Origin of the sequence: Staphylococcus ureilyticus, assembly GCF_025558845.1 — a bacterium.
GTDB classification, from domain to species: Bacteria; Bacillota; Bacilli; order Staphylococcales; family Staphylococcaceae; genus Staphylococcus; species Staphylococcus ureilyticus.
Genome location: NZ_CP094825.1, coordinates 922,743 through 980,413 on the forward strand (window position 1 = coordinate 922,743; position 57,671 = coordinate 980,413).

50 protein-coding genes and 1 riboswitch (2 of these 51 cut by a window edge) are annotated in these 57,671 nt (G+C 33.1%); of the genes, 44 read left to right on the forward strand and 6 right to left on the reverse strand.

The genetic code is table 11. From position 1 onward, the window contains the following. From MUA21_RS04505 to MUA21_RS04525, 5 genes are all read left to right on the forward strand, one after another. A protein-coding gene (locus MUA21_RS04505) for a Stp1/IreP family PP2C-type Ser/Thr phosphatase (RefSeq protein WP_046208674.1) crosses the window boundary here: on the forward strand, nt 1-715 show its 3' portion. The gene continues 29 nt to the left of window position 1, outside the view; only the last 715 of its 744 coding nucleotides appear in the window; its start codon lies off the left edge, out of view; the stop codon is at nt 713-715. After that, the gene (gene pknB / locus MUA21_RS04510; RefSeq protein WP_262561958.1) at nt 712-2,757 is read left to right on the forward strand and encodes a Stk1 family PASTA domain-containing Ser/Thr kinase; all 2,046 of its coding nucleotides are present in this window, start codon (nt 712-714) and stop codon (nt 2,755-2,757) included. The genes MUA21_RS04505 and pknB overlap by 4 nt, the downstream gene beginning before the upstream one ends. A gap of 229 nt (nt 2,758-2,986) precedes the next feature. Beyond that, nucleotides 2,987-3,862 carry a ribosome small subunit-dependent GTPase A gene (gene rsgA / locus MUA21_RS04515; protein ID WP_262561959.1) on the forward strand — a complete coding sequence of 292 codons (876 nt, stop codon included), beginning with the start codon at nt 2,987-2,989 and terminating at the stop codon, nt 3,860-3,862. Then, a complete protein-coding gene (gene rpe, locus MUA21_RS04520; RefSeq protein WP_107526276.1) occupies nt 3,863-4,507 on the forward strand; it encodes a ribulose-phosphate 3-epimerase in 645 nt (214 codons plus the stop codon). A 5-nt stretch (nt 4,508-4,512) separates the two neighbouring features. Continuing rightward, complete coding sequence (locus MUA21_RS04525; protein WP_262561960.1) at nt 4,513-5,148, forward strand: thiamine diphosphokinase; 636 nt, start codon at nt 4,513-4,515, stop codon at nt 5,146-5,148. 77 nt (nt 5,149-5,225) lie between these two features. Here MUA21_RS04525 and rpmB read toward each other — a convergent pair whose 3' ends face one another. Beyond that, complete coding sequence (rpmB, locus tag MUA21_RS04530) at nt 5,226-5,414, reverse strand: 50S ribosomal protein L28 (RefSeq protein ID WP_002483503.1); 189 nt, start codon at nt 5,412-5,414, stop codon at nt 5,226-5,228. Between the two features lie 241 nt (nt 5,415-5,655). Between rpmB and MUA21_RS04535 the strand changes: the two genes are divergently transcribed. The 5 genes from MUA21_RS04535 (at nt 5,656) to recG (ending at nt 11,656) form a co-directional block, all read left to right on the forward strand. Further along, complete coding sequence (locus MUA21_RS04535) at nt 5,656-6,027, forward strand: Asp23/Gls24 family envelope stress response protein (protein WP_107526275.1); 372 nt, start codon at nt 5,656-5,658, stop codon at nt 6,025-6,027. Between the two features lie 14 nt (nt 6,028-6,041). After that, nucleotides 6,042-7,703, forward strand: a complete 1,662-nt coding sequence (gene fakA / locus MUA21_RS04540; protein WP_107526274.1) for a fatty acid kinase catalytic subunit FakA — start codon at nt 6,042-6,044, stop codon at nt 7,701-7,703. 357 nt (nt 7,704-8,060) lie between these two features. After that, nucleotides 8,061-8,726: an L-serine ammonia-lyase, iron-sulfur-dependent subunit beta gene (gene sdaAB, locus MUA21_RS04545; protein WP_046208668.1), complete on the forward strand. Its 666-nt coding sequence runs from the start codon at nt 8,061-8,063 to the stop codon at nt 8,724-8,726. 13 nt (nt 8,727-8,739) lie between these two features. Further along, nucleotides 8,740-9,609, forward strand: a complete 870-nt coding sequence (gene sdaAA / locus MUA21_RS04550) for an L-serine ammonia-lyase, iron-sulfur-dependent, subunit alpha (RefSeq protein WP_046208667.1) — start codon at nt 8,740-8,742, stop codon at nt 9,607-9,609. 1 nt (nt 9,610) lies between these two features. Beyond that, nucleotides 9,611-11,656 carry an ATP-dependent DNA helicase RecG gene (gene recG / locus MUA21_RS04555; RefSeq protein ID WP_103161469.1) on the forward strand — a complete coding sequence of 682 codons (2,046 nt, stop codon included), beginning with the start codon at nt 9,611-9,613 and terminating at the stop codon, nt 11,654-11,656. 50 nt (nt 11,657-11,706) lie between these two features. Here the strand turns inward: recG and MUA21_RS04560 are convergent, their stop codons facing one another. Beyond that, nucleotides 11,707-13,266, reverse strand: coding sequence for a M4 family metallopeptidase (locus MUA21_RS04560; protein WP_262561965.1), 1,560 nt, complete (start codon nt 13,264-13,266; stop codon nt 11,707-11,709). Nucleotides 13,267-13,557: 291 nt separating this feature from the next. On the opposite strand from MUA21_RS04560, the gene fapR reads away from it, so the two are divergent. From fapR to ffh, 10 genes are all read left to right on the forward strand, one after another. Then, nucleotides 13,558-14,127 (forward strand): transcription factor FapR, encoded by a 570-nt coding sequence (gene fapR, locus MUA21_RS04565; protein ID WP_046208664.1) that lies wholly within the window; start codon nt 13,558-13,560, stop codon nt 14,125-14,127. Continuing rightward, nucleotides 14,120-15,106, forward strand: a complete 987-nt coding sequence (plsX, locus tag MUA21_RS04570; protein WP_262561966.1) for a phosphate acyltransferase PlsX — start codon at nt 14,120-14,122, stop codon at nt 15,104-15,106. The genes fapR and plsX overlap by 8 nt, the downstream gene beginning before the upstream one ends. Continuing rightward, nucleotides 15,099-16,025 (forward strand): ACP S-malonyltransferase, encoded by a 927-nt coding sequence (gene fabD / locus MUA21_RS04575; protein WP_046208662.1) that lies wholly within the window; start codon nt 15,099-15,101, stop codon nt 16,023-16,025. Before plsX ends, fabD begins: the two co-directional genes overlap by 8 nt. After that, complete coding sequence (gene fabG, locus MUA21_RS04580) at nt 16,018-16,755, forward strand: 3-oxoacyl-[acyl-carrier-protein] reductase (protein WP_046208661.1); 738 nt, start codon at nt 16,018-16,020, stop codon at nt 16,753-16,755. The genes fabD and fabG overlap by 8 nt, the downstream gene beginning before the upstream one ends. A 162-nt stretch (nt 16,756-16,917) precedes the next feature. After that, nucleotides 16,918-17,151 (forward strand): acyl carrier protein, encoded by a 234-nt coding sequence (locus MUA21_RS04585; RefSeq protein WP_019467939.1) that lies wholly within the window; start codon nt 16,918-16,920, stop codon nt 17,149-17,151. A 249-nt stretch (nt 17,152-17,400) separates the two neighbouring features. Next, nucleotides 17,401-18,111, forward strand: a complete 711-nt coding sequence (gene rnc, locus MUA21_RS04590) for a ribonuclease III (RefSeq protein WP_107525985.1) — start codon at nt 17,401-17,403, stop codon at nt 18,109-18,111. 261 nt (nt 18,112-18,372) lie between these two features. Next, nucleotides 18,373-21,942: a chromosome segregation protein SMC gene (smc, locus tag MUA21_RS04595; protein ID WP_262561967.1), complete on the forward strand. Its 3,570-nt coding sequence runs from the start codon at nt 18,373-18,375 to the stop codon at nt 21,940-21,942. Further along, nucleotides 21,939-23,174, forward strand: a complete 1,236-nt coding sequence (ftsY, locus tag MUA21_RS04600) for a signal recognition particle-docking protein FtsY (RefSeq protein ID WP_070037893.1) — start codon at nt 21,939-21,941, stop codon at nt 23,172-23,174. Before smc ends, ftsY begins: the two co-directional genes overlap by 4 nt. Next, the gene (locus tag MUA21_RS04605) at nt 23,161-23,493 is read left to right on the forward strand and encodes a putative DNA-binding protein (RefSeq protein ID WP_046208657.1); all 333 of its coding nucleotides are present in this window, start codon (nt 23,161-23,163) and stop codon (nt 23,491-23,493) included. Before ftsY ends, MUA21_RS04605 begins: the two co-directional genes overlap by 14 nt. Before the next feature lie 26 nt (nt 23,494-23,519). Next, nucleotides 23,520-24,887: a signal recognition particle protein gene (ffh, locus tag MUA21_RS04610; RefSeq protein WP_046208656.1), complete on the forward strand. Its 1,368-nt coding sequence runs from the start codon at nt 23,520-23,522 to the stop codon at nt 24,885-24,887. Nucleotides 24,888-25,134: 247 nt separating this feature from the next. Here the strand turns inward: ffh and MUA21_RS04615 are convergent, their stop codons facing one another. Next, entirely contained in the window at nt 25,135-26,445 is a 1,311-nt protein-coding gene (locus tag MUA21_RS04615; RefSeq protein ID WP_262561968.1) for an LLM class flavin-dependent oxidoreductase, read from the reverse strand. A gap of 19 nt (nt 26,446-26,464) precedes the next feature. Next, complete coding sequence (locus MUA21_RS04620; protein WP_073342302.1) at nt 26,465-27,217, reverse strand: 3-oxoacyl-ACP reductase; 753 nt, start codon at nt 27,215-27,217, stop codon at nt 26,465-26,467. 107 nt (nt 27,218-27,324) lie between these two features. After that, nucleotides 27,325-27,424, reverse strand: a riboswitch (TPP riboswitch). Nucleotides 27,425-27,621: 197 nt separating this feature from the next. On the opposite strand from MUA21_RS04620, the gene rpsP reads away from it, so the two are divergent. From rpsP to rplS, 4 genes are all read left to right on the forward strand, one after another. Beyond that, nucleotides 27,622-27,888 (forward strand): 30S ribosomal protein S16, encoded by a 267-nt coding sequence (gene rpsP, locus MUA21_RS04625; protein ID WP_019468468.1) that lies wholly within the window; start codon nt 27,622-27,624, stop codon nt 27,886-27,888. A gap of 404 nt (nt 27,889-28,292) precedes the next feature. Further along, entirely contained in the window at nt 28,293-28,799 is a 507-nt protein-coding gene (gene rimM / locus MUA21_RS04630; RefSeq protein WP_262561969.1) for a ribosome maturation factor RimM, read from the forward strand. Beyond that, nucleotides 28,799-29,536, forward strand: a complete 738-nt coding sequence (gene trmD / locus MUA21_RS04635) for a tRNA (guanosine(37)-N1)-methyltransferase TrmD (protein ID WP_262561970.1) — start codon at nt 28,799-28,801, stop codon at nt 29,534-29,536. Before rimM ends, trmD begins: the two co-directional genes overlap by 1 nt. 103 nt (nt 29,537-29,639) lie before the next feature. Beyond that, on the forward strand, nt 29,640-29,990 hold the full coding sequence (rplS, locus tag MUA21_RS04640; protein WP_019468465.1) for a 50S ribosomal protein L19: 351 nt from the start codon (nt 29,640-29,642) through the stop codon (nt 29,988-29,990). A gap of 83 nt (nt 29,991-30,073) precedes the next feature. On the opposite strand, the gene MUA21_RS04645 is transcribed toward rplS, so the two are convergent. Together MUA21_RS04645 and MUA21_RS04650 are read right to left on the reverse strand one after the other, a co-directional pair. Continuing rightward, nucleotides 30,074-32,692 (reverse strand): YfhO family protein, encoded by a 2,619-nt coding sequence (locus MUA21_RS04645; protein ID WP_272884851.1) that lies wholly within the window; start codon nt 32,690-32,692, stop codon nt 30,074-30,076. Between the two features lie 28 nt (nt 32,693-32,720). Next, nucleotides 32,721-35,297 (reverse strand): YfhO family protein, encoded by a 2,577-nt coding sequence (locus MUA21_RS04650; RefSeq protein WP_262561972.1) that lies wholly within the window; start codon nt 35,295-35,297, stop codon nt 32,721-32,723. A gap of 338 nt (nt 35,298-35,635) precedes the next feature. On the opposite strand from MUA21_RS04650, the gene ylqF reads away from it, so the two are divergent. The 20 genes from ylqF to MUA21_RS04750 all read left to right on the forward strand — a co-directional run. Further along, a complete protein-coding gene (gene ylqF, locus MUA21_RS04655; protein WP_046208649.1) occupies nt 35,636-36,496 on the forward strand; it encodes a ribosome biogenesis GTPase YlqF in 861 nt (286 codons plus the stop codon). A gap of 9 nt (nt 36,497-36,505) precedes the next feature. Then, a complete protein-coding gene (rnhB, locus tag MUA21_RS04660; protein WP_262561973.1) occupies nt 36,506-37,276 on the forward strand; it encodes a ribonuclease HII in 771 nt (256 codons plus the stop codon). Between the two features lie 107 nt (nt 37,277-37,383). Next, nucleotides 37,384-38,550: an ADP-forming succinate--CoA ligase subunit beta gene (gene sucC, locus MUA21_RS04665; RefSeq protein WP_107525978.1), complete on the forward strand. Its 1,167-nt coding sequence runs from the start codon at nt 37,384-37,386 to the stop codon at nt 38,548-38,550. Between the two features lie 21 nt (nt 38,551-38,571). Continuing rightward, nucleotides 38,572-39,477, forward strand: a complete 906-nt coding sequence (sucD, locus tag MUA21_RS04670) for a succinate--CoA ligase subunit alpha (RefSeq protein ID WP_046208646.1) — start codon at nt 38,572-38,574, stop codon at nt 39,475-39,477. A gap of 226 nt (nt 39,478-39,703) precedes the next feature. Next, nucleotides 39,704-40,576 carry a DNA-processing protein DprA gene (gene dprA, locus MUA21_RS04675; protein ID WP_192947687.1) on the forward strand — a complete coding sequence of 291 codons (873 nt, stop codon included), beginning with the start codon at nt 39,704-39,706 and terminating at the stop codon, nt 40,574-40,576. A gap of 192 nt (nt 40,577-40,768) precedes the next feature. Beyond that, the gene (topA, locus tag MUA21_RS04680) at nt 40,769-42,835 is read left to right on the forward strand and encodes a type I DNA topoisomerase (protein WP_107525976.1); all 2,067 of its coding nucleotides are present in this window, start codon (nt 40,769-40,771) and stop codon (nt 42,833-42,835) included. Nucleotides 42,836-42,981: 146 nt separating this feature from the next. After that, nucleotides 42,982-44,289 (forward strand): FADH(2)-oxidizing methylenetetrahydrofolate--tRNA-(uracil(54)-C(5))-methyltransferase TrmFO, encoded by a 1,308-nt coding sequence (gene trmFO / locus MUA21_RS04685; RefSeq protein ID WP_262561974.1) that lies wholly within the window; start codon nt 42,982-42,984, stop codon nt 44,287-44,289. A gap of 119 nt (nt 44,290-44,408) precedes the next feature. Next, nucleotides 44,409-45,299 carry a tyrosine recombinase XerC gene (xerC, locus tag MUA21_RS04690; RefSeq protein ID WP_046208642.1) on the forward strand — a complete coding sequence of 297 codons (891 nt, stop codon included), beginning with the start codon at nt 44,409-44,411 and terminating at the stop codon, nt 45,297-45,299. Nucleotides 45,300-45,302: 3 nt separating this feature from the next. Continuing rightward, nucleotides 45,303-45,845 (forward strand): ATP-dependent protease subunit HslV, encoded by a 543-nt coding sequence (hslV, locus tag MUA21_RS04695; protein WP_046208641.1) that lies wholly within the window; start codon nt 45,303-45,305, stop codon nt 45,843-45,845. Between the two features lie 113 nt (nt 45,846-45,958). Next, nucleotides 45,959-47,371: an ATP-dependent protease ATPase subunit HslU gene (gene hslU, locus MUA21_RS04700; protein WP_073342285.1), complete on the forward strand. Its 1,413-nt coding sequence runs from the start codon at nt 45,959-45,961 to the stop codon at nt 47,369-47,371. A 23-nt stretch (nt 47,372-47,394) separates the two neighbouring features. Then, nucleotides 47,395-48,168: a GTP-sensing pleiotropic transcriptional regulator CodY gene (gene codY, locus MUA21_RS04705; protein WP_046208639.1), complete on the forward strand. Its 774-nt coding sequence runs from the start codon at nt 47,395-47,397 to the stop codon at nt 48,166-48,168. 369 nt (nt 48,169-48,537) lie between these two features. Next, complete coding sequence (gene rpsB, locus MUA21_RS04710; protein ID WP_040030607.1) at nt 48,538-49,329, forward strand: 30S ribosomal protein S2; 792 nt, start codon at nt 48,538-48,540, stop codon at nt 49,327-49,329. A 93-nt stretch (nt 49,330-49,422) separates the two neighbouring features. Next, a complete protein-coding gene (gene tsf, locus MUA21_RS04715; RefSeq protein WP_046208638.1) occupies nt 49,423-50,301 on the forward strand; it encodes a translation elongation factor Ts in 879 nt (292 codons plus the stop codon). Nucleotides 50,302-50,435: 134 nt separating this feature from the next. Further along, complete coding sequence (pyrH, locus tag MUA21_RS04720) at nt 50,436-51,158, forward strand: UMP kinase (RefSeq protein WP_019468449.1); 723 nt, start codon at nt 50,436-50,438, stop codon at nt 51,156-51,158. Between the two features lie 16 nt (nt 51,159-51,174). Beyond that, nucleotides 51,175-51,729: a ribosome recycling factor gene (gene frr / locus MUA21_RS04725; RefSeq protein ID WP_046208636.1), complete on the forward strand. Its 555-nt coding sequence runs from the start codon at nt 51,175-51,177 to the stop codon at nt 51,727-51,729. Nucleotides 51,730-51,955: 226 nt separating this feature from the next. Next, on the forward strand, nt 51,956-52,717 hold the full coding sequence (uppS, locus tag MUA21_RS04730) for an undecaprenyl pyrophosphate synthase (protein ID WP_070658430.1): 762 nt from the start codon (nt 51,956-51,958) through the stop codon (nt 52,715-52,717). Between the two features lie 17 nt (nt 52,718-52,734). Continuing rightward, complete coding sequence (locus tag MUA21_RS04735) at nt 52,735-53,511, forward strand: phosphatidate cytidylyltransferase (protein ID WP_064209034.1); 777 nt, start codon at nt 52,735-52,737, stop codon at nt 53,509-53,511. A 306-nt stretch (nt 53,512-53,817) separates the two neighbouring features. Beyond that, entirely contained in the window at nt 53,818-55,104 is a 1,287-nt protein-coding gene (gene rseP / locus MUA21_RS04740) for an RIP metalloprotease RseP (protein ID WP_107525974.1), read from the forward strand. Between the two features lie 15 nt (nt 55,105-55,119). Next, on the forward strand, nt 55,120-56,820 hold the full coding sequence (locus tag MUA21_RS04745) for a proline--tRNA ligase (RefSeq protein ID WP_107525973.1): 1,701 nt from the start codon (nt 55,120-55,122) through the stop codon (nt 56,818-56,820). A 384-nt stretch (nt 56,821-57,204) separates the two neighbouring features. Beyond that, nucleotides 57,205-57,671, forward strand: partial view of a PolC-type DNA polymerase III gene (locus tag MUA21_RS04750; RefSeq protein ID WP_262561978.1) — the 5' portion only. The gene runs 3,850 nt beyond the window's last position; 467 of the gene's 4,317 nt are visible here — the first part of the coding sequence; its start codon is at nt 57,205-57,207; its stop codon lies beyond the right edge, outside the window.

Genomic DNA, 57,671 nt, shown 5'->3' on the forward strand with positions numbered 1-57,671 from the left:
AGGTCAATATCGTGATAAGAACGAAGATGCAGGTGGTGTGTTCTATAATAAAACAGAACAACAATTACTTGTACTCTGTGATGGTATGGGTGGACATTTAGCAGGAGAAGTAGCAAGTCAATTTGTAACAGATGAATTGCAACGTCGTTTTGAAGAAGAAAATTTAATTGAACCTAACCAAGCCGAGGATTGGCTGAGAACTACACTTAAAGCGATTAATCGTGAATTATATCAACTCTCTGTTGATAATACAGACTATTATGGCATGGGAACAACTTGTGTTTGTGCGTTAGTATTTGATGATTATGTAGTGGTCGCAAATATTGGTGATTCAAGAGGATATTTGGTTAATAGTAGAGAGATTGAACAAATTACAAACGATCATTCTTTCGTTAATCATTTAGTGATGATTGGTCAAATTAGTGCTGAAGAAGCGTTCAATCATCCGCAAAAAAATATTATTACAAAAGTTATGGGTACGGATAAGGTAGTAACACCAGATATTTTTGTAAAAAGAACTAATTTTTATGATTTTCTATTACTTAACTCGGATGGATTAACAGATTTTGCGAGAAATCATATGATTCAAGAAGAATTAATGCAAGAAAATGATTTAGAAACACACGGCCGGAATCTTATTGAATTAGCAATATCTCAAGAAACGAATGATAATGTGAGTATTGTTTTAGCAGAAATTGAAGGAGATAAGGTATGATTGGAAAATTAATAAGCGAACGTTATAAAGTGATAAAAAAGCTTGGCGGCGGTGGCATGAGCACAGTATATTTGGCTGATGACACAATTTTAAATCGCAATGTAGCAATTAAAGCTATTAGGATACCTTCTGGTGAAAAAGAAGAAACAATTAAGCGTTTTGAACGTGAAGTTCACAATTTAACACAACTTTCACATAAAAATATCGTTAATGTTTTTGATGTTACTGAAAATGATGAAAATTTCTTTTTAGTGATGGAATACATAGAAGGTCCCACTTTATCAGAATATATTCAACAACATCGACCTTTAGACATCAAAACCGTAATCAAATTTACTGAACAAATTATTGAAGGAATAAAGCATGCACATGATACAAAGATTGTTCATCGTGATGTAAAACCTCAAAATATTTTGGTGAATCGTGATCAAACACTAAAAATATTAGATTTTGGTATTGCAAAAGCATTAAGCGAAACGACGATGACCCAAACAAATCATGTTTTAGGGACGGTTCAATACCTTTCTCCAGAACAAGCGCGTGGTGATGTAACAGATAACGGCACTGATATATATTCTATTGGTGTTGTACTGTATGAAATGTTAGTAGGACAACCTCCTTTTTCCGGTGAAACAGCAGTAAGCATCGCTATAAAACATATCCAAGATCCAATGCCTAATGTTTCAAGCAAACGTTCTGAAGTACCACAATCATTGAGCAACGTCGTGCTTAAAGCGACTGAAAAAGATAAGAAAGATCGCTATCAATCGGTTCAAGAAATGCAAGATGACTTGTCTACTGTCCTGACAAAAGAGCGTGAAAATGAATCACCATATCATTCTGTTGACGCTGACACTAAAACAGTGCCTATTGATAAAGCAGAGATTGCTAATCAGACTCGTGATGAAGATAAAGCAAAAAGCATGAATCAAACCATGCAAATTCCAATTGTTAATCAACAATATTTTCAATCAAATGAGGAACAATTATATACAATGCTTCCGAAAAAAAGATCGAAAAAGAAAAAGTTTTTCTATGGTTTAATCATTGTGTTACTATTGTTTGGATTATTTGGTTTTATGGCCATGGGAATGTTTGGTAATAAATATTTGGAAACACCTAATTTAATAGGTAAGACTGAAAAAGAAGCTGAAGGTATTTTAAAGGATAACAAACTAGAATTAGGCAAAACTACAAGAGCTTATAGTGATAAATATCCTGAGAATAAAATTATTAAAACATCACCTGGTAAAGGTGAACGTTTAGAACAACAAAGTAAAGTAGACATTGTATTATCAAAAGGACCTAAAACTGCAGAAATGCCAAAATTATATGGATTACCAAAAGCAGAGGCATTAAATAAATTAAAAAAATTAGGAATTGATGATGCAAAAGTAGATCAATCTTATACGAAACAAAATGTAGCTAAAGGCTTAATTGAAGCACAAAGTATATCGCCAGGTGATAGAGTGAAAATAAATGATAGTGACATTAAATTGACTGAATCATTAGGTGTTAAACAAGTTAATGTGGATGATTATGAGAAAAAATCATTCAAGACAGCTAAATCTGAACTAGAATCTAAAGGATTTAAAGTAGTTACTGTAGAAAAACGCTCTGATAAAACAGTTAAAAAGGACAATGTCATTAGTCAATCACCTAAAGACGAAGAAGTAGATGAAGGTTCTACCGTAGAATTCGTAGTATCTACAGGTAAACCGAAAGCATCAGAGAAAAAAGAAGATAAAGATTCTGAGGAGCAAGAAGATAAGTCATCTAAAGAAGATGATAAACCTCAAACTAAAACATATACAGAAACCTATCAAGTTCCCTATACGGGTGATGATGATGAAAGCCAAGAAGTGAAAGTATATGTGAGAGACAAGGATGACAAAGGATCATCAGCTGCACAAAGCTTCAAAATTAAAGATGATAAAACCGTTACTATTCCAATGACGATTGAAAAAGGAGAGACGGCGGGTTATACGATTCGAGTTGATGGCAAGATTGTAGCTGATAAAGATATTCCTTATGATTTTTAGCGCAACTTAACGAACAAAGTGAAGGGAGTTTAGTTGCGCTTATGCAGAAGCCAAAGGCTTCTGCGAACTACTTTTAAAAAACGTTTATAACAGAGTATTATTGCTATCATTACATGTAGTAATAATGCTCTGTTATTTATTTTTAACTGAAATAGTCTCAAATCGTATTTAAATTAAAAAGCCTTTGCTATAATATAGTATGTAAAGCTTTTAAAAGAGGGGTGCCTAAGTGAAAACAGGACGCATCATAAAATCATTAAGTGGTGTATATCGCGTAGATGTAAATGGCGAAATGTACGACACAAAACCACGTGGATTATTTAGAAAAAATAAATTTTCACCTATTGTTGGTGATGTTGTAGATTTTGAAGTTGAAAATATTACAGATGGTTATATTCACCGTGTTCACGAACGAAAAAATGAATTAAAAAGACCACCAGTTAGCAATGTTGATCATCTAGTATTAGTGATGAGTGCGGTAGAACCTGAATTTTCAACTCAGTTATTGGATAGATTTTTAGTCATAGCACACTCGTATCATATGAGACCTCGCATATTAGTAACTAAACGTGATATTACTTCACCTAGCACGGAAAACAAAATATTACAGACACTAAAAGTTTATGAAAATATGGGATATCATACACAATTTATAAGTGTTGAAGATCATATCGATGAAGTTTTCATGCAATGGGGAGAAGGACTAGTGGTATTAAGCGGTCAATCAGGTGTTGGGAAATCTACGTTATTAAATCGATATTTTCCTGAATTGAACATTGAAACACAACATATATCTAGAGCGTTAAACAGGGGAAGACATACTACAAGGCATGTAGAATTATTTGAACGGAAAAATGGCTTTATAGCTGACACACCTGGATTTAGCGCATTAGATTTTAATCATATTCAAAAAGATGAAGTGAAACATTATTTCATGGAAATCAATGAATATGGTGAACATTGTAAATTTAGAGATTGCAACCATATAAACGAACCCAAGTGTAACGTTAAGTATGAAATAGAAAAAGGGAATATAGCTCACTTTAGATATGAACATTATTTACAATTATTTAATGAAATTGCAAACAGAAAGGAAAGATATTAAGTGGCAAAATTATATCCATCATTATTATCAGCTGATTTTTTACAATTACAAAAGGAATTAAAAGCATTAGAAGATGCAGGTGTTGATGGTGTGCACTTTGATGTGATGGACGGTCAATTTGTTCCAAATATTTCAATTGGATTGCCTATATTAGAAGCCGTTAGAAAGGGTACTGATTTACCAATAGATGTGCATTTAATGATAGAAGAACCAGAAAAATATGTGGAGCTTTTTGCAGCACAGGGTGCAGACATGATTTCAGTACATGTGGAAGCAACACCGCATATTCATAGAGTAATACAACAAATTAAAAATACTAATGTAAAAGCTGGTGTAGTCATTAACCCGGGTACATCGGTGAATACGATTATGCCAGTGCTGAAAATGGTGGATTATGTACTTGTCATGACAGTTAACCCTGGATTTGGCGGTCAAACATTCATTCAAGATAGCATTAGCAAATTGGACGAACTAGTTAAGATAAAAAAAGCATTAAACTTATCATTTGAAATCGAAGTTGATGGTGGCATTAACGATGAAACAGTTGCAACTGTTATCAAACACGGTGCCACTATGTTGGTAGCTGGTTCATACTTCTTTAAACAAAAAGATTATAAACAAGTGACGCAAACATTGAAAGGTTGAAATCAATGAAAGTCAATTTATTATGTGGGGCAAGAAATTTACCAGAAAATATTATACAAAATAAGGCAAATGAGTCATGGATAGGGATTGACCGAGGTGCATTAATATTGATTGAATCAGGTATTATGCCTCAATTTGCAGTCGGTGATTTTGATTCAATAACTAAAGAAGAAAAGGATTATTTGGCTGAAAAACTAGCAATTAATCCATATCATTCTGAAAAAGATGACACTGATTTAGCATTGGGTATCGATCAAGCAATCCATTCAGGCTATAGTGAAATATGTGTTTATGGAGCAACCGGTGGGCGTTTAGACCATTTTATGGGTGCATTGCAAATTTTAGAGAAGCCAGAATATACAAAAAAGAAAATTAATATTAAAATCATTGATCAACAAAATGAAATTTCATATTTATCTGCTAAAGATCATTGTGTTGAAAGAGATTTTAATTATCCATATATATCATTCATCCCAATTACATATCCTACAGTTATTTCATTAGCCAATTTTAAATATGAATTGAAGCAAGCATCTTTACAACTCGGTTCTACGCTGACAATATCTAATGAACTAATAAAACCACGAGGTACTGTTTCTATTTATTCAGGTAGCGTATTAATGATTAAAAGTAAAGATTGATAAATCGTAGCAAAATTAATTATAAAAAAAGACCAATCCTCCACATAAGGATTGGTCTTTTTCGTGCATTATATTTATTAAACTCTAGTTACTTTACCAGATTTTAAAGCACGTGCAGAAACCCAAACTTTTTTAGGTTTTCCGTCTACAAGAATTCTAACTTTTTGAAGGTTAGCATTCCATCTTCTTTTAGAAGAATTTAAAGCGTGTGAACGATTGTTTCCAGTTGAAGCTTTGCGACCTGTTACGAAACATTGTTTGCCCATGAAAGTACCTCCTTTAATAAATATAAATACACATATCTACTACATACTTGAATAATGTACCACATAAAAAAAATAATGGCAATAAAATGAAAAAAAATTTCTTTACATAGCTTCTACTTTTGTTACACTCATTTTATGATATAATTGTAAACTATGGATAATATTGTATTTTTTAATCTTAATATAAAGTTTTAAAGTATCAAAAATAAAGTGAGGACCATAAACTAGGAGGCCCAATAAAATGACATTAGAAATTACAAATGATTATGGTAGCATAGACATTTCAAACGAAGTAATAGCTTCAGTTGTGGGTAGTAAAGCGGTAGAATGTTATGGCATTGTAGGAATGGCTTCTAGACAACAAGTAAGAGACGGAATTGCTGAAATTTTAGGTTATGAAAATTATGCAAAAGGCATTGTTGTGAGAGAAGAAAATAGTGTGTTGGATGTTGATATGTATATCATTGTTAGTTACGGTACAAAGATATCAGAAGTTGCAAGCAATGTTCAATCAAATGTCAAATATACATTAGAACAAACATTAAAAGTTAAAGTAAATTCAATTAATATATTTGTACAAGGCGTACGAGTGGATAATGGCAAGAAGAACTAGGAGGACATAACGAGATGGTTAGTAAAATAAATGGTAAATTATTTGCCGAAATGATTATTCAAGGGGCACAAAATTTATCTAATCATTCAGATTTAGTAGATTCATTAAATGTATACCCGGTGCCAGATGGGGATACAGGGACAAATATGAACTTAACAATGACATCTGGCAGAGAAGCAGTAGAAGAGAATTTATCACAGCATATTGGCGAGTTAGGTAAAACATTTTCAAAAGGCTTATTAATGGGTGCACGTGGAAATTCTGGCGTTATCTTATCACAGCTTTTTAGAGGGTTTAGCAAAAATTTAGAAAGTTTTAGCGAAATTAATGCACAGCAATTAGCTGATAGTTTTAAAGCTGGTGTTAACACTGCATATAAAGCAATTATGAAACCCGTAGAAGGCACAATTTTAACTGTTGCTAGAGATGCTGCGGATGCAGGTATACAAAAGGCACAAGAAACAGAAGATTGCATTGAACTTGTGACATATATTATAGAACAAGCCCAGATTTCTTTAGAGAATACGCCCAATTTGTTACCTGTATTAAAAGAAGTTGGTGTAGTTGATAGTGGTGGAAAAGGATTAGTTATCGTTTATGAAGGTTTTCTAAAAGCTTTAAAAGGTGAAACTGTAACTGCAGAAACTCCAAAATTAGATACAGAAACTTTAGTAAATGAAGAACATGACTTCCACGGTGTGATTAATACTGAAGATATTGTATATGGATATTGTACCGAAATGATGGTTCGTTTTGGGGTGAATAAAAAAGTATTCGATGAAGATACTTTTAGAGAAGAAATGAGTCAATTTGGAGATTCATTATTAGTTATTAATGATGATGAAATTGTAAAAGTTCATGTACATACAGAAAAACCTGGCGATGTTTTTAATTACGGACAACAATATGGTGAATTAATTAAATTAAAAGTTGAGAATATGCGAGAACAACATCGTGAAGTTGTAAAAAAAGAACAAAAAGGTACAAATACACAACAATCTAACCAAGAAACTTCAACAGTAGACACTGCTGTCATCGCTATTTCTATGGGAAAAGGCATATCAGAATTGTTTAAATCCATGGGTGCGACACATTTAATAAGTGGTGGCCAGACAATGAACCCGTCTACTGAAGATATTGTGAAAGTGATTGAACAATCCCAATGTAAACGTGCAATCATCTTGCCAAATAATAAAAATATTATGATGGCGAGTGAACAAGCAGCATCAATTGTAGATGCTGAAGCTATTGTGATTCCTTCGAAATCTATACCACAAGGAATAGCTGCATTATTTAATTATGATGAATCAGACGAATTAATTGATAATAAAGCACGCATGATTGAATCATTAGAAGTGATAACTTCTGGCTCTGTTACTTACGCTGTTAGAGATACTAAAGTCGATGGTGTAGAAATAAAAAAAGATGCATTTATGGGATTAGTCGAGGATAAAATTGTCACAAGTAATGAAGATGAATTTGAGACTGTTAAACAGTTATTGTCTCAAATGATTACGGACGAAAGTGAAATAATCACTATGATTATCGGTGAAGATGCCAATAGTGATATAACATCTAATGTTGAATCCTGGATTGAAACAACGTATCCAGATATTGAAATAGATCAACATCAAGGTGATCAGCCTGTATATCAATATCTGTTTTCTGTGGAATAATGTTAGTTTGTTGATAACGACAAAATTTCTATCAATATACGTAATTAGGTATGTGTCATATCTGGTTACGTATATTTATTTTGACGCAAAAAATGGGCAAAGTTTATGTTTAAAGAAGTATATACTAAATAGAGGTAAAAATCGTAATAATATTCACGGTAAAAAATAATTATTTTCATTATGTTTATATGTGTATTCAATTCACAATAGTGTGCAATTTGTAATAATTTTGAATTAAAAGCAGTACAACTAAAATTAGTTTATAATGTTAACTTAAATTGTTATAATAATAAAGGTGCAAATAAAATGTAAGCGCAACACTTTAGAATGATTAAAAATAAGGGTGGGGTATCCATTATGAAATATAAAACAGTTTTCGATATAATTGGTCCAACAATGGTTGGTCCATCATCTTCACATACAGCAGGTGCAGTCAGAATTGGCTTAGTAGCTAAAGATTTATTTAATCAAATACCAAAACAAGTTGATATATATTTGTATGGGTCATTTATGGAAACATATAAGGGCCATGGTACAGATGTAGCACTTGTGGGTGGCTTATTAGGATATGATACAGACGATGATCGAATCCAAAAAAGTTTAGAGACTGCTGAAGAAATTGGCATGAAAGTGAATTTTATTGAAATGGCAGAAGAACGCTCTCACCCAAACACTGCAATTATTAATATGAGAGACGGAGAAAAAGAAATTTCTGTTGAAGGTGTGTCTATTGGTGGCGGTAAGATAGAAGTTGTTGCAATCAATGGTTTTAGTATTGCAATTAGTGGTAACTATCCAGCACTTTTAGTGTTCCATAAAGATACATTTGGTACGATTGGCCGTGTAGCTAATATATTAGGTGATTCCAGTATTAATGTTGGCAGCATGCAAGTTTCAAGAAAAGAAAAAGGTGACCAAGCATTAATGACTTGTGAATTAGATGATGCTATCAATGATGAAATAATAGAAAAAATAAAAAACGTCGATGGTGTAGTGACAGTCTCACTCATGGGCGACGCCTAATGGAGGGATATCAATGTTTAAAAGTGTAAAAGAACTCATTGAAAAATGTGAGACAGAAGATAAAAAAATATATGAAGTGATGCTTGAGCAAGAAATGGAAGTTACTGGTTTATCAGAAGAAGAAGTATATGCACATATGGATAAAAATTTACAAACTATGGAAAATGCATTAGATGAGGGCTTAGAAGGCGTAACTTCAACGACTGGTCTAACAGGTGGAGACGCTGTTTTAATAAAAGAATATTTAAAAACAGGTAAATCTTTATCTGGTGCAACATTATTAGACGCTGTGAGCAAAGCAGTGGCAACAAATGAAGTAAATGCAGCAATGGGTAAAATTTGTGCTACACCAACGGCTGGTTCAGCTGGAGTCGTTCCTGGGGTTCTGTTTGGTTTGAAACCACGATTAGAACCTACACGTAAAGATATGTTGAATTTCTTATTAACTTCAGGCGCATTTGGATTTGTTGTAGCAAATAATGCATCGATATCTGGTGCAGCAGGTGGTTGTCAGGCAGAAGTTGGATCGGCCGCAGCTATGGCTGCAGGTGCGACAGTTGAGCTTGCAGGTGGTACACCACAACAATCTTCGGAAGCTTTTGCAATTTGTTTGAAAAATATGCTAGGTTTAGTATGTGACCCTGTAGCTGGATTAGTAGAAGTACCTTGTGTAAAAAGAAATGCAGCTGGGGCATCTAATGCAATCGTCTCAGCCGATATGGCATTAGCAGGTGTAACTTCCAGAATCCCGACAGACGAAGTAATAGAAGCAATGTATAAAATAGGGCAAACGATGCCTTCAGCGTTGCGTGAAACTGGTCGTGGAGGTTTAGCAGGCACACCGACAGGACAGCGTTTAAAACAAGAAATATTTGGTGATTAAAATGTCAAAAGTCAATTTAATAGAAAGCCCATTTCCATTATCACAAATCAAGGGTTTAGGTCCTAAGCGGTTAGCGGTATTAAATGAATTGAACATTTATACAGTAGAAGATTTAATCTTATATTTACCAACGCGTTATGAAGACAATACTGTAGTTGACTTGAATGAAGCAGAAGATCAAGCGATGGTGACTGTTGTTGGGGAAGTATACTCAACACCCACTGTCGCTTTTTTTGGTAGGAATAAATCTAAGTTGACAGTTCATTTAATGGTTAACAATATTGCTGTAAAATGTGTATTTTTTAATCAACCTTACTTGAAAAAGAAACTAGAACTACACCAAACGGTTACGATTAAAGGAAAATGGAATAGAAATAAGCAAGAAATTAACGGAAATCGAATGTTTTTTAATCAACCAGCAATGGAAGATGTACAATTTGAACCCATTTATCGAATTAAAGAAGGGATAAAGCAAAAACCATTACGTGATATGATTAGGCAAGTTTTAGAACATGTTACGATTCACGAATGGATATCAGATTCATTGAGAGAAAAATATAAATTAGAAACACTAGAAGATACAATCAAAACATTACACCTTGCACCGGACAAAACTTCATTGCTCAAAGCGAGAAGAACTTACGCATTTATTGAATTATTTATGTTTGAACTTAGAATGCAATGGCTAAATAGGTTGGAAAAAATATCAGATGACGCAATCGAAATTGATTATGATATTCAATTAGTAAGAAATTTTATATCACGTTTACCATTTGAATTAACTGATGCACAAAAGCAAAGTGTAAACGAGATATTTAGAGATTTAAAAGCGCCTATTCGCATGCATAGATTGTTACAAGGTGATGTTGGATCAGGAAAAACAGTCGTAGCTGCAATTTGTATGTATGCATTAAAAACAGCAGGTTATCAATCTGCTTTAATGGTACCTACGGAAATACTTGCAGAACAGCATGCTGAAAGTCTTACAGAGATATTTGGTGACAGAATGAACATTGCTTTACTTACAGGTTCAGTAAAAGGGAAAAAACGCAAAATTTTGTTGGAACAACTCGAGCAAAATGAGATAGATTGTATTATTGGTACACATGCGCTTATTCAAGATGATGTTGTCTTTAATAATGTGGGCCTTGTAATTACAGATGAACAGCATCGTTTTGGTGTCAATCAACGACAATTGCTGAGAGAAAAAGGCGCGATGACAAACGTTTTGTTTATGACAGCGACACCTATTCCACGCACATTAGCAATTTCAGTTTTTGGAGAAATGGATGTATCCTCAATCAAACAGTTACCAAAGGGTAGGAAGCCTATTATAACCTCTTGGTCTAAACATGAAGCATACGAAAGTGTATTACAACAAATGTCTGCTGAATTAAAAAAAGGTAGACAAGCATATGTGATTTGTCCATTGATAGAAAGTTCAGAGCATTTAGAAGATGTACAAAATGTAGTTGAATTGTTCGAATCTTTACAAGCCTTTTATGGTAAAGGAAAAGTTGGACTACTTCATGGTAAATTAACCTCAGAAGAAAAAGATCAAGTGATGCAACAATTTAGTAATCATGAAATTGATATATTAGTGTCAACGACAGTGGTAGAAGTAGGAGTAAACGTCCCTAATGCAACATTTATGATGATATATGATGCGGATCGATTTGGATTATCGACTTTACATCAATTAAGAGGACGTGTTGGTAGAAGTGAACACCAAAGCTATTGTGTATTAATTGCTTCACCGAAAACTGAAACAGGGATAGAACGTATGAATGTAATGACACAAACAACAGATGGTTTTGAATTAAGTGAACGTGATTTAGAAATGAGAGGACCTGGTGATTTCTTTGGTGTGAAACAAAGTGGGTTACCTGACTTTTTAGTAGCGAATGTTGTTGAAGATTATAAAATGTTAGAAGTAGCGAGAGATGAGGCAGCAGAATTAATTCAATCCGGTGCATTTTTTGAAGATGAGTATCAAAGATTAAGAACATTTGTAGAAGATAATTTATTATATACTAGTTTTGATTAACAAAAACAGCAATTTAGCGTGTCATTTGCTAAACTGCTGTTTTTTTATATTTACGAGCCTACACCTACTTTAGTCCATGCTTGTGCTACAGATTGTGATTCGTTACTATTACGGCCATATAATTCATCTACTGCTTGTTTTAAGGCAATTTTGGCATCAGAAAATTCAGCATTGGACGTCAAATATTGAGTTAATGCGAGATAGTATATTTGCTCAGCTTTTTCTTTACCAATTGATTGTATCGTTAGGTATGCCGCTTTGTTTGGAATACCACTATTAATATGGACACCACCATTATCTTCAGCACCAGTATAAAATTGATCCATATGTGCTGGTTGATCATATTTTTCTGGATCTTTTAAACTTCTTAAGGCGTCACCATCTTGATTGGGAGTATATACAACTTCACCCATCAGCCAGTTATCAGGGTCAATAAAATACCCAAATACATCTGAGAAAGATTCGTTGAGTGCACCAGATTGATTTACATATTCTAAATTAGCAGTTCTTTCAGTTACCGCATGTGTTAATTCATGAGCAACAATATCTTTAGCGCCTGATAAGGGATTAAATGTTTGACCATCACCGTCACCGTAAACCATATATTGTCCGGTCCATGCTGCATTATTATAGTTCTTATCAAAATGGACAACTGAATTAATATCAGCAGCATTATCGTCGTAACTATTTCTATCGTGTGTATTTAAATAATAATCATAAACTGCTTTTGCGTAATAGTGTGCATCGACGCCAGGACGTTGTTGTTTTTTATCAAAATATTTTGAATCATTTATGATAGGAGAAAATTGATCAGTGGTTCCATTAGCACTTTCAGTATTAATATGTGCATCTGTCGTTGTATCATTTAAAGTATATTGTCCATTGTTGCTAGATACATTAAGTGGTGATTTTTTATCACCATTCACTCCGATACCAGAGCCTTTTTCTAAAGCGTGTTCAATCACATTTTGTTTTTTTAATATCTCCCCAGTGCTAGCATCAACTTGTATTTGCCAATGTGCAGGCTTAGGAGATATGTAATTTAATTCTATATTATATATATATCTTTCTTTTTCACTATTAACATCTAGTTTGTTTTTAGACACTACTTTAAAGCCATCGATGTTTGTAACGTCATTGCTTTTTTTACCAATTGCTTTAAAGGCTAATTTTTCTGCTTGGGAAGAAGATAGTTTCACCTTATTATTAACGTCGATATGTTGTCTGTGTATATGACCATTGATAAGTGATACCTTTCCATCTGAGTTTACATGGACTTTAATTGTGCTATCATTAGCTAGAATATGATTGATTTTTGGTTTTAATTCATAATGTGTAACGCCAGTTGAATCAACACTGCTATTGATTACTTTGTATTGTTTAAATGCATTTTTATTAATAGATTCTGTTTTAGTTTTATTCGTATTGAGCACAGATGTAGCGTTGTTTTGTAGGAAATGTTCTACATCTATTTTATTGGAAATTTTTGTTTCAGTTGAACTTTCTAAGTTTTCAGGAACGATACTATTGATTTCTTTTGCGTTACTCTGAGTGGAAAAAGCTGCAAAAAATGTTGCAGATAACAATGCATTGGTCACTACTTTTTTCAATGTTTACAACCCCTTTGAATTGGAATGAATAATCTATGTATTTCTGAAATATTTTTAATAGTTAAGCGTTTTAAAAACTATACATTTTATTTTTATATAATTTAACATATTATTATTAAAAGTTATATATTAACTTTAAAAACTTTTTTTGCTTTGGTTATAAAAGTGTTCAGCTTTAACTCAATATAATGGAGAAAGTCTTATGTTTTTAGTTGAGCAATTGAAATAGAAAGTGTTATGATATGTTAGGAATGTTTAAGACTTGGTACTAAAATTAGGGAGTAGTAAACTATGAAGTTAAAAAAACAAGAACGTCGTGAAGCAATAAAAAAAGAAATAGAAAAAAATCCCTTTATTACTGATCTTGATTTAAGCAGTCTTTTTTCAGTCAGTATCCAAACAATAAGGTTGGATCGTACACACTTAAATATTCCTGAATTGAGAAAAAGAATAAAATCCGTTGCGAGAAAAAATCACGAAAGTATTCGATCTATTGATGGAAGTGAAATCATAGGTGATGTGATTAACGTTGAACCAGATCATCAAGCAACATCTCTGATTAATATTGATGAAGATTCAGTATTTACAAGAAATAAGATTGCCAGAGGTCATGTGTTGTTTGCACAGGCCAATTCATTATGTGTGGCACTTATACATAAACCAGTCGTTTTAACTAAAGAAAGTAATGTTTCATTTTTAAAACAAGTTAAATTAAACGATACAGTACGTGCTGAAGCACAAGCTGTTGAAATAACGAATAAATATTTTAAGATAAAGGTAAATTCGTATGTCAAAGATACTTTAGTATTTAGAGGTACATTCAAAATGTATTATACAAGTGAGGATGAACAAAATGGTTAAAATAGCTATCGACATGATGGGTGGCGATGACGCACCTGGCATCGTTTTAGAAGCTGTTGAAAAAGCGGTCAATGATTTTAAAGATTTAGAAATTATATTATTTGGAGACCAAAATAAATGTAATATTAATCACGAAAGAGTGGAAGTACGTCACTGTACAGAAGCGATAACGATGGAAGATGAACCTGTAAGAGCAATTAAACGGAAAAAAAATAGTTCGATGGTGCGCATGGCTGAAGCAGTAAAATCTGGTGAAGCGGATGGATGTGTATCAGCCGGTAATACAGGTGCATTAATGTCTGCAGGACTATTTATTGTTGGTAGGATTAAAGGTGTAGAAAGACCAGCATTAGTGCTTACTTTACCTACTGTATCAGGTAAAGGTTTTGTATTTATGGATGTCGGTGCAAATGCGGATGCTAAAGCAGAACACTTATTGCAATATGCACAATTAGGCAATATTTACGCACAAAAAATACGTAATATTGAACAACCTTCTGTAGCATTGCTTAATATAGGAACTGAAGCAGCTAAAGGAAATACATTAACTAAAAAAGCGTTTAATTTAATGGATGAACAACAAGAATTTCATTTTGCTGGTAATGTAGAAGCGAAAGTATTAATGGATGATGCTGCAGATGTCGTTGTCACAGATGGCTATACTGGTAACATGATCCTAAAAAATCTAGAAGGTGTAGCAAAATCTATAGGAAAAATGTTGAAATCTACACTTTTAAGTAGTTTAAAAAATAAATTAGCAGCGTTAGTCTTACGCAAAGATTTAAATGAGTTAACTACAAAAATGGACTATGCAGAATATGGTGGTTCAGTTTTTCTAGGATTGAATGGTATCGTTGTAAAAGCACATGGTAGTTCTAATGCCAAGGCATTTTATTCAGCAATTCGTCAAGCTAAGGTTGCTGGAGAATTAAATATAGTAGATACAATGAGAGAAACGGTGGGGTCAAAAAATGGGTAAAACAGCGATTATTTTTCCTGGACAAGGGTCACAAAAAGTAGGCATGGCTAGTGATTTGTTTAATGAAAGTGATGCCGCAACATCAATTTTAAATGAAGCACAAGCACAATTGGATTTTGATATCTTAGAAACAATGTTTGAAGATGCCGAAGGTAAATTAGGCCAAACTGAAAATACACAACCAGCATTACTTACACATAGTACCGCTTTATTAATGGCATTAAAACAAATTGATGCAGATTATACAATGGGGCATAGTTTAGGTGAGTACGCGAGTCTAGTAGCGAGTGGCGTATTAAAGTTTGAGGACGCGGTAAAAATAGTTCGTAAACGTGGACAATTGATGGCAGCAGCTTTTCCTGATGGTGTTGGTAGCATGGCAGCTGTCCTAGGTTTAAATTACAGTGAAGTTGATGACATTTGTAAACAACTTTCAACAGAAGACGAAGTCATAGAACCTGCTAATATCAATGCACCTGGACAAATTGTGGTTTCAGGGCATAAAACATTAATAGATCAACTTGTTGCTGAAGGAAAATCTTTGGGTGCTAAACGCGTCATGCCTTTAGCCGTTTCTGGTCCTTTCCATTCATCCATGATGCAAGTTATTGAATCGGACTTTGCAAATTATATCGAACAATTTGAATGGAACGACGCCAATTATCCAGTGGTACAAAATGTAAATGCTAAAGGTGAAACAGATGCTAAAGAAATTAAAGAGAATATGATTAAACAATTATATTCTCCGGTTCAATTTATAGATTCTGTGACATGGCTACTTGATCAAGGTGTCGACCATTTTATTGAAATTGGGCCAGGTAAAGTACTTTCAGGATTAATAAAAAAAATAAATAGAGATGTTAAGCTTACTTCAATTCAAACATTAGAAGACGTAAAAGGGTGGAATGAAAATGACTAAAAATGCATTAGTAACTGGAGCATCTAGAGGTATTGGTCGTAGTATCGCAATTCAGTTAGCTGAAGAAGGTTATAACGTAGCAGTAAACTATGCAGGTAATAGAGAAAAAGCAGAGGCTGTAGTAGAAGAAGTGAAAGCTAAAGGTGTAGAAAGCTTAGCAATTCAAGCTAATGTTGCCAATGGCGATGAAGTAAAAGCAATGATTAAAGAAGTAGTAAACCAATTTGGTACAGTCGATGTATTAGTCAATAATGCAGGTATTACTAGAGATAATTTATTGATGCGTATGAAAGAAAGTGAATGGGATGACGTTATCGACACTAATTTAAAAGGTGTGTTTAACTGTATTCAAAAGGTTACACCACAAATGTTAAGACAAAAAAGTGGGTCAATCATCAATTTATCTAGTGTAGTTGGTGCAGTAGGAAATCCTGGCCAAGCTAATTATGTTGCAACAAAAGCAGGCGTTATTGGATTGACTAAATCTGCTGCGAAAGAATTAGCTTCAAGAAATATCACAGTTAATGCCGTTGCACCAGGGTTTATTGTATCTGACATGACAGATGCATTATCAGATGATTTAAAAGATCAAATGTTGCAACAAATTCCATTAGCAAGATTTGGAGAAGACACTGACATTGCAAATACAGTAGCATTTTTAGCTTCAGACAAAGCAAAATATATTACTGGTCAAACAATACATGTCAATGGTGGTATGTTTATGGAATAGTGTAACTGTACGGACATACCATTTTGAACATGACTTGATATGACTTATGGATGTATGTCATGCTCTAAGTATGTAATTCATTGAAATACTACTTGTATTTCAATCGATAAAATGGGAAAATATAAAAGTCTATCATAGGCTTTTAAAAGGAGGTGAATCGACGTGGAAAACTTCGACAAAGTAAAAGATATCATCGTTGACCGTTTAGGTGTTGACGCTGAAAAAGTAACTCAAGATGCATCTTTCAAAGATGATTTAGGCGCTGACTCACTTGATATTGCTGAATTAGTTATGGAATTAGAAGACGAATTTGGTACTGAAATTCCAGATGAAGAAGCTGAAAAAATCAACACTGTTGGTGATGCAGTTAACTTTATCAATAGTATGGAAAAATAATAAACAAATATCTGAGTCGTGGATTTTACGGCTCAGATTTTTTCTATTAAAAAGCAGTTAACTTTAGTAATCATATCAATAGTAATCGTTAAAGAGGATTAATGTTTTATAAATGATAAAATGAATGTATGATTAGCAGTTTTCCCTTTAGTTTTATAATAAATTCACGTAAAATATAAAGGCATAAGTATATACAAAATTACTTTAAATTGAGGTGGAAAAGTATTGACGAACCATAAAAAAAAGGAAATGGTTAATGCATTCCAAGAAAAGTTTTCAAAAAAAATGCAAGAATTAAATTTGAATTTTAATAAAGTGAATTTATATCAACAAGCATTTTCACATTCGAGCTTCATCAACGATTTCAATATGGATAGATTAGATCATAATGAACGTTTAGAGTTTTTAGGAGATGCGGTATTAGAATTGACGGTTTCACGCTATTTGTTTGACAAATATCCAGAGTTACCAGAAGGTAATTTAACGAAAATGCGTGCGACAATTGTTTGTGAGCCTTCACTTGTAATATTCGCGAATAAAATTGCATTACACGACCTTATCTTGTTAGGTAAAGGAGAAGAAAAAACAGGTGGTAGAACAAGACCCTCACTTGTATCAGATGCATTTGAAGCTTTTGTAGGTGCATTGTATTTGGACCAAGGTCTAACCGCTGTTTGGAAATTTGCTGAAAATGTGATTTTTCCATTTGTGGAAGGCGATAAACTTGACGGCGTCGTCGACTTTAAAACACAGTTTCAAGAATATGTGCATCAGCAAAACAAAGGTGACGTTACTTATCGTTTAATCAATGAAGAAGGTCCTGCGCATCATCGTTTATTTACGTCGGAAGTGATTTTAGAAAACAAGCCGGTTGCGATAGGCAAAGGCAAAACGAAAAAAGAATCAGAGCAACAAGCAGCAGAAAGTGCTTATAAACTCTTGAAAAATAAAGAGGTTTAATGTCAGTTCCATTGTATATTGTGGTGTAGCTTACAGACGATTTAGCGCATGTTGGACGAAATTGTAAAAAATTTAAGATGCGTTAATGAATGATGTGAAAGCATTTCTAATAGATGAGTTAATAAAGCATGTAATCATTGCAAGTCGCTGTGACAAATTTATTGATGCACTAATCATATAGAAGCAGAAGCGAGAGCATGAACGTATTTGCATTACGTTGTTTTTATCTCGCATCTGAGAAACACTTTAAAGGAGAATAGCATGGTATATTTGAAATCTATTGATGCCTTTGGATTTAAATCATTTGCTGAACATACAAATGTACAGTTTGATGAAGGTGTCACGGCAATAGTAGGACCTAATGGTAGTGGTAAGAGTAATATTACAGATGCAATTAAGTGGGTTTTAGGTGAACAATCTGCTAAATCATTACGTGGCGCAAAAATGGAAGATATTATTTTTTCTGGTGCAGAACATAGAAAAGCTCAAAATTTTGCTGAAGTAAAATTAAAATTAGATAATAGTTCAGGTAAATTAAATGTTGATACAGAAGAACTCATAGTCACACGTCGTTTATATAGAAGCGGGGAGAGTGAATATTATTTAAATAATGACCGATCACGACTTAAAGATATCATAGAACTATTTTTAGATTCAGGATTAGGAAAAGAAGCATTCAGTATAATATCTCAAGGTCGCGTAGATGAGATTCTTAATGCAAAGCCAATTGATAGAAGGCAAATATTGGAAGAATCTGCAGGTGTACTAAAATATAAAAAAAGAAAGGCAACTTCTGTGCAAAAATTAGATCAAACAGAAGATAACCTGACGCGTGTAGAAGATATCTTATTTGATTTAGAAGGTCGAGTCGAACCATTACGTGAAGAAGCTGCAATAGCAAAAGAATATAAACATCTGTCTAGTGAAATGGAAAAAAGTGATGTGTTGGTCACTGTTTATGATATTGGACAATATAATCAAAATATTTATGAACTAGACGAAAATCTCAATCGCTTAAAAGGTCAACAAGCTTCAAAAGATGCGGAAAAGGCGCAGCATACACAATCATTAAATCAATATAAATCTGAACGTCAACAATTAGATGAAAAGATAGAATCTTTAAATTTTAAACTTGTTAAAGCGACTGAAGAAGTTGAAAAATTTGCTGGACAATTGAATGTGTTAGAAGAACGTAAGAAGAATCAATCGCAAACCAATGCACGATTTGAAGAAGAACAAGAAAGCTTAGAGACACAAGTGACAAATTTAAAGCAAGAGCAATCAGAAGTAAAAGAACAAATCAAACAGTTAAAAACGAAACAAAATGATCTAAATGAAGAGATACAACAATATGAATCACAACTTTATGTGTCCGATGAACAACATGATGAAAAGTTAGAATCAATAAAAGATGAATACTATCAACTCATGTCAGAACAATCAGATGTCAATAATGATATACGCTTTTTAGAGCATACAATTCAAGAAAATGAAACGAAGCAATCACGTTTAGATTCACGCTTGCTTGATGCCTATAAGGAATTAAAAAATATTCAAACTCAAATCACTGAAACAGAGAAACAAAGTTCAATCGCGAAAAAAGAGTTGAAAAAAGCAGAAAGTGATTTAGCATCTTATGAAAAAAAACTAACGCAACTTAAACATCAACAAAATGAATACGAAGAGAAATTACATCAAGCATACAGATTTAATGAAAAATTAAAATCACGTATTGATAGTTTAGCAACACAACAAGAAGAATATAGTTATTTTTTCAATGGTGTAAAACACATATTGAAAATGAAAGATAATAAACTTTCTGGCATCCGTGGTGCAGTAGCAGAAGTTATCCAAGTACCTTCGAATTTAACGAAAGCGATTGAAACTGCATTAGGTGCTTCGCTACAGCATATCATCGTTGATTCTGAAAAAGATGGTCGTCAAGCAATACAATATTTAAAACAAAATGGTCTTGGAAGAGCTACATTTTTACCATTAAACGTCATTCAACCTCGTAATATTGCCAGCGATATTTTGAAGATAGCTAATAGTTCAATTGGTTTTGTGAACGTTGCTTCAAGTGCGATACAAGTTGAAAATGATTATAAACATGTGATTCAAAATTTATTAGGCAATACAATAATTGTAGACAACTTGAAAAATGCTAACGAATTAGCTAGAAAAATTCGGTATCGAACACGTATCGTAACGTTAGAGGGAGATATTGTAAATCCAGGAGGTTCCATGACTGGTGGTGGTGATCGTAAAACTAAGAGCATTTTATCTCAAAAAGATGAGCTCTCAACAATGCGTACGCAATTAGAAGATTATCAGCAACAAACTGTTTCATTTGAAAAACAATTTCAAGCAATTAAAGAAGAAGCCGATGCGTTAAGTAATACTTATTTCGATACGAGTCAAAGTTATAATACGATAAAACAAAACGTACATAAATTTGACTTAGAATTAGATAGATTACGTAAACAAGAAACACATTTAAAAAATGAGCATGAAGAATTTGAATTTGAGAAAAATGATGGTTACCAAAGTGAAACAAGTAAGCAAACCTTAAATGACAAAAAAGCGCAATTAGCAACAATCCAAGCGCAATTGCAAAAATTAGAAGAAGATATTAATATCTATACAAAATTATCAAAAGAAGGTAAAGAGAGTACAACGTTAATACAACAAAAATTACATCAAAAACAATCTGATTTAGCAGTAGTTAAAGAAAGATTAAGTACTCAAAAGCAAACGGAAACAAGGTTAACGCATCAACTTAAACAATTAAAAGAGCAAAAACAAAAATTGAGTGAGCAAATTGAATTATTTAATTCGGATGAGATAACTGGTGAAAAAGCTTTCGAAACGATTCAAAATAATATTGAACAAAGTAAAAGTAATAAAGCGCAATTAACAGAAGACTTGGCTACTATTAAATCACAACGCCAAACTTTGAATGATACAATTGAGACAACAGAGCGTAAGTTGGAAGAAGCAAATCAAGATATTTTATCGATTGAAAATCGTTACCAAGATATTAAAGCAGAACAATCTCGTTTAGATGTGCTAATCAATCATGCGATAGACCATTTGAGCGAGCAGTATCATCTTACTTATGAACGGGCAAGTGAATTATATACACTAGAAGAGGATATTGACAGTTTACGAAAAAAAGTAAAATTAACCAAAATGTCTATAGAAGAATTAGGCCCCGTAAATCTAAATGCAATTGAACAATTTGAAGAAATCAACGAACGCTATACATTCTTGAATGAACAACGTGCTGATTTAAGAGCAGCCAAAGCGACGTTAGAACAATTAATAGAAGAAATGGATAATGAAGTGAAAGAACGATTTAAAGAGACTTTTCACGCTGTACAAGGTCATTTTTCTGAAGTATTTAAATCACTATTCGGTGGAGGACAAGCAGAGTTGCGCTTGACAGATGATGATTATTTATCAGCAGGGGTAGATATTATTGTTCAACCACCAGGTAAGAAACTGCAAAACCTATCACTATTAAGTGGTGGGGAACGTGCTTTGAGTGCAATTGCTTTGTTGTTCGCTATTTTAAAAGTGAGATCGGCACCATTTGTCATTTTAGATGAAGTAGAAGCAGCCTTAGATGAAGCCAATGTTATACGTTATGCACAATATTTAAAAGCATTATCAAACCAAACTCAGTTTATAGTCATTACACATCGTAAGGGTACAATGGAATTTTCTGATCGCTTATACGGTGTAACGATGCAAGAGTCAGGTGTATCAAAATTAGTAAGTGTCAATTTAAATACGATTGATGAAGTCATTAAGGAGGAACAAGTATGAGCTTTTTCAAACGACTAAAAGATAAATTCACAACGTCTGCAGAAAATCAAAAACCAGACGAATTAGAACAAGAACAACAATCTGAATTAGATGTAGATCAACCTCAATCATCCGAAGCGCCTAAGGAAAAAACAAAGCAGCCAAAAAAATTAAAAGAAGCTGATTTTGATGACGACGGATTAATTTCAATTGAGGACTTTGAAGAAATTGAAGCGCAACAACTTGGTGCAAAATTTAGAGCTGGATTAGAAAAGTCGCGTGAAAATTTCCAAGAACAGTTAAACAATTTAATTGCACGTTATCGTAAAGTTGATGAAGATTTCTTTGAAGCACTGGAAGAAATGTTAATAACTGCAGATGTTGGTTTTAACACAGTGATGGAACTCGTAGAAGAATTACGTACCGAAGCACAACGTCGTAATATTTCAGAAACTGAAGATTTGCGAGAAGTTATCGTAGAAAAAATTGTAGAAATCTATCATCAAGACGATGAACACTCAGAAATTATGAACATTGAAAATGAAGGGTTAAATGTCATTTTAATGGTAGGTGTCAATGGTGTGGGCAAAACGACAACAATTGGTAAATTAGCACATCGCTACCAAGCTGAAGGTAAGAAAGTGATGCTAGCAGCTGGTGATACTTTTAGAGCTGGTGCTATTGAACAACTCAAAATTTGGGGAGAGCGTGTTGGCGTAGAAGTAATGAGTCAAAAAGAAGGTTCGGATCCTGCAGCAGTTATGTATGATGCCATTAATGCAGCTAAAAGTAAGGGTGTAGATATTTTAATATGTGATACTGCTGGCCGTTTACAAAACAAATCTAATTTGATGAATGAACTAGAAAAAGTAAAACGTGTGATAGGTAGAGCAGTACCTGAAGCGCCTCATGAAGTCCTACTTTGTTTAGATGCTACTACTGGACAAAATGCCTTGTCCCAAGCTAAATCATTCAAAGAGGTTACGAATGTGACTGGTATTGTATTAACTAAACTGGATGGTACTGCAAAAGGCGGTATCGTTTTAGCGATACGTAATGAATTAAAAATACCAGTTAAATATGTTGGTTTAGGTGAAAAATTAGATGATTTACAACCATTTAATCCAGAAAGCTATGTATATGGACTGTTTGCTGATATGATTGAACAAAATGTTGATGATTCAAATGCAGCGGATGATCATACAGATAGCACGGATGTACAGAATGAAGGCCATACAGATGACACAAAATGATTTAATTAAGACTATACGTATGAATTATTTATTTGATTTTTATCAATCATTATTAACGGAAAAACAACGTAACTATCTAGAACTATTTTATCTACAGGATTATTCTTTAAGTGAGATTGCAGATACGTTTGATGTGAGCCGCCAAGCAGTGTATGATAACATAAGAAGAACTGGTGATTTAGTAGAAGATTATGAAATGAAACTAGGCCTTTATCAAAATTTTGAAAAACGACAAAACATATATGAAGCGATCAAAAAGCATATTGATGAGCCAGAAATAATTAAACAGTATCTTCAAACGCTTGAAGATTTGGAATAATTGAGAGTATAAAGGAGGGTAATGATATGGCATTTGAAGGATTATCCGATCGTCTTCAAGGGACGATGCAAAAGATCCGTGGCAAAGGAAAAGTTACAGAAGCAGATATTAAATTAATGATGCGAGAAGTCCGACTAGCATTACTTGAAGCAGACGTTAACTTTAAAGTCGTAAAGGATTTTGTCAAAACCGTATCAGAACGAGCTTTAGGTTCAGATGTAATGAAGTCATTAACACCTGGACAACAAGTCATTAAGATAGTACAAGAAGAACTTACACAACTGATGGGTGGCGAAAATGCAACTATCAAGATGGCCAATAAACCGCCAACAGTTGTGATGATGGTTGGTTTACAAGGTGCAGGTAAAACTACAACTGCAGGTAAATTAGCATTACTCATGCGTAAAAAATACAACAAAAAACCATTATTAGTAGCAGCCGATATTTATAGACCAGCTGCGATTGACCAATTACAAACTGTTGGTAAGCAAATTGATATTCCTGTTTACAGTGAAGGGGATCAAGTAAAACCTCAACAAATTGTAGAAAATGCCATTAAACACGCAAAGGAAGAACATTTAGATTTTGTTATTATTGATACGGCAGGTCGTTTGCATGTTGATGAAGCATTAATGGAAGAATTAAGTGATGTAAAAGAAATTACTAAACCAGATGAGATTATGCTTGTTGTTGATGCGATGACTGGTCAAGACGCAGTAAATGTAGCGCAATCGTTTGATGAACAGCTAGAAGTTTCAGGTGTAACCTTGACTAAACTAGATGGTGATACACGTGGTGGTGCTGCTTTATCAATTAGATCAGTGACACAAAAGCCAATTAAATTTGTTGGTATGAGTGAAAAATTAGATGGTTTAGAACCATTTCATCCAGAACGTATGGCTTCTCGAATATTAGGTATGGGTGATGTATTAAGTTTAATAGAAAAAGCACAACAAGATGTAGATGAAGATAAAGCGAAAGATTTAGAAAAGAAAATGCGTACGTCATCATTTACTTTGGAAGATTTCTTAGAACAATTAGATCAAGTTAAAAACCTTGGTCCATTAGATGACATTATGAAAATGATTCCTGGTATGAACAAAATGAAAGGGATGAATAATCTTAATATGGATGATAAACAAATTGACCATATTAAAGCTATTATTCAATCTATGACACCTAATGAACGTAATAACCCAGAAACATTAAATGTATCACGTAAAAAACGTATAGCTAAGGGTTCAGGACGTACTGTTCAAGAAGTTAACAGATTGATGAAACAATTTAACGAAATGAAGAAAATGATGAAGCAATTTTCTGGTGGCGGCAAAGGTAAAAAAGGTAAACGTAAGCAAATGGAGAATATGTTAAATGGTATGAATTTACCGTTTTAACAATTGTCTATAAAATAGTTGTAAAAGCAGTGAGTGGAACATAAGGCTCATTACGAATAAAGGACTAATCCGTATGAAAATGGATTGGTCCTTTTTATATGAATTGAGATTTTGCTCGCGCATGCTTGCCTGGGGATATGGCTCGAGCCAGTAGTCTCTCGTTCATATCATAACCCTAGGCGTCAGCGCGTTACAAAATCATGGAAAATATTAAATGATGAAATTTTATGTGTAGGTGGGAAGTTATTTAATTTGATTTAGGTAAATTCATATTTTCCCTAAATGTCTTACCCTCATATTGTATTCTAAAAAGATTTCTTTTTTGTAATTCAGGAATGATGTAATCTACAAAATCTTCTAAGCTATTTGGTAAAGTTGGTGGCATTAAATTAAATCCATCAGCTACCCCTGCATTGAACCAACGTTCCATTTCGTCAACAATCTGTTCAGGCGTTCCGATGAGTGTCAAGTGTCCACCACCTGCACTGAGATAGCCTAACAATTGTCGTAAAGTTGGGTTTTTATCTTTTATAATTTCCAATACAGTTTGGTAACGACCTTTAGGGCCATTAAAAGATTCCAATGGTGGTAAAGGTGGGACCGGTTCATCCAAATCCCAATTATGACAATCTTGATGAATGAAAAATTCTAATTGATTTAATGCTGTTTCAGTTGCTAAATGTGTGTCTAGTTTTTGCTTTTTAGCATAAGCTTCTTCGTATGTTGGTGCGACATATGTGACTAGTCCTGGAAAGACTTTCAAACTGTTCTTTGATTTACCTGCTAATTCCAGTTGATGATTTAATCTTTTTCTAAATATAGTAGCTTGTTGTATATTCCAAGCTACTGCATAAACGGCATCTGCGTATTTCGTAGCTAGTGCAATACCAGGGTCGGATGCACCAGCTTGCATAGCAACAGGTTTTCCTTGTAGGCTACTTGGTGTTGTTAAAGGTCCTTGTACTTTAAAGTGTTCTCCAGTATGACTAATGGCATGGATATGATTTGCATTGATTAGAATATCTTGTGTCTTGTCATGTACAAAATCTTCTAAGCTCCAAGATGTTAATAGTTGATTCATAACACATGCAAATTCATCTGCTTTTTTGTAGCGTTCGTGATGTGCGGGTAAACTAGACATGCTATGATTTGCAGCTTCTAAATCCGTCATAGATGTTACTAAATTCCAACCTGCACGTCCTTGGCTCATATGATCAAGACTCAATAATTGTCTTGCAGCAGTAAAAGGATTCGAAAATGTACTTGAGATAGTCGCAACAAGACCTATATTATGAGTTACTTGCGCAATTGCTGCTAAATTCATTAAAGGGTCAAACCAAAAAGCAGGCATGTCATTATCCGTTTTTGCAGGAAAAGATTGATTATCAGCAAAAAATATAGCATCTAGCAAGCCTCGTTCTGATAGTCGAGCTAACGATTGATAATAATTGATATCACCGATTCGTTCAATACTAGAATCTTGCATACGCCATGCAGCTTGGTGATGGCCACAACCGTAAATTAATACACCTATATTGAGATGTTGATCGTGCGTCATAATTGATGCCCTCCATATTTTAGTTCATTGTTAAACCGCCATCTACGGTAATATTTTGACCAGTGATACCATTAGCTTGATCGCTAACTAGAAATGCTACCATATTTGCTACATCTTGTGGTGTTGTTACTTTATGTAATGGTGTAGTCTGTTCAATTAATTCAAATACTTCATCTGAAGTGGCAGCACTGGCGTCTGTAGTTTTTAATAAACCACCAGAAACGACATTAGCTTTGATGCCATATTGACCAAGTTCAGCAGCAATATTTCTTGTAAAACCGATTAAACTTGATTTAGCGGTAGTATATTCATGATAGGGAACGACAGGGTTTTGGTATAAATTCGTTCCGATAGATATAATAGTACCTGATTTATGCTCAATAAATTGGTCGATAACACTTTGGGTTACATTAAAAGCGCCTTTTAGAGTGCCGTCAATTTGTTGTTGGTAATCTGACCAATTTAAGTCTTTAAATGATTTTTGGCGAGAAGGATCAAATTTAAACCCTATAAGCGCATTATTCACAACAGCATCTATTTTTCCAAAATGATTGGTGGCTTCTGCAATTAATTGATCTACTTGTGCTCTGTCTGTGACATCAGCACGAATCGCAATTGCATGTTCGTGACCAATTTCGTCTACAACCTTTTCTGCTAATGTCTTATTCTGAAAATAATTGATAATTACATGATGCCCTTGGCTACCTAAAGTTTTTGCAATGGATGCGCCTAATCCTCTACTGCTACCAGTTATAAGTATTGTTTTACTCATCATTTCACTCCTAGAATCATTTATTAAATAAAAAAATACACAACCTCCATAAGAGAAGCTGTGTACTAAAAATCTACAATCTATAGTTAATATGTTGATATAGCTTTGTTATTTTTGTAACACTTCCCTCCGCTAGTATGGACTAGATCAGGTTCAAAGGGTTTGAGTAAATCTCATCTCAGTTAAAAAACACCCCTAGTGCATTTAATATTTAATTTATTTTCAATTTATAGTGTTTAATAGTTAATGTCAAGTTTACGATGATATCGAAAATAATATTGGTACAATGAAGTGATTAAAAGTATAAAATGGTAAAGAAGAAACTCTTTACAAACTTCTAGATAACTGTTAATATTATTTCTTGTAGAAAATAAAAATTAGAACAATCAAAGGAGAGAATATAAATGGCAGTTAAATTACGTTTAACACGTTTAGGCTCAAAAAGAAATCCATTCTATCGTATCGTAGCAGCAGATGCTCGTGCGCCACGTGATGGTCGTAACATCGAACAAATCGGAACTTATAATCCAAATAATGTAAATGCTCCAGAAGTTAAAATTGACGAAGAGTTAGCATTAAAATGGTTGAAAAATGGTGCTAAACCAACAGATACTGTACACAACATCTTATCAAGAGAAGGTATCTTGAAAAAATTTGACGATCAAAAATAATCGTCATTATTAGCACATAAAAATTTTAAAAAAAGAGAGAGTCGTGGAAATCGTAGTCATTTAAAATGATTTCGACGACTCATCTCGGTATGGATGACTATGGTTGAATGTTAACCATTGTGCATGCCAATATAATCATAAAAGGCTGAGACAATTCGTTTGTCCCAGCCTTTTAAATTAGCATACCGGTAATCATTTATATAAAGCAACATCAACAATTTAGTAGGCTTATACGAGTGAATACATTGATCAAGAATGACTTAAGATGATTTATACAATATTTTAGCTCATAACATATAGAGAAGGTTTAAAATAATACTAACAATTCATGTTATAATTATTTTAGTCGAAAAATAAAAAATAACGAATTTCAATGATACATATACATTATCGGAGGAGCTTATATGAAAGTAGAAATAGGCAAAATTATCAATACACATGGTATAAAAGGCGAAATTAAAGTCAAATCTCACTCAGATTTTACAGATGTACGCTTTCAACCAGGTGAAACTGTGATGATAGAACGTCAAAACGAACCAACAATAGAATTGAAAATTGCGACATATCGTATGCATAAAGGCTTGCACATGTTGACCTTTGAAGGTATCAACAATATTAATGATATTGAGCATTTAAAAGGTGAAATCCTATTACAAGAACGAGATCATGAAGAAATTGAATTAGGGGAGCACGAATACTATTACTCAGATATTATTGGTTGTACCGTATTCGATGATAATGAAACTCCTGTTGGAAGAGTGATAGAAATTTTTGAAACGGGTGCCAATGATGTATGGGTTGTCAAAGGGGATAAAGAATATCTTATACCATATATAGAAGATGTTGTTAAACATATAGATATTGAAGGTAGACGTATTGATATTACGCCTATGGAAGGACTGTTGGAGTAATGAAGATAGATTATTTAACTTTGTTCCCTCAAATGTTTGACGGTGTATTAAATCAATCGATTTTAAAAAGAGCGCAAGATAAGGAAATGCTACAAATTAATACTGTTGATTTTAGAGATTTTGCTGAAAATAAGCATAATCAAGTAGATGATTATCCTTTCGGTGGTGGGCAAGGTATGGTGCTTAAACCAGAACCTATATTTAATGCGATGAAGAATATTGAAAAAACAGAAAATACACGCGTGATTTTAATGTGCCCACAAGGTAGACCATTTAATCAAGAAATTGCACAGGAACTCAGTCATTCCGAACATTTAGTTTTTATTTGTGGGCATTATGAAGGATATGATGAACGTATCCGTCAGCATTTAGTTACGGATGAAATTTCTATGGGAGATTATGTTTTAACAGGTGGAGAATTACCTGCGATGGTAATGACCGATGCAATTGTAAGATTAATTCCAGGTGTTTTAGGTAATCAACAATCACATGAAGATGATTCTTTTCAGGATGGATTATTAGAATTTCCACAATATACCAGACCACGTTCCTATCAAGATATGAACGTACCAGAGGTATTATTGTCAGGGAATCATGCGCATATTGATCAATGGCGTCATGAACAAAAACTGATACGTACATGGGAAAAGCGTCCAGATTTATTAGAAAATTATTCACTTACTGATAAAGACAAAGATATTTTAGAAAGATACAAAAAGCAATTGAAAAATGAATAACAGTGTGCTAACATAATTTAAGTGTGCGACACACGAAAATCACTATGATCCGCTGCTATATATTTGTCTAGGCAAGAACATAGGTTGAAGGAGAGAAAAAATAATGAGTAATCACAAATTAATCGAAGCAGTAACACAATCACAATTACGCACAGACTTACCTTCATTCCGTCCAGGTGACACTTTAAGAGTTCACGTACGTATTATTGAAGGTACTCGCGAACGTATCCAAGTATTCGAAGGTGTTGTAATCAAACGTCGCGGTGGAGGTATTTCAGAAACTTTCACAGTACGTAAGATTTCTTCAGGTGTAGGTGTGGAACGTACATTCCCATTACACACTCCAAAAATCGAAAAAATTGAAGTTAAACGTCGCGGTAAAGTACGTCGTGCTAAATTATATTACTTACGTGAATTACGTGGTAAAGCTGCTAGAATTAAAGAAATTCGTTAATCAGCATAAAAGTCATAAAAAAGAAGCGGTTCCGACTAGGAACTGCTTCTTTTTTATATTTTGTAATCAATTTGAAGATGATATTATTTTTTAATATAAATCCATTTTGTATAAACGAAACTTAAAATGATTCCAATAATACTTATTATTACTAATAACCATGTATGGGGCGGTGTATATTTAAGTGTAATTGTCTTTTGTCCTTGCTCTACAGGAATTACTGTCATGATACCATTGCCTTTTTTAACTGGTAATGTTTTGCCTTTGTCTGTATAAGCTTTCATTCCATCTCTATAAGGCATTGGCAACACGAGATAGCCTTCATCATTTTTATTTTTTTTAATTGTATAATGACGTGGATTTTGTGAAACTTTCACAGAATGTAGTTGTTTATGTGCTTTCTTTAATACATCGTAGTTTTCTCCATAAATTCCTTTAACATTAAAGCGATAATTACCTTTAGATAATTTTATATTCAAGTCTTGCACAGATTTTACTCGCATCGTTACTGGAGTGACAAAACGTCTATATTTATAAGATAGGTTATTACGATGTTGATTATATTCATTCACACCAACATTGTGAGCCTTGTCTGGCCCTAACAATTCAACATCCATCTCTACATAGAGATCTTCATACTGATTTGCAATAGATGCTGGTAACTGATAATGGACACCTCCACCATCCTTAGAAACGGTTAATTTATTTTTTTGCGTACGCTTTGCATTAATTAAATTAGTAGAAGTTTCTGATAGTAAGTTTTTATTTGGTGTGAACTGTTGATTTGTAGGATATTCATCTGCTTGATCAAAAACTATCCCTTGTAACATAGCTTGTTCTTTATCCATAGGCGATTTGAGGTCTTTTTTATCAAATACTTTATTTGTAATGTGCGCACTAGGATAATTGGCTTTATTTGTTGAATGTATAAAGGTTTCCTCATCAGAATGTTTGATTGTACTTTGCTTAGAAAAGCCATAGGGGATATTCTTGTCTTCTGGGCGACGAATGCGATCATTGACATCCCAAAGTGCCATCAAATTTGCTCTATTTGAAAGTAGACGATAAGTGCTGTTTTTATCCGTATGCATATTGATTTGTAATGTTTTATCATAATACTTTAAAATGTCGCCATCGAAAATGCTTGAATATAATGCAATACCGTTAAAATGATATATCATTGGTGAATTCAAGCCGTATTGTGACATGTAATCAATTCTACTGAATGGATCGTCTTGATGCTGTTTAATTTTATCTATTTTATTAGCTAGTGCAGGACTTTTATATTTTGAATCATGCATTGATGAAACAGTTGATTCGTATTTTTGAACATTATTGACATGGTCGTTATCTAAAATAATCGCTTGTTGAATAATGAATAATATGATTAGCACAATAGACGGCCAATTTAATTTGAATAGTGATTTTTTATAAAGCAATATGCCGATAAAAATCATAATTACGAGACAGATGCCCATCCATGTCATTTTCTGGTCTTTAACGATCATTTGCATGATTCCCATAATCATTAATACTGGAAGGGAAGCGAATATATACGACTTCAAAGATAATTCAGATAAATAATGAATGAACAATGCTATTAATCCAGCAGTAGTAAGTGCAAATATATAAACCCAACGGCGTTCAGGCGTTGAGAACCCATTAAACATACTATCGAAAAGAGGGGTTAGTGATCCTATAAGCATGATCCAAGTTGCAATCGCAAAAAGTTTATAATAATAATGTCGATATAGTTTAAAAGATAGTAAGGCAATGAGTGCGATGATAGTCACAGTGATATAAAATCCGTTTGTAAAAAAATGTTTTTGTCGTGCGAAATCTGTAATGACACCAAAATTAAAATTAGGATTACTTACTCTATCATTGTTTAAAAAAGAAGAAACGCCAGTATAAAAGCCCCAAATAGCAATTAAAGTACTTAATATAACAGCTGTAGGAATCATCCAAAGTTGTTGCTTCCTAGTAACAATATCTTTTGCATGAGGGAACACACATCTATAGATAAAGTAACTCAAAATTACAATAGCTTCGTAATAACTAAAATAAAAATTAGAAAATAATGTTAAAGCAATAGAAAAAATAAATAATCCTATTTTTCTATCTTTGTAAAACCGTTCAATACCGAGCAAAGATAGGGGAAGAAAAATTAATAAATCTCCATAATATGACCAAGTAAAATTAAAATAAATAACGGTTGTTGAAGCTGCATATAACATTGAAGCCAAAAATACTATGTGTTTTTTGAGCTTGATATAATTAAAGAAATAGAACGCAACGGTAAATGTAGCGATGCATTTGAAAAAAGCTACTATTAATTGATTGCTTGCCCAATACGTGATGTCGCTAGGGTTGCTATTAAATATTACTTCAGATAACCACACGAATAAAAAATTAATTAGTACAAAAGGTGAGGTTGCGTAGTAATAGGATAAATCTTTAACATAATCTCCACCTAAACCAAAAGAATGGTCATAAAAACTTTTGAATTGGCTAAGGTGTTCGTAAAGATACATTTGGAAAGGCATCATTTGCCTAAAACCATCACCATGACCACTAAATACAGTACCGTCAGTTAAATAGCGATAAATATAAGGTGTGAACGTTAATAAAGCTACGCCGACGCCCATTAAAAGAATTGTTAAAAATCTTGTTAGTTTGTGGGACCAAATTCTATGAAACACGGTCATACCTCATCTCAGATAAACTCCTTTATTTAAGTTTAGATTTTTTCTTTAGACACCAAAAAATACTTATTAAGATACTTATAACTGAAATTATAATCATCGTAAACCAATATTTAGGGCGGTATTTAATGATAATTTCACTATCTTGTTTAGTGACTGGTACGCCAGTCATCATATAATTTACTTTTTTAGGTTTTACTTTTTTATGATCTACATAAGCCACCATACCGTCACGATATGGAATGTTAATCGTTGCGATTCCCTTTGTATGTGGTGCTAACTTCACTTTTACTCCATTTTTAATATCATTATAATAATGATTTTGTTTCTTATTATAGGCTTTTTTGAGTTTGCTATAATTTTCACCATGAAGACTTTGAATATCAAAATAATAACTACCTCTAGGGTTAATAGCTATGTTAATATTACCATCTTTGTCTGGTTGTGTCCTATATAGTTGGTTTTCAACACCAGTTTTATAGGTCGAATTGTTATACAACCGGTGGTTAGCATAATTATTTATATTAATTGTATAATTACTATCGGGTTGACCACGTCGAACTTTTAAATTTAAATAAAAGTCTGAATAACGTTTTCTTATGTGATTTGGGACGTGAATTTTAATCTGACCTTGGTTTTTGGTCAGATAGATTTGTTGATTATTTTTCACTTTTATATTTTGGTAAGATATTTTAGTCGCATCGATAAGGTTTTGTGCGTTATCCGTGTAAGGTTTACCTGAATTTTTTATAACAACACCATCCAACATCGCATGTTCTCGATCGATAGGCGTTTTTAAAGTGTCGGAATTATATATTTGATTAGTCACTTTTACAGTAGGCAAGTTTAAAGTATTCTCATAAATGTGGTATTGTCCCTCACTTTTTACATTTTTAAAATAACTAGGCACATTGTTTTCGTAATCTTTTAACATTAAATATTTCATTGAAAATAAACTGCTAATATTTTGTCGTCCATTAGTACTTTGGTATCTACTCACTGATTCAGATTGAAGGTTAATTTTCAAATCATCATAGTAATAGTCTAAAATGTTATGATGAAAAATACTTGAATATAAACTTGAACCTTTAAAGAATTGATACATCGGTGTGTTATCTTGTTCATTAACACGCCAATCGATACGTTCGTCTTCCGTTTTTGAATGATTCATTTCAGAGACTAATTGTCTTTGTAACGGTGTGTTAAACAGACTTGCATTGACATAATAGCGATTTGCTCGTTCAACATGGTCTTCAAAATAAATTTGATTGCGTATAAAAACGGCTACAACAAGTGTCGCTAATATCAATATGGCAGTATAATAAAAATAAATGAAACATTTACGATAAGCTGGAGCTTTAAGACACAGTACTAGCAAGCCTATCAAACAAACAATAGGTGTAAACCAGAGCCATGCAACAAAATCATCATAAATCCATGCACTCACATAAATAAAACTTAAACTGATGATTGAAGAAAAAATATAGTTTTTAATTGTTAACGTGCTAAAGTATTTTACATATAACCCAATGAGTAATGCAGCGTTAAAAGCAATTAGGTAATGCCATCTTTTTTGGGGAGCAGAAAAACCATTAAAGAGCTGGTCGACAAATGGCAAATAATTAGCACCTATAGTAAGAATCATAAAAATTGCAAATAACTTAAAATAAAAATGCTTGTATAGTTTAAATGATAACAGTGCTTGTATCACTATAAATAAAATCACTATTAAGTAATTGTCATAAAATACATTCGTGTTTTGGTTGAAAGGTTCTAAAAAATCTACGTCTCCATTAAAAGGTATACGTCTGTTATTGGTATAAGCACGTAAACCGTGATAAAAAAAGAAAAGACTGGAACCAAGTGCTAAAATTGCAGCAATGAAGATGGTATATATTGCTTTAAATCTAGGAACGATATCATGTCTATGTTTAAATATTAGTCTAACTGTAAAATAGATTAGACCTACGATGAGTTGATAATACGCAAAATAAAAGTTATTTATTAAGGAAACTGTGACTACGATGATAAACATGGCTTTTTTTTCTTTTTGTAAAAATAATTCAATAGACCATAAGAGTAGCGGTAATAATATAAAAATATCACTGAAAAATGGCCAATATACAGTAAATCTAAAATAGAGTGGTGATATGACAAAAAGATATGACGTTAGTACTGCGATGCTTTTATTTTGAGTAATATAGCGTACAAAACCAAAAGTTGCTAACATCGCTAATGTTGATTTAAAAATGGACAATACAATAGCATTTGTCATCCAAAACATAATGTCTTGCGTGTCCCAATCAATCGCTAACTTTATGAGAAAGATGAAAATTACATTAAGTATAAACAAAATATTGGTTGAAAAATAGTAACTTAGGTCAGTGAAAAAATCTCCACCTAATCCGAAATCAGTGGCGTAAAACCATTGACCTTGACTCCATTTATCATACAAATACATTTGCATCGGTATCATTTGTTCCATGCCATCATTGGGCCCCGTAAATAAAACACCCTCATTTATAAATCTATAGATAACATAGCCATGTCCAATGATTGCTAATATAAAGCATAATAATATGTAAAAAAGCATCCTTTTCATGAGTAGTCTCCTGTAATCGAATTATTATTAATTCTATTGTAACGATTTTTTAGATTTATTGATAAAAATTACCATTATTTAATTTAAGAAAATTAATTTAAATATTATACTTATTTTGAAATTTAGTATTGATAAGATACTCAGTTGGTTAGTTTCACTACAATTCTAGACAATTTGGTAATTATTATAGGAAAATAGTGTGAATGAATTTTTTTAATAAAGTAAATACAAATTTTTATTTATAACTATTCACCCCTCATGTTATGATTTTAAGGTCAATGAATGGTATGAAAAAATATATAATTTTGAAACATAAACGTATGAGAAAGGTGATGTACATGGTAATTCAATGGTATCCAGGGCATATGGCGAAAGCAAAACGCGAAGTTGCAGAACAATTAAAGAAAGTAGATGTTGTTTTTGAACTAGTAGATGCTCGTATTCCTTATAGTTCAAGAAACCCAATGATTGATGATGTTATACAGCAAAAACCGAGAGTAGTTATTTTGAATAAAAAAGACATGGCGAATTTAAAAGAATTAGAAAAATGGGAGTCTTATTTTAAAGAAAAAGGCTATTATCCTGTGGCGATTGATGCTAAACATGGAAAAGGACTAAAATTAGTAGAACAAGCAGCTATTAAAGCAACACAAGAAAAATTTGATCGTGAAAAGAAAAAAGGATTAAAACCACGTGCGATTCGTGCGATGATCGTCGGCATTCCTAATGTTGGGAAATCTACACTTATTAATAAGTTAGCCCACAAATCTATTGCTAAAACTGGAAATACACCTGGTGTTACAAAGCAACAACAATGGATCAAAGTTGGCAATTCGCTCCAATTATTAGATACACCAGGTATACTTTGGCCCAAATTTGAAGACCAACTCGTAGGAAAAAAACTAAGTATTACAGGTGCGATTAAGGATAGTATCGTTCATTTAGATGAAGTTGCCATTTACGGTCTTGAATTTTTAAAAACGCATGATTATGAAGGATTGAAAAATCATTATAAAATAGATGTACCGATAGAAGCAGAAAATATAGAATGGTTTGATGCTATTGGACGTCGTAGAGGATTGTTGCGTAGTGGTAATGAAGTTGACTATGAAGCGGTCATTGAATTAATCATACATGAAATTAGAAATGCGAAAATAGGAACATATACGTTTGATGTTATTAAAGAAATGGAAGTGTAACGTGAATTTATGAAGCAAACGATAAAAGATATTAAAGACCACTTAGCCACCTTACACTCAGTTAATGAAATCCAGCTTCAACCATTTTATAAAGATGACCGTAAAGGTGTCCAAAAAGCCATAGCAACACGAATCAAGCAACTAGATAAGGAACAACAATTATTAAATCAATATCAAGATATGACTTTTTATGAAAATCAAATATTAGCAAATGATGGAAATGCGGTGATTTGTGGTATCGATGAAGTAGGCAGAGGCCCACTCGCAGGACCAGTTGTTGCATGTGCGGTGATATTAAATCATGATCATCACTTTACAGGCCTTAATGATTCGAAGCAACTGACCGCCAAAAAAAGAAAAGTATTAGAGTGCCAATTATTAGATGAATTACATGCTTATGCATTCGGCTATGCCACTGTAGAAGAAATTGATAAAATCAACATTTATGAAGCGACAAAATTAGCTATGAAACGTGCGATCAACGGATTGCCTGTTCAGCCAACCCATTTACTCATTGATGCGATGACACTAGAAACAGATATCGATCAAACATCACTTGTGAAAGGTGATGCTAAAAGTGTATCAATTGCTGCAGCAAGTGTCCTAGCTAAAGAAAATAGGGACAGATATATGACACAGCTTGCACAAAAGTTTCCGGAGTATGGGTTTGAAAAAAACGTTGGTTACGGAACTCAACAACATTTAGATGCAATTAAAAATCACGGCATTTTAAATGCCCACAGAAAAACATTTCAACCAATTAAATCGCTTTATAAATAATCTAAAAATTAAAAGAATTGAAATAAGTAGTTTAAATCAGTTTACAATAGCGCTTTCATTTCCTATAATTAAATATGAACTTAACCTAAGAAACAGGAGGATGGAGAATGAATATCCACGAGTATCAAGGTAAAGCAATATTTCGTTCAATGGGCGTTGCTGTCCCAGAAGGACGTGTAGCATTTACTATTGAAGAAGCAGTTGAAAAGGCAAAAGAATTAGATTCAAATGTATATGTTGTAAAAGCGCAAATTCACGCCGGGGGTAGAGGTAATGCAGGCGGCGTTAAAATTGCAAAATCACTATCTGAAGTGGAAACATATGCGAAAGAATTATTAGGTAAAACATTAGTAACACATCAAACAGGGCCAGAAGGTAAAGAAATTAAGCGCCTTTACATAGAAGAAGGCTGCGACATTCAAAAAGAATATTATGTTGGATTTGTAATCGATCGTGCAACTGACAGAGTAACTTTGATGGCATCAGAAGAAGGCGGTACTGAAATCGAAAAGGTTGCTGCTGAGACACCTGAAAAAATCTTCAAAGAAACAATCGATCCAGTTGTTGGATTAGCGCCTTATCAAGCAAGAAGAATTGCTTTCAATATTAATATTCCTAAAGAATCAATTAATAAAGCAGCTAAATTTTTAGTATCACTTTATAATGTATTTATTGAAAAAGATTGTTCAATTGTTGAAATCAACCCACTTGTAACTACAGGTGATGGACAAGTACTTGCATTAGATGCAAAACTTAATTTTGATGATAATGCGTTATTTAAACATAAAGATATCCAAGAATTACGCGATTTAGAAGAAGAAGATCCAAAAGAAATCGAAGCTTCTAAATATGATTTATCATACATTGCATTAGATGGCGACATTGGTTGTATGGTAAATGGTGCTGGTCTTGCAATGGCGACAATGGATACAATTAATCACTTTGGTGGTAATCCAGCGAACTTCCTTGACGTAGGGGGCGGCGCAACGAAAGAAAAAGTTACTGAAGCGTTTAAAATCATATTAGGTGATGAAAACGTAAAAGGTATCTTTGTTAATATCTTTGGTGGTATTATGAAATGCGATATCATTGCTGAAGGTATTGTTGCTGCAGTTAAAGAAGTTGAACTAACTTTACCGTTAGTTGTACGTTTAGAAGGTACAAATGTTGAAAGAGGTAAAGAAATTCTGAATGAATCAGGATTAGCTATTGAACCAGCTGCAACAATGGCAGAAGGCGCACAAAAAATCGTAAAACTTGTAAAAGAAGCGTAAGGAAAGGATGGGAACGCTAAGATGAGCGTAATGATAGATAAAAATACAAAAGTAATTGTACAAGGTATCACAGGGTCTACTGCACTTTTCCATACAAAACAAATGCTTGAATATGGTACGCAAATTGTTGCAGGGGTAACTCCAGGTAAAGGTGGACAAGTAGTAGAAGGCGTACCAGTTTTCAATACTGTTGAAGAAGCTAAAGAAGAAACTGGTGCAACTGTTTCAGTAATCTATGTACCTGCTCCATTTGCAGCAGATGCTATTTTAGAATGTATTGAAGCTGAGTTAGATTTAGCTATATGTATCACGGAGCATATTCCAGTTATCGATATGGTTAAAGTAAAACGTTATTCAGAAGGCAAGAAAACACGTGTGATTGGACCAAACTGTCCAGGTGTTATTACTGCAGATGAATGTAAGATTGGTATCATGCCTGGTTATATACACAAAAAAGGCCATGTGGGCGTCGTTTCACGTTCAGGTACATTAACTTATGAAGCTGTACATCAGTTGACTGAAGAAGGCATTGGTCAAACTACTGCAGTAGGTATCGGAGGAGATCCAGTTAACGGTACTAACTTTATTGATGTATTAAAACAATTTAATGAAGATGATGAAACGAAAGCAGTTGTTATGATTGGTGAAATCGGTGGTACTGCTGAAGAAGAAGCTGCCGAATGGATTAAAGCTAACATGAATAAACCTGTTGTAGGTTTCGTTGGTGGACAAACAGCTCCTCCAGGAAAACGTATGGGTCATGCTGGCGCAATTGTTTCTGGCGGTAAAGGTACAGCAGAAGAGAAAATTAAAACACTAAACAGTTGTGGTGTGAAAACTGCTGATACACCATCAGAAATTGGCACAACATTAATTGATGCTGCAAAAGAAGCTGGTATCTATGAACAGTTACTTACTATTAAATAAAGCAATTTAATAATAGAATAGCTTGAAAATGAGCACAAACTCCTAAAATATGTTGGAGTTTGTGCTATTTTCAGTGTTTGAATTTTGTATGGTGTTGAAGTATTGTGGGGTACGTATTTAAATTTCTTCTTAAAACTAGATTACAAATACAGTCTAAATGAATTTAATTTGTAAACAAACTTTATATCGTTTTACTTTATAATTATTTTATAAAGGAGTACGATATATGAACATAGATTATTTATTTTTAAAATTGCGTTTCTCAGGATTGTCCACACAGCAAATACATCGATTGCTGAAATATAAGAATGATTTTATGTTTTACAATAAACACGAGCAGCAAGCAATATTACAACTATATTTATCAACAATTAAATCTAAAAAGAAAGATCAAATATATCAAGATTTTGTAAACAATCCCATTGATGCCATTCTTATTCAATTACATAAATGGAACATTAATTTTATTGGTATTAACCATCCATCATATCCGAAATTGCTTCGCGAAATACATGATCCTCCACTTATACTTTTTTATAAAGGAGATATCACGTTAACAACGCGTGATCAAACCCTTGCAATCGTTGGATCTAGACATGCTACTCGATATACAGGGGATGCATTGAAATTCCTTTTCCCTTCATTTAAAAAGAAAGATCTAACCATAGTCTCTGGATTAGCAGAAGGTGCAGACCAAGCAGCACATCAACATGCATTAGACAATCAAATGTCAGCGATTGCGGTGTTAGGATTTGGCCATCTTAATCATTATCCCAAATCAACGCAAAATATTAGAAATCAACTTGAGCGCACTGGCTTAGTCATAAGTGAATATTTACCATATCAAAAGCCGCTTAAACATCATTTTCCAGAAAGAAATAGATTAATTAGTGGTTTATCAAAAGGGGTTTTGATTACAGAATCTACAATTAAAAGTGGTACTTCTATTACGACTAATTGTGCATTAGAACAAAATAGAGAAGTATATGTTTTGCCAGGTTCGATGTTCAATGATATGACAATGGGGAACTTAATAAGTGCGCAAGAAGGGGCGAAAATTGTTATATCTGCGAAAGACATCATAGATGATTTTAACTAAAATTTAGATCAATGTATTTATTTGAACAATTGTTTTATAGTTGAAAAAGATATGTATAAACAGTGTCTTTTCCTTTATTTAATTCTAAATACGCCTTTGATTAAATAAATTTAAAATTAAAAACATTGACAAAAACAAAATAGACCGTTTATCATTTATCTTTGTAATTAGAAATGCAAGGGGGTAACTACTTTGGCAGAAAATTTAGTCATAGTTGAATCGCCTGCAAAAGCTAAAACCATTGAAAAATATTTAGGTAAAAAATATAAAGTTATCGCATCTATGGGGCATGTAAGAGATTTGCCAAGAAGCCAAATGGGCGTAGATGTAGAAAATGACTATGAACCCAAATATATTACTATACGCGGTAAGGGCCCTGTTGTTAAGGAATTAAAAAAACATGCTAAGAAAGCAAAAAATATATTCTTAGCAAGTGACCCCGACCGTGAAGGTGAGGCAATTGCTTGGCATTTAGCGAATATATTGAATTTAGAAGACGCTACTGAAAATAGAGTAGTATTTAATGAAATAACCAAAGATGCAGTGAAACAAAGTTTTAAACATCCTAGAGGCATAGAAATGGAACTTGTGGATGCACAACAGGCTAGAAGAATTTTAGACCGTTTAGTTGGTTATAATATTTCTCCTGTTTTATGGAAGAAAGTTAAAAAAGGACTTTCTGCTGGTCGCGTACAATCTGTCGCATTAAGATTAGTCATTGATCGTGAAAATGAAATTAGAAATTTTAAACCAGAAGAATATTGGAAAATAGAAGGAGAATTTAGATATAAAAAATCTAAATTTAGTGCTAAATTCTTACATTATAAAAACAAGCCATACAAATTAACTAATAAAAATGATGTTGAGACGATTACGTCACAGCTTGATGGGGATCAATTTGAAGTTACAAAGGTAACAAAAAAAGAAAAAACGCGTTATCCTGCCAATCCATTTACGACTTCAACACTTCAACAAGAAGCTGCAAGAAAATTGAATTTCAAAGCGCGTAAAACAATGATGCTTGCCCAACAATTATATGAAGGTATCGACTTGAAAAGACAAGGTACAGTTGGTTTAATCACTTATATGCGTACAGATTCTACTAGAATTTCTGAACAAGCTAAAAGTGAAGCCAAGGATTATATTAAAGACACTTATGGTAATGAATATACTTCGAATCGTAAATCTAAAGGTCGAGGAGATCAAGATGCACACGAAGCTATAAGACCATCAAGTACTTTACGTACACCTAGCGAAATGAAAAATTATTTAACTAGAGACCAACATAGACTGTATAAATTAATTTGGGAGCGTTTTGTAGCAAGTCAAATGGCGCCTGCTATTTTAGATACAGTAGCATTAGATTTAACACAAAATGATTTGAAATTCAGAGCAAATGGGCAAACAATTAAATTCAAAGGTTTTATGACTTTATACGTTGAAACAAAAGATGATGGAGATGAAGGTAAAGAAAATAAATTACCTAATATCAATGAAGGTGAAATGGTTACAGCAACCAATATTGAACCTTCACAACATTTCACTCAACCTCCACCACGTTATACAGAAGCAAGATTGGTAAAAACTTTAGAAGAAATGAAAATTGGTCGTCCTTCAACTTATGCACCGACAATTGATACTATACAAAAAAGGAACTATGTTAAAAATGAAAGTAAACGGTTTGTTCCTACCGAATTAGGCGAAATTGTTCATGAACAAGTAAAAGAATATTTCCCAGAAATTATAGATGTAGATTTTACAGTTAATATGGAGACATTACTCGATAAAGTTGCAGAAGGTGAAATTGCTTGGAAAAAAGTTATTTCAGATTTCTATAATAGTTTTAAGCAAGATGTTGAACGTGCAGAAGAAGAAATGGAAAAAATAGAAATTAAAGATGAACCTGCAGGAGAAGATTGTGAAGTTTGCGGTGCACCAATGGTTATAAAAATGGGTCGATATGGTAAATTTATGGCATGTTCAAACTTCCCTGATTGTAGAAACACTAAAGCAATCGTCAAAACAATTGGTGTGACTTGCCCTAAATGTAAAGAGGGCGATGTCGTTGAACGTAAGTCTAAGAAAAATCGTATCTTCTATGGTTGTTCTAAATATCCTGAATGTGATTTTGTAACTTGGGATAAACCTATTGGACGTGATTGTCCAAAATGTGAACATTATTTAGTTGAGAAAAAACAAGGACGTAAAAGTCAGGTTGTTTGCTCAAATTGTGATTACAAAGAAGAAGAACAAAAATAACAAATATATAAATTGATTATTAGAAAAGGAAACTGTATTTTTTAATAATATTTAGCAACTTACGATTCATATTTATAATGTAGAGATATGTTATTTAGCTTATAAAATAGTGTCGTAGTTGCTATTTTTTGTATAGGAGGATATATATGACTCAAATTGTCAATGTTGTAGGGGCTGGCTTAGCTGGCTCAGAAGCCGCTTATCAATTAGCGCAAAGAGGCATTCATGTAAATTTAATTGAAATGAGGCCAGTTAAACAAACGCCGGCACATCATACAGATAAATTTGCTGAATTAGTTTGTTCCAACTCATTACGTGGCAATGCGCTTACGAATGCCGTGGGTGTATTGAAAGAAGAAATGCGTCGAATGGATTCATTGGTTATAACTGCAGCAGACAAAGCGCGTGTTCCTGCTGGTGGTGCGTTAGCTGTAGATAGACATGATTTTGCAGGGTATATTACTGAAACATTGAAAAACCATCCGAATGTAACTGTAATTAATGAAGAAATTAACACTATACCTGATGGATATACAATCATTGCTACTGGTCCATTAACAACAGATCAATTAGCTCAAGAAATTGTTGACGCAACAGGTAAAGATCAACTATATTTTTATGATGCTGCAGCACCGATTATTGAAAAAGATAGTATTGATATGAATAAAGTTTATTTAAAGTCACGTTATGATAAAGGTGAAGCTGCTTATTTAAATTGTCCGATGACGGAAAAAGAGTTTAACAGATTTTATGATGCTTTATTAGAAGCAGAGGTCGCACCAGTGAATGAATTTGAAAAAGAAAAATATTTCGAAGGTTGTATGCCATTTGAAGTAATGGCAGCACGTGGACGTAAAACGTTATTGTTTGGTCCGATGAAACCAGTTGGCTTAGAAGATCCCAAGACTGGCGAAATACCATATGCAGTTGTACAGTTACGTCAAGACGATGCTGCTGGTACTTTGTATAATTTAGTAGGGTTTCAAACACATCTAAAGTGGGGTGCACAAAAAGAAATACTTAGATTGATACCAGGTTTAGAGAATGTTGAAATTGTTCGATACGGTGTCATGCATAGAAACACATTTATTAACTCCCCTGATGTACTCACTGAAACTTATGAATTAAAAGGAAGAGAATCTCTTCATTTTGCTGGTCAAATGACTGGTGTAGAAGGTTATGTAGAAAGTGCAGCAAGCGGCTTGATTGCTGGTATCAACGTAGCTCATAAAGTTGAAAATAAAGGAAGGGTTATTTTCCCTAGAGAAACGATGCTGGGTAGCATGGCTTATTATATTGCTCATGCGAAAAATGAAAAAAACTTCCAGCCGATGAATGCCAATTTCGGTTTGCTACCGGATTTAGATGAAAAAATTAAAGATAAAAAAATAAGAAATGAACAACTTGCGCATAGAGCTTTGACATATTTGGACAACTTTAAAGAAACATTATGATGTTAATATAGTGAAATATTGATTCAGAAAATTAAAAAAAGTTTTTCTCAATTTAATAGTTATGTTTCGCAGTTCCCTCTATCGATATGCTACAATTTATATCGATGGAGGGGTTTTTATTGGAAGAAATCCAACAAGCTTATTTATACATGCTTAAAGTAGAACGACATTTTTCTGAACATACATTGAAATCATATCATGATGATTTAGAGCAATTTAATGATTTTTTAAATCAAGAGCATTTAAGCTTAGCTAATTTTGAATATAAAGATGCTAGAAATTACCTAAGTTTTTTATATTCAAAAAACTTGAAAAGAACATCGGTTTCTCGTAAAATTTCTACGCTGAGAAGTTTTTATGAGTATTGGATGGTACAAGACGAAAGTGTCATAAATCCATTTATACAATTAGTTCATCCGAAAAAAGAACAATATTTACCGCACTTTTTTTATGAAGAAGAAATGGAAGCATTATTTAAAACAGTAGATAAAGATTTAAAAAAAGGATTAAGAGATCGTGTTATTTTGGAGCTTTTATATGCTACTGGTATCAGGGTATCAGAGTTAGTAAATATCAAAGAGCAAGATTTGGATATGAATTTACCAGGTGTTAAAGTTTTAGGTAAGGGTGGTAAAGAAAGGTTTATCCCTTTTGGTGAATTCTGTAAACAAAGCATTGAACATTACTTAGAAGCATTTAGTCCTAAAAAAGGTACCGAACACGACTATTTGTTAGTTAACATGAACGGTGCGCCTATCACTGAGCGTGGCATTCGTTATGTGTTAAATGATGTAGTGAAACGAACTGCAGGTGTAACAGATATACATCCGCATAAATTAAGACATACATTTGCTACACATATGTTAAATCAAGGCGCTGACTTAAGAACAGTGCAATCATTACTAGGACATGTCAATTTATCGACGACAGGTCGTTATACACATGTTACGAATGATCAATTAAAAAAAGTATATTTAAATGCACATCCTCGTGCAAAAAAGGAGAATTAAAATATGAGTACATCTATTCATGCGACAACTATTTACGCAGTACAACATAATGGACATTCGGCAATGGCTGGTGACGGACAAGTAACACTTGGCGAACAAGTTATTATGAAAAAAACCGCTAGAAAAGTTCGACGCTTATATAATGATAAAGTGTTAGCTGGATTCGCAGGTAGTGTGGCAGATGCTTTTACACTATTTGAAAAGTTCGAGACAAAATTACAACAGTTTAGCGGTAATTTAGAAAGAGCCGCTGTTGAGTTAGCGCAAGAATGGAGAGGCGATAAACAGTTAAGACAGCTAGAAGCGATGCTTATTGTGATGGATAAAGATTCAATACTAGTCGTAAGTGGTACTGGAGAAGTGATTGCGCCAGATGATGATTTAATTGCAATTGGATCCGGTGGCAATTATGCCTTAAGTGCAGGTAGAGCATTAAAACGTCATGCTACTGATTTAAGTGCGCGTGAGATGGCATATGAAAGTTTAAAGGTTGCCTCTGATATTTGCGTGTTTACGAATGACCAAATCGTTGTGGAAGAACTTTAAAAAAACTTATATTTTAAAATATGTTGTAATAACAAAAAGTAAAAATTTATGAAGTAAATGTATAATAAATAATGGATTTTTGAAGAAAATATAGTAACGGAGGTATTTCTCATATGGAGTCGAATGGTATTAAATTAACGCCAAAAGATATCGTTTCAAAACTTAACGAATATATAGTTGGTCAAGATGACGCTAAACGCAAGGTAGCAGTAGCATTAAGAAATAGATATAGACGAAGCCTACTTTCTGACGAAGAGAAACAAGAAATTGCACCGAAAAACATTTTAATGATTGGACCAACTGGCGTAGGGAAAACTGAAATTGCGCGACGTATGGCTAAAGTGGTTGGTGCGCCTTTTATTAAAGTAGAAGCTACGAAATTCACAGAAGTAGGTTACGTTGGGCGTGACGTTGAAAGTATGGTTAGAGACTTAGTTGATATTGCTGTTAGATTGGTAAAAGAGCAAAAGAAAGCGTTAGTTGAAGATGAAGCGCGAAGTAAAGCAAACGAAAAATTAGTTAAACTTTTAGTTCCAAGCATGAAGAAGAAAGCGAATAGCACTAACAGTAACAACCCTTTAGAATCTCTTTTTGGCGGAGCAATACCTAATTTTGGTCAAAATAATGAGGACGATGATGAAGAAACGCCAACTGAAGAAATCAAAACAAAGCGTTCTGAAATCAAACAACAATTATTAAATGGTTCACTTGAAGAAGAAAAAGTGAGATTAAAAGTCGAACAGGACCCAGGTGCTTTAGGTATGTTAGGTACAAATCAAAACCAACAAATGCAAGATATGATGAACCAACTAATGCCTAAGAAAAAAGTGGAAAGAGAAGTCCCTGTCAAAACTGCTCGAAATATTTTGACTGATGAATATGCGGATGAACTGATTGACCAAGAAACTGCCAATCAAGAGGCTATTGAGCTAGCCGAACAAATGGGAATTATTTTTATTGACGAAATAGATAAAGTGGCTACTAACAATCAAAATTCAGGTCAAGATGTTTCACGACAAGGTGTACAAAGAGATATTTTACCTATACTTGAAGGTAGCATGGTTCAAACTAAATATGGTACTGTTAATACTGAACATATGCTATTCATTGGTGCTGGTGCATTCCATGTTTCAAAACCAAGTGATTTAATACCTGAATTACAAGGTCGTTTCCCAATTCGTGTTGAATTAGAAAGCCTTTCTGTGGAAGACTTTGTAAGCATTTTAACTGAACCCAAATTATCATTGATTAAACAGTATGAAGCGCTACTCCAAACGGAACAAGTAACGGTGAATTTCACCGAAGAAGCGATTAAACGTTTGGCAGAGATTGCCTTTCAAGTTAACCAAGATACAGATAATATTGGTGCGCGTAGATTGCATACAATACTTGAAAAAATGTTAGAAGATTTATCGTTCGAAGCACCGAACATGCCACATGCCGTTGTAGATATCACACCTCAATATGTTGATGATAAGTTGAAATCAATTTCAACAAATAAAGATTTAAGTGCATTTATTTTATAATATAAATAAAAAGGAGAAGTAATATGAGCTTATTATCAAAAACAAGAGAATTAAATACACTTTTGCAAAAGCACAAAGGAATCGCTGTAGACTTTAAAGACGTCGCACAAACGATAAGTAGTGTAACAGTGACAAATGTTTTCATTGTGTCAAGAAAAGGTAAAATTTTAGGATCAAGTTTAAATGAATTGTTAAAAAATGAACGTATTATTCAAATGCTAGAAAATAGACACATACCTGTGGAATATACAGATAAATTAATGGATGTAAAAGAAACAGAATCCAATATTGGAATTGAAAGTGATCTTTCAGTTTTCCCACCTGAAAACGAAGATGTATTTAAAGATAGTAAGTCAACTATCTTTCCAATATTAGGTGGTGGAGAAAGACTAGGTACGTTAGTGCTAGGACGTGTACAAGACGACTTTTCTGAAAATGATCTTGTTTTAGGTGAGTATGCGGCTACAGTCATAGGTATGGAAATTCTGCGTGAAAAACATAATGAAGTTGAACAAGAAGCTAGAGATAAAGCTGCGATTAATATGGCAATCAATTCATTATCATACTCAGAAAGTGAAGCGATTGAACATATTTTTGAAGAATTAGGTGGTAAAGAAGGCTTGTTGATTGCTTCTAAAGTAGCTGACAGGGTTGGAATTACACGTTCTGTGATTGTTAATGCATTGCGTAAGTTAGAAAGCGCAGGAGTTATTGAATCACGTTCTTTAGGTATGAAAGGTACGTTTATTAAAGTTAAAAAAGAAAAATTCTTAGATGAATTAGATAGAATAAAATAAAATGTAGAATCGCTTTTAAATACAATTGCTATATACGCTTTTATATTATTTAGTATATCCATGCGTTATGCGTTTATTTAGTGAATATGTAAAAAATAAATACAATATCATTTTATAATGGAAAATGCTGACTATATAAAGTGTTACAGTGATATTTGAATTGATAAAAATATGGTTTGAATCTCCGCTATTATAAATGAGAAATTATAAGCTGAACTATTGCTTTATATGTATGAATATGATATATTTATTCACGGCTATTAAGCCAATACGCACATAGAGAGCGGAAGTATAAAGGGTGCGATAAATTGTTATCGTGTTTATATGAGCTTTTTATGGAGGTAAAAAACCAATAGGAGGATTTTATTTATGGCAGTAATTTCAATGAAACAATTACTAGAAGCAGGTGTTCACTTCGGTCACCAAACACGCCGTTGGAACCCAAAAATGAAAAGATACATCTTCACTGAAAGAAACGGTATCTACATTATCGACTTACAAAAAACAGTGAAGAAAGTAGAAGAAGCTTACAACTTTATAAAACAAATTTCAGAAGATGGCGGAAAAGTTTTATTTGTTGGTACGAAAAAACAAGCACAAGAATCAGTGAAAGCTGAAGCTGAACGTGCTGGTCAATTCTACGTTAACCAAAGATGGTTAGGTGGTATTTTAACTAACTATAAAACAATTTCAAAACGTATCAAACGTATTTCTGAAATTGAAAAAATGGAAGAAGATGGCTTATTCGAAGTATTACCTAAAAAAGAAGTAGTAGAACTAAGAAAAGAATATGACCGTTTAATTAAATTCTTAGGCGGAATTCGTGATATGAAATCTATGCCTCAAGCATTATTTGTAGTTGACCCTCGTAAAGAGCGCAACGCAATTGCTGAAGCACGTAAATTACACATCCCAATCGTTGGTATTGTGGATACTAACTGTGATCCAGATGAGATCGATTATGTTATCCCTGCAAACGATGATGCTATCCGTGCCGTTAAGTTATTAACAGGTAAAATGGCAGATGCAATCTTAGAAGGTCAACAAGGTGTATCAAATGAAGAAGTAGCGGCTGAACAAAACATTGATTTAAATGAATCAAAAGAAGAAGCTACTGAAGCAGAAACAACTGAAGAAAACACTTCTGTTGAATCAAACTAAGAATAATGTAAAATGGGTGATAAGATATTTAAGCTTATCACCTTTTTTTAAAATAAATATATTAAAATTCATTAAATAATGGAGGAATATGAAATGGCAATTTCAGCTAAACTTGTAAAAGAATTACGTGAAAAAACTGGCGCTGGTATGATGGACTGTAAAAAAGCGTTGACAGAAACTGATGGTGATATTGATAAAGCTATTGATTACCTACGTGAAAAAGGTATTGCGAAAGCAGCTAAAAAAGCTGACCGTATCGCTGCAGAGGGACTAGTACATGTAGAAGAAAAAGGAAATGAAGCGGCAATCGTAGAAATTAATTCAGAAACTGACTTCGTAGCACGTAACGAAGGTTTCCAAGAATTAGTGAAAGAAATTGCTACACAAGTGTTAGAGAGTAAAGCTGATACTGTTGAAGCTTTATTAGAATCTGAATTAGCTGACGGTAAAACTGTAGACCAACGCATGAAAGAAGCAATCTCTACAATCGGAGAAAAATTAAGTATCCGTCGTTTTGCTGTTAGAACAAAATCAGATAATGATGCATTTGGTTCGTATTTACACATGGGTGGACGTATCGGTGTATTAACAGTTGTTGAAGGTACTACCGATAGCGATGCTGCTAAAGATGTAGCTATGCATATTGCTGCGATTAACCCTAAATATGTTTCATCTGAACAAGTAAGTGAAGATGAAATTGCTCATGAAAAAGAAGTATTGAAACAACAAGCTTTAAATGAAGGCAAACCAGAAAAAATTGTTGAAAAAATGGTTGAAGGTCGTTTACGTAAATATTTACAAGAAATTTGTGCAGTTGACCAAAACTTTGTTAAAGATCCTGATCAAACAGTTGAAGCTTTCTTAAAATCAAAAGGTGGAAAACTAGTTGACTTCGTACGTTATGAAGTAGGCGAAGGTATGGAAAAACGTGAAGAAAACTTTGCTGACGAAGTAAAAGGACAAATGAAATAATATTTCATAGTTTGAACAAGAAAGAAGACACCTTTTTGTGCTCCGTATGAAAGACTTACTTTTATATTGGAAGTTCTACTGTGTCTTCTTTACTTGTATCAAATACATATTTTCACAATAGAGAGGATAAGACAATGGCTCAAACTTCTAAATATAAACGTGTCGTTTTAAAATTAAGTGGTGAAGCACTAGCAGGTGAAGATGGATTCGGGATAAATCCCATAATTATTAAAAGTGTTGCTCAACAAGTAGCTGAGGTAGCAAAAATGGATTGTGAAATTGCAGTGATTGTTGGCGGAGGTAATATCTGGAGAGGTAAAACTGGTAGTGATCTAGGTATGGATCGTGGTACAGCAGATTATATGGGCATGCTAGCTACTGTTATGAATGCTTTAGCACTACAAGACAGTTTGGAACAATTAGAGTGTGATACACGTGTATTAACTTCTATAGAGATGAAACAAGTTGCAGAACCTTATATTCGTCGTCGCGCAATCAGACACTTAGAGAAAAAGCGTGTTGTTATATTTGCTGCTGGCATAGGTAATCCATACTTCTCAACTGACACAACTGCAGCTTTACGTGCTGCTGAAGTTGAAGCAGATGTTATCTTAATGGGCAAAAATAATGTTGATGGTGTCTATTCTGCAGATCCTAAAAAAGATGAAAATGCAGTTAAATATGAACATTTAACACATATTCAAATGTTACAAGAAGGCTTACAAGTCATGGACTCGACAGCATCTTCTTTCTGTATGGATAACAATATCCCATTGAATGTATTCTCTATCACAGAAGAAGGAAATATTAAACGTGCTGTTATGGGTGAAAAAATAGGAACATTAATTACAAAATAATTTAGAGGTGTATAAAATGAGTGACATAATTAATGACACGAAAACAAAGATGAAAAAATCAATTGATAGTCTTTCAAGAGAGTTAGCTAATATAAGTGCTGGTAGAGCAAATTCAAACCTTTTAAACGGTGTTACTGTTGATTATTATGGAGCACCAACACCTATTCAACAACTAGCTAGTATCAATGTACCAGAAGCTCGTCTTTTAGTCATTTCACCATACGACAAAACATCAGTGGCTAATATTGAAAAAGCAATTAATGCAGCAAACTTAGGTGTAAATCCATCTAGTGATGGTGAGGTCATTCGTATAAGTGTACCTGCATTAACAGAAGAACGTCGTAAAGAGCTTGTAAAAGAAGTTAAAAAAATTGGTGAAGATTCTAAAGTTGCAGTTAGAAACGTACGCCGTGATTCGAATGACGAACTTAAAAAGCAAGAGAAAAACGGTGACATCACTGAAGATGACTTAAGAACTCAAACGAATGAAGTACAAAAAATAACTGACGATTCTATAAATGACATTGATAAATTATTAGAAGAAAAAGAACAAGATATTATGTCAGTATAAACATGGTAATTATGATATGATTTTTGTGAGTAAATACTCAATATTAAGTTGTTTGGTATTGAAAATGAAGCATATTATAAATTTATCTGAACTGTATCAAATCAGACTTTGGTACAGTTTTTTTATTTGTTTATTCATTGCGCTTATCTAGTATGATAAAATGATAGATAATTGCATTTAGAAGCTAATTTAATAAGCAGAGATGATAACGCTCGGAGGAAATACCATGTTTAAAAAGCTAAACAAGAAAAAAAACCAACCTAATGCATCCAACAATGAGTTGGATTTACATAATGTACCTAATCATATAGCAATTATTATGGATGGCAATGGACGCTGGGCTAAACAAAGAAAATTGCCTAGAATCAAAGGCCATTATCAAGGTATGCAAACGATTAAAAAAATAACTAAAGAAGCTAGTGATTTAGGTATTAAATATTTAACGTTGTATGCATTTTCAACTGAAAATTGGACAAGACCTAAAAATGAAGTCAATTATATCATGAACTTGCCGGTTAACTTTTTAAAAACCTTTTTACCTGAATTAATAGAAAATAATGTTAAAGTAGAAACGATTGGTTTTTTAAATGATTTACCAACTGCAACACTTGAAGCGATTAATAAGGCAAAAGAACAGACCAAAGCAAACACAGGATTAAAATTAATTTTTGCAATTAACTATGGTGGACGTGCTGAAATTGTCCATAGTGTAAAATCAATTTATGAAAAATTATCTTCAGAAGGCTTATCCAGTGATCATATTACAGAGCAATTGATTAACGAACATTTAATGACCCACGATTATCCTGATCCAGACCTTTTAATTAGAACCTCAGGTGAGCAACGAATTAGTAACTTTCTTATCTGGCAAGTATCTTACAGTGAATTTATATTCAATGAAAAATTTTGGCCAGATTTTGACAAAGAAGAATTAATAAACTGTATTAAAATTTATCAATCTCGTCAAAGACGTTTTGGGGGATTATAAATAGTTAGGAGAATAGTATGAAAGTTAGAACTTTAACAGCAATAATAGCACTTATTGTTTTTCTACCTGTATTGTTAAAGGGTGGCCTTGTACTAATGCTTTTTTCTTATTTATTAGCATTTATAGGTCTCAAAGAATTGTTGAATATGAATATGATAAAGTTCCTATCCATCCCAGGAATTATAAGTGCATTAGGAATATTAATTATTATGATACCGCAAGAAGCAGGTACATGGGTAAACGATTTACAATTAAAATCTTTAATAGCAATGAGTTTTATTTTACTCAGTTATACAGTACTTTCTAAAAATAGATTTAGTTTTATGGATGCTGCGTTTTGTTTAATGTCTATAGCTTATGTAGGGATAGGCTTCATGTATCTATATGAAACTAGATCAGAAGGATTACATTACATACTTTTAGCTTTCTTAATTGTGTGGTCTACAGATACTGGCGCGTATATTTTTGGTAGATTAATGGGTAAACATAAATTATGGCCTGTCATCAGTCCCAATAAAACAATTGAAGGATTTATTGGCGGCATTATTTGTAGTTTGATAGTTCCGCTTGTAATGATGATGTTTATAGATTTTGATATTGCAATATGGTTACTACTGTTATGTACGGTTATTTTAAGTATGTTTGGTCAGTTAGGAGACTTAGTAGAGTCAGGCTTTAAACGTCATTTTGGTGTGAAGGATTCTGGACGCATTTTACCTGGTCACGGTGGTATATTAGATCGATTTGATAGTTTTATGTTTGTATTACCATTATTAAACATATTCTTAATATAAGTGATTTTAAGGTAAACGAAGTGCCAATAAAATTGTATAATTGAACAATAAAAGGAGTTATGAATTTAAATGTCGATGAGAAATCATATGAAACATTTAAGTTTTTAACTCCTTTTCATAAGTTTTTAAAATATGTAAGAGATTTTAAGTGTTAAGTCATGATAATTTTTCTACTGTATAAAGTTACGTGTATCAGCTAGTATTGTTATGTTATAATTTTATAATCAAAAGCATTAAATTAGCTTATATATTATAGCAATATAAAAATAATGGAACAATCTTACGGAAAATATGAGGTGTATCAATTTGAGTTTTCTAGTGACAATTATTTCTTTTATAATCGTATTTGGTGTTCTTGTAACAGTTCATGAATACGGTCATATGTTTTTTGCAAAAAGAGCTGGCATTATGTGTCCAGAATTTGCAATTGGAATGGGGCCGAAAATTTTTAGTTTCAGAAAAAATGAAACTTTATATACCATTCGTTTATTGCCTGTTGGAGGATATGTAAGAATGGCAGGTGACGGGTTGGAGGAACCACCCGTTCAACCAGGTATGCATGTAAAGATAAAATTAAATGATAAAGATGAAATCACACATATCATTTTAGATGATCAACATAAGTTCCAACAAATTGAAGCAATGGAAGTTAAGCAATGTGATTTTAAAGAAGATTTATACATTGAAGGTGTAACTGCATATGATCAGCAAAGACATCATTATCAAATTGCTGACAAAGCCTATTTTGTTGAGAATGGTAGTTTAATTCAAATAGCTCCCAAAAACCGACAATTCACACACAAAAAGCCTTATCAAAAATTCTTAACACTGTTTGCTGGCCCATTATTTAACTTTTTACTTACATTAGTATTATTTATTGGCTTAGCTTATTATCAAGGTACACCAACAAATACAGTTGATAAAGTGGCGCAAGATAGCCCAGCAGCACACGCAGGCTTAAAAACAGGTGATACCATCGTGAAAATTGCTGACAAATCTATCAATAGTAAATCTGATATAGATCAAGTAATATCACAGGTTAAAGACAAAAAGACACAAATTAAAGTAGAACGAGATGGTAAAACAGAAACCTTGCAAGTAAAACCAAAAAAATATGAACAAAAAGTAACTAAAACACATTCAGAAACTAAATATTTGTTAGGTTATACTGCTTCTACTGAACATACAGTATTTAAACCAATTGCTGAAGGCGTAAAGCAAACAATTGTAGCTGGAAAACTGATATTTACCGCAATTTTAAGCATGATTGCGAGCATTTTCACCGGTCAATTTTCATTTGATATGTTAAATGGTCCAGTCGGTATCTATCATACGGTTGACTCTGTTGTTAAAACAGGTATTATTAATTTGATCTCTTGGACAGCATTACTAAGTGTCAATTTAGGTTTAATGAATTTATTACCAGTCCCAGCACTTGATGGCGGACGAATCTTATTTGTAATGTATGAAGCGATTTTCAGAAAGCCATTAAACAAAAAAGCAGAAACGACAATTATTGCAATTGGTGCAGTATTTGTATTAATTGTAATGGTCTTAGTGACGTGGAATGACATTCAACGTTATTTCTTATAAAAGGAGAGCATGTAAATGAAACAATCTAAAGTATTTATACCAACGATGAAAGAAGTACCTGCAGCAGCTGAAGCTTTGAGTCATAGACTTTTGTTAAAAGCAGGATTAATCAAACAAAGTACGAGTGGCATTTATAGCTATTTACCGTTAGCTGCTAAAGTTTTGAATAACATTGAAAGTATTGTAAGACAAGAAATGGAACGTATCGACGCTGTGGAAATTTTAATGCCAGCGTTACAAAAAGCAGAACTATGGGAAGAATCCGGTCGTTGGAGTGCATATGGTCCAGAATTGATGCGTTTGAAAGACAGACATGGTCGTGAGTTTGCACTTGGACCAACACATGAAGAACTTATAACATCTGTAATCAGAGATGAACTTAAATCATATAAACAATTACCACTTACTTTATTCCAAATACAATCTAAATTTAGAGATGAAAAACGCCCGCGCTTTGGATTGTTACGTGGTCGTGAATTTATTATGAAAGATGCATATTCATTTCATGCTGATGAGACTTCATTAGATGAAACATACCAAGATATGTATCACGCATATGACCGCATATTTAAACGTGTCGGAATAAATGCGCGACCAGTAGTTGCAGATTCAGGTGCTATTGGTGGCAGTCATACACATGAATTTATGGCTTTAAGTGAAATTGGTGAAGACACAATAGTTTATAGTGAAAATAGTGATTATGCAGCTAATATTGAAAAAGCTGAGGTTGTATATCATCCTAATGAAAAGCATGATGAGGTAGCGTCATTAACAAAAATAGAAACACCTCAAGTACATACAGCACAAGCATTAGCAACATTTTTAGAAAAACCACTGGATGAAATCACAAAATCCATGGTATTTAATGTTGATGGTGAATTTATTATGGTACTTGTACGTGGTCACCATGAAATTAATGATGTGAAATTAAAAGCGTTCTTTGGTACGGATCACATCGAATTAGCTACAGAAGATGAAATTAAAAATTTATTAGGTGCATCTCCTGGTTCACTTGGTCCTATTTTCGATAAAAATATCAAAGTATATGCTGATAATTTTATAAAAGATTTAAATAATATTGTTGTAGGTGCTAATGAAGATGGTTACCATTTATTGAATGCAAATGTAGGGCGTGACTTTGAAATCGAAGCTTATGGAGACTTTAGATTTATTTTAGAAGGAGAACCTTTAGCTGATGGATCAGGTGATGCTAAATTTGCCGAAGGAATTGAAGTTGGGCAGGTATTTAAACTTGGTACTAAATATTCTGAAGCAATGAATGCAACATTCCTGGATAATCAAGGTAAAGCTAAACCTTTATTAATGGGATGTTATGGTATAGGTATTTCTAGGACTTTAAGTGCGATTGTTGAGCAAAATAATGACAAAAATGGTATTATATGGCCGAAATCAGTAACGCCATTTGATTTACATTTAATTACAATCAATCCTAAAAAAGAAGAACAACGTGAATTGGCTGATCAATTATATAAACAATTAAAAGAAACATATGATGTACTTTATGATGACCGTAAAGAACGTGCAGGTGTTAAATTTAATGATGCCGATTTAATAGGATTACCAATTAGAGTAGTAGTTGGTAAAAATGCTGCTGAAGGTATCGTAGAAGTTAAACGACGTGATACAGGTGAAAGTGAAGATGTTCAAATTGATAACTTAAATAGTTATATTAATGACTTATACCTAAGTATATAAGTCAACAGTCAACTTAAAAAAGTGATTGCTCTCATATACGTTGCTAAAATTAAGATGTAAGTTAAAGCCTTAATACGCATATACTTTATATAAATGCATATCATTGCTAAAAGTATTAGATGAAACTTTTAGTTTAACCTGTACTTTAATGTTTGATCACCCTTAATTAGTGAGCGGGAAAGCGAAATCGAATGAATCATGTTTGATTTCATTCCCGCTCTTATTTATGATAAGAAACCATAATGTAAAAATAGTAAAGTTTAAGTATTAGAAATTAAAGGTTTTACGTTATAAGATAGATAATGTACAAAATACATACGCGACAGTTAAAGAAATTATATGAATTAGTAACGTAGTGTAATTAATAGTAAGGTGGTTATCGTCATGTCAATGACAAATCAAGAAAAATTCAAGATCTTAGCTGATCAAATTAAAATTGCAGATCATTTGGATCCAGAAATTTTAGCACAAAGTGAATTAACGCGTGTAGATGTTAAAACAACTGATCGTACCTGGGTATTTCAGATAACATTTCCATATTTTTTACCATTTGAAGACTATCTGTTATTTATGAATGCAATTACTGAAGAATTTAAAACAATCGCTAAAGTGGATTGTAATTTTACAATCGCAAATAAAGCGAATCAAGATGAATATGCATTGAAATACTTTAGTTATTGCATTGACCAAACAAAATTATCACCTAAAGTAAAAGGTCAGCTTAAGCAAAAACGCTTAATTATGTCAGGGGATGTGCTCAAAGTCATGTGTCAGAATGATATAGAGCGAGATCATTTTGACAAAGCGTGCAATGGAAGTTTGATTAAAGCATTTCAACAATGTGGTTTTGC

Bases quoted from the DNA above. Each gene is read 5' to 3' on its own strand.
- pknB (WP_262561958.1), top strand. From the start codon at position 712: ATGATTGGAAAATTAATAAGCGAACGTTATAAAGTGATAAAAAAGCTT.
- MUA21_RS04525 (WP_262561960.1), top strand. From the start codon at position 4,513: ATGAAAGTCAATTTATTATGTGGGGCAAGAAATTTACCAGAAAATATT.
- rpmB (WP_002483503.1), bottom strand. From the start codon at position 5,414: ATGGGCAAACAATGTTTCGTAACAGGTCGCAAAGCTTCAACTGGAAAC.
- MUA21_RS04535 (WP_107526275.1), top strand. From the start codon at position 5,656: ATGACATTAGAAATTACAAATGATTATGGTAGCATAGACATTTCAAAC.
- fakA (WP_107526274.1), top strand. From the start codon at position 6,042: ATGGTTAGTAAAATAAATGGTAAATTATTTGCCGAAATGATTATTCAA.
- sdaAB (WP_046208668.1), top strand. From the start codon at position 8,061: ATGAAATATAAAACAGTTTTCGATATAATTGGTCCAACAATGGTTGGT.
- sdaAA (WP_046208667.1), top strand. From the start codon at position 8,740: ATGTTTAAAAGTGTAAAAGAACTCATTGAAAAATGTGAGACAGAAGAT.
- recG (WP_103161469.1), top strand. From the start codon at position 9,611: ATGTCAAAAGTCAATTTAATAGAAAGCCCATTTCCATTATCACAAATC.
- fapR (WP_046208664.1), top strand. From the start codon at position 13,558: ATGAAGTTAAAAAAACAAGAACGTCGTGAAGCAATAAAAAAAGAAATA.
- plsX (WP_262561966.1), top strand. From the start codon at position 14,120: ATGGTTAAAATAGCTATCGACATGATGGGTGGCGATGACGCACCTGGC.
- fabD (WP_046208662.1), top strand. From the start codon at position 15,099: ATGGGTAAAACAGCGATTATTTTTCCTGGACAAGGGTCACAAAAAGTA.
- fabG (WP_046208661.1), top strand. From the start codon at position 16,018: ATGACTAAAAATGCATTAGTAACTGGAGCATCTAGAGGTATTGGTCGT.
- rnc (WP_107525985.1), top strand. From the start codon at position 17,401: ATGGTTAATGCATTCCAAGAAAAGTTTTCAAAAAAAATGCAAGAATTA.
- smc (WP_262561967.1), top strand. From the start codon at position 18,373: ATGGTATATTTGAAATCTATTGATGCCTTTGGATTTAAATCATTTGCT.
- ftsY (WP_070037893.1), top strand. From the start codon at position 21,939: ATGAGCTTTTTCAAACGACTAAAAGATAAATTCACAACGTCTGCAGAA.
- MUA21_RS04605 (WP_046208657.1), top strand. From the start codon at position 23,161: ATGACACAAAATGATTTAATTAAGACTATACGTATGAATTATTTATTT.
- ffh (WP_046208656.1), top strand. From the start codon at position 23,520: ATGGCATTTGAAGGATTATCCGATCGTCTTCAAGGGACGATGCAAAAG.
- MUA21_RS04615 (WP_262561968.1), bottom strand. From the start codon at position 26,445: ATGACGCACGATCAACATCTCAATATAGGTGTATTAATTTACGGTTGT.
- MUA21_RS04620 (WP_073342302.1), bottom strand. From the start codon at position 27,217: ATGAGTAAAACAATACTTATAACTGGTAGCAGTAGAGGATTAGGCGCA.
- rpsP (WP_019468468.1), top strand. From the start codon at position 27,622: ATGGCAGTTAAATTACGTTTAACACGTTTAGGCTCAAAAAGAAATCCA.
- rimM (WP_262561969.1), top strand. From the start codon at position 28,293: ATGAAAGTAGAAATAGGCAAAATTATCAATACACATGGTATAAAAGGC.
- trmD (WP_262561970.1), top strand. From the start codon at position 28,799: ATGAAGATAGATTATTTAACTTTGTTCCCTCAAATGTTTGACGGTGTA.
- rplS (WP_019468465.1), top strand. From the start codon at position 29,640: ATGAGTAATCACAAATTAATCGAAGCAGTAACACAATCACAATTACGC.
- MUA21_RS04650 (WP_262561972.1), bottom strand. From the start codon at position 35,297: ATGAAAAGGATGCTTTTTTACATATTATTATGCTTTATATTAGCAATC.
- ylqF (WP_046208649.1), top strand. From the start codon at position 35,636: ATGGTAATTCAATGGTATCCAGGGCATATGGCGAAAGCAAAACGCGAA.
- rnhB (WP_262561973.1), top strand. From the start codon at position 36,506: ATGAAGCAAACGATAAAAGATATTAAAGACCACTTAGCCACCTTACAC.
- sucC (WP_107525978.1), top strand. From the start codon at position 37,384: ATGAATATCCACGAGTATCAAGGTAAAGCAATATTTCGTTCAATGGGC.
- sucD (WP_046208646.1), top strand. From the start codon at position 38,572: ATGAGCGTAATGATAGATAAAAATACAAAAGTAATTGTACAAGGTATC.
- dprA (WP_192947687.1), top strand. From the start codon at position 39,704: ATGAACATAGATTATTTATTTTTAAAATTGCGTTTCTCAGGATTGTCC.
- trmFO (WP_262561974.1), top strand. From the start codon at position 42,982: ATGACTCAAATTGTCAATGTTGTAGGGGCTGGCTTAGCTGGCTCAGAA.
- hslV (WP_046208641.1), top strand. From the start codon at position 45,303: ATGAGTACATCTATTCATGCGACAACTATTTACGCAGTACAACATAAT.
- hslU (WP_073342285.1), top strand. From the start codon at position 45,959: ATGGAGTCGAATGGTATTAAATTAACGCCAAAAGATATCGTTTCAAAA.
- codY (WP_046208639.1), top strand. From the start codon at position 47,395: ATGAGCTTATTATCAAAAACAAGAGAATTAAATACACTTTTGCAAAAG.
- rpsB (WP_040030607.1), top strand. From the start codon at position 48,538: ATGGCAGTAATTTCAATGAAACAATTACTAGAAGCAGGTGTTCACTTC.
- tsf (WP_046208638.1), top strand. From the start codon at position 49,423: ATGGCAATTTCAGCTAAACTTGTAAAAGAATTACGTGAAAAAACTGGC.
- pyrH (WP_019468449.1), top strand. From the start codon at position 50,436: ATGGCTCAAACTTCTAAATATAAACGTGTCGTTTTAAAATTAAGTGGT.
- frr (WP_046208636.1), top strand. From the start codon at position 51,175: ATGAGTGACATAATTAATGACACGAAAACAAAGATGAAAAAATCAATT.
- uppS (WP_070658430.1), top strand. From the start codon at position 51,956: ATGTTTAAAAAGCTAAACAAGAAAAAAAACCAACCTAATGCATCCAAC.
- MUA21_RS04735 (WP_064209034.1), top strand. From the start codon at position 52,735: ATGAAAGTTAGAACTTTAACAGCAATAATAGCACTTATTGTTTTTCTA.
- MUA21_RS04745 (WP_107525973.1), top strand. From the start codon at position 55,120: ATGAAACAATCTAAAGTATTTATACCAACGATGAAAGAAGTACCTGCA.